The 53,566-nt window shown below is 60.1% G+C and carries 40 protein-coding genes and 4 pseudogenes; 16 read left to right on the forward strand and 28 right to left on the reverse strand.

Translation table 11 applies throughout. The features are described 5' to 3' along the window. Window positions 1–774: 774 nt before the first annotated feature. The 4 genes from SO140_RS35220 to SO140_RS35235 form a co-directional block, all read right to left on the reverse strand. Window positions 775–1,668 carry a LysR family transcriptional regulator gene (locus SO140_RS35220; protein WP_449382347.1) on the reverse strand — a complete coding sequence of 298 codons (894 nt, stop codon included), beginning with the start codon at window positions 1,666–1,668 and terminating at the stop codon, window positions 775–777. 65 nt (window positions 1,669–1,733) lie between these two features. Further along, the gene (locus SO140_RS35225; RefSeq protein WP_449382348.1) at window positions 1,734–3,968 is read right to left on the reverse strand and encodes a xanthine dehydrogenase family protein molybdopterin-binding subunit; all 2,235 of its coding nucleotides are present in this window, start codon (window positions 3,966–3,968) and stop codon (window positions 1,734–1,736) included. A gap of 10 nt (window positions 3,969–3,978) precedes the next feature. Beyond that, entirely contained in the window at window positions 3,979–4,425 is a 447-nt protein-coding gene (locus SO140_RS35230) for a (2Fe-2S)-binding protein (protein WP_449382349.1), read from the reverse strand. A gap of 166 nt (window positions 4,426–4,591) precedes the next feature. After that, a complete protein-coding gene (locus SO140_RS35235) occupies window positions 4,592–5,485 on the reverse strand; it encodes a LysR family transcriptional regulator (RefSeq protein ID WP_449382350.1) in 894 nt (297 codons plus the stop codon). A 149-nt stretch (window positions 5,486–5,634) separates the two neighbouring features. On the opposite strand from SO140_RS35235, the gene SO140_RS35240 reads away from it, so the two are divergent. The 8 genes and pseudogenes from SO140_RS35240 to SO140_RS35275 all read left to right on the forward strand — a co-directional run bounded on the left by SO140_RS35240 (window position 5,635) and on the right by SO140_RS35275 (window position 12,177). Then, entirely contained in the window at window positions 5,635–6,906 is a 1,272-nt protein-coding gene (locus SO140_RS35240; RefSeq protein ID WP_449382351.1) for an MFS transporter, read from the forward strand. Window positions 6,907–6,923: 17 nt separating this feature from the next. Beyond that, on the forward strand, window positions 6,924–7,910 hold the full coding sequence (locus SO140_RS35245; protein ID WP_449382352.1) for an aldo/keto reductase: 987 nt from the start codon (window positions 6,924–6,926) through the stop codon (window positions 7,908–7,910). Window positions 7,911–7,923: 13 nt separating this feature from the next. Further along, on the forward strand, window positions 7,924–9,156 hold the full coding sequence (locus tag SO140_RS35250; RefSeq protein ID WP_449382353.1) for an arabinose transporter: 1,233 nt from the start codon (window positions 7,924–7,926) through the stop codon (window positions 9,154–9,156). Next, window positions 9,144–9,374: a tautomerase family protein gene (locus tag SO140_RS35255; RefSeq protein ID WP_449382354.1), complete on the forward strand. Its 231-nt coding sequence runs from the start codon at window positions 9,144–9,146 to the stop codon at window positions 9,372–9,374. Before SO140_RS35250 ends, SO140_RS35255 begins: the two co-directional genes overlap by 13 nt. After that, window positions 9,371–9,898, forward strand: coding sequence for a cyclophilin-like fold protein (locus SO140_RS35260; RefSeq protein ID WP_449382355.1), 528 nt, complete (start codon window positions 9,371–9,373; stop codon window positions 9,896–9,898). Before SO140_RS35255 ends, SO140_RS35260 begins: the two co-directional genes overlap by 4 nt. Before the next feature lie 17 nt (window positions 9,899–9,915). Beyond that, a complete protein-coding gene (locus SO140_RS35265; protein ID WP_449382356.1) occupies window positions 9,916–10,932 on the forward strand; it encodes a zinc-dependent alcohol dehydrogenase family protein in 1,017 nt (338 codons plus the stop codon). 35 nt (window positions 10,933–10,967) lie between these two features. Then, window positions 10,968–11,363, forward strand: a complete 396-nt coding sequence (locus tag SO140_RS35270; RefSeq protein ID WP_449382357.1) for a (R)-mandelonitrile lyase — start codon at window positions 10,968–10,970, stop codon at window positions 11,361–11,363. 44 nt (window positions 11,364–11,407) lie between these two features. Then, window positions 11,408–12,177: pseudogene (locus SO140_RS35275) on the forward strand (SDR family NAD(P)-dependent oxidoreductase). A 215-nt stretch (window positions 12,178–12,392) separates the two neighbouring features. Here the strand turns inward: SO140_RS35275 and SO140_RS35280 are convergent. The 3 genes and pseudogenes from SO140_RS35280 to SO140_RS35290 form a co-directional block, all read right to left on the reverse strand. Continuing rightward, window positions 12,393–13,468 (reverse strand): annotated as a pseudogene (locus SO140_RS35280) (tartrate dehydrogenase). Between the two features lie 22 nt (window positions 13,469–13,490). Then, window positions 13,491–14,462 (reverse strand): Bug family tripartite tricarboxylate transporter substrate binding protein, encoded by a 972-nt coding sequence (locus SO140_RS35285; RefSeq protein WP_449382360.1) that lies wholly within the window; start codon window positions 14,460–14,462, stop codon window positions 13,491–13,493. A 120-nt stretch (window positions 14,463–14,582) separates the two neighbouring features. Then, entirely contained in the window at window positions 14,583–15,425 is an 843-nt protein-coding gene (locus SO140_RS35290) for a hypothetical protein (RefSeq protein ID WP_474802511.1), read from the reverse strand. A gap of 267 nt (window positions 15,426–15,692) precedes the next feature. Here SO140_RS35290 and SO140_RS35295 point away from each other — a divergent pair, with 267 nt between their 5' ends. Beyond that, window positions 15,693–16,670, forward strand: coding sequence for a ketopantoate reductase family protein (locus tag SO140_RS35295; RefSeq protein WP_474802509.1), 978 nt, complete (start codon window positions 15,693–15,695; stop codon window positions 16,668–16,670). Window positions 16,671–16,775: 105 nt separating this feature from the next. Here SO140_RS35295 and SO140_RS35300 read toward each other — a convergent pair whose 3' ends face one another. The 5 genes from SO140_RS35300 to SO140_RS35320 all read right to left on the reverse strand — a co-directional run bounded on the left by SO140_RS35300 (window position 16,776) and on the right by SO140_RS35320 (window position 23,772). Further along, the gene (locus SO140_RS35300; RefSeq protein WP_474802507.1) at window positions 16,776–18,935 is read right to left on the reverse strand and encodes a cytochrome P450/oxidoreductase; all 2,160 of its coding nucleotides are present in this window, start codon (window positions 18,933–18,935) and stop codon (window positions 16,776–16,778) included. Between the two features lie 92 nt (window positions 18,936–19,027). Further along, entirely contained in the window at window positions 19,028–20,440 is a 1,413-nt protein-coding gene (locus SO140_RS35305) for an MFS transporter (RefSeq protein WP_474802505.1), read from the reverse strand. A gap of 172 nt (window positions 20,441–20,612) precedes the next feature. Further along, window positions 20,613–22,058 (reverse strand): aldehyde dehydrogenase family protein, encoded by a 1,446-nt coding sequence (locus tag SO140_RS35310; protein ID WP_474802503.1) that lies wholly within the window; start codon window positions 22,056–22,058, stop codon window positions 20,613–20,615. A gap of 41 nt (window positions 22,059–22,099) precedes the next feature. Beyond that, on the reverse strand, window positions 22,100–22,840 hold the full coding sequence (locus tag SO140_RS35315) for an SDR family NAD(P)-dependent oxidoreductase (RefSeq protein WP_474802501.1): 741 nt from the start codon (window positions 22,838–22,840) through the stop codon (window positions 22,100–22,102). 143 nt (window positions 22,841–22,983) lie between these two features. Then, entirely contained in the window at window positions 22,984–23,772 is a 789-nt protein-coding gene (locus SO140_RS35320; RefSeq protein ID WP_474802499.1) for an HpcH/HpaI aldolase family protein, read from the reverse strand. Between the two features lie 450 nt (window positions 23,773–24,222). Between SO140_RS35320 and SO140_RS35325 the strand changes: the two genes are divergently transcribed. The 3 genes from SO140_RS35325 to SO140_RS35335 all read left to right on the forward strand — a co-directional run bounded on the left by SO140_RS35325 (window position 24,223) and on the right by SO140_RS35335 (window position 28,356). Continuing rightward, window positions 24,223–25,248 (forward strand): zinc-dependent alcohol dehydrogenase family protein, encoded by a 1,026-nt coding sequence (locus SO140_RS35325; RefSeq protein ID WP_474802497.1) that lies wholly within the window; start codon window positions 24,223–24,225, stop codon window positions 25,246–25,248. A gap of 81 nt (window positions 25,249–25,329) precedes the next feature. After that, window positions 25,330–26,829: an aldehyde dehydrogenase family protein gene (locus tag SO140_RS35330; RefSeq protein WP_474802495.1), complete on the forward strand. Its 1,500-nt coding sequence runs from the start codon at window positions 25,330–25,332 to the stop codon at window positions 26,827–26,829. A gap of 54 nt (window positions 26,830–26,883) precedes the next feature. Beyond that, the gene (locus SO140_RS35335; RefSeq protein ID WP_449382368.1) at window positions 26,884–28,356 is read left to right on the forward strand and encodes an NAD-dependent succinate-semialdehyde dehydrogenase; all 1,473 of its coding nucleotides are present in this window, start codon (window positions 26,884–26,886) and stop codon (window positions 28,354–28,356) included. A 34-nt stretch (window positions 28,357–28,390) separates the two neighbouring features. Here the strand turns inward: SO140_RS35335 and SO140_RS35340 are convergent, their stop codons facing one another. The 8 genes from SO140_RS35340 to SO140_RS35375 all read right to left on the reverse strand — a co-directional run bounded on the left by SO140_RS35340 (window position 28,391) and on the right by SO140_RS35375 (window position 38,230). Then, window positions 28,391–29,311, reverse strand: a complete 921-nt coding sequence (locus SO140_RS35340) for a LysR family transcriptional regulator (protein WP_449382369.1) — start codon at window positions 29,309–29,311, stop codon at window positions 28,391–28,393. 1,244 nt (window positions 29,312–30,555) lie between these two features. Next, entirely contained in the window at window positions 30,556–30,756 is a 201-nt protein-coding gene (locus SO140_RS35345; protein WP_449382370.1) for a hypothetical protein, read from the reverse strand. Between the two features lie 1,898 nt (window positions 30,757–32,654). Continuing rightward, window positions 32,655–33,950 (reverse strand): caspase family protein, encoded by a 1,296-nt coding sequence (locus SO140_RS35350; protein ID WP_449382371.1) that lies wholly within the window; start codon window positions 33,948–33,950, stop codon window positions 32,655–32,657. A 25-nt stretch (window positions 33,951–33,975) separates the two neighbouring features. Then, window positions 33,976–34,293 (reverse strand): DUF4399 domain-containing protein, encoded by a 318-nt coding sequence (locus SO140_RS35355; RefSeq protein ID WP_449382372.1) that lies wholly within the window; start codon window positions 34,291–34,293, stop codon window positions 33,976–33,978. 383 nt (window positions 34,294–34,676) lie between these two features. After that, complete coding sequence (locus tag SO140_RS35360; RefSeq protein WP_449382373.1) at window positions 34,677–34,949, reverse strand: DUF6894 family protein; 273 nt, start codon at window positions 34,947–34,949, stop codon at window positions 34,677–34,679. Between the two features lie 992 nt (window positions 34,950–35,941). Then, entirely contained in the window at window positions 35,942–36,445 is a 504-nt protein-coding gene (locus SO140_RS35365; protein WP_449382374.1) for a hypothetical protein, read from the reverse strand. 575 nt (window positions 36,446–37,020) lie between these two features. Beyond that, window positions 37,021–37,221 carry a recombinase family protein gene (locus SO140_RS35370; protein ID WP_449382375.1) on the reverse strand — a complete coding sequence of 67 codons (201 nt, stop codon included), beginning with the start codon at window positions 37,219–37,221 and terminating at the stop codon, window positions 37,021–37,023. Between the two features lie 628 nt (window positions 37,222–37,849). Further along, window positions 37,850–38,230 carry a hypothetical protein gene (locus SO140_RS35375; protein WP_449382376.1) on the reverse strand — a complete coding sequence of 127 codons (381 nt, stop codon included), beginning with the start codon at window positions 38,228–38,230 and terminating at the stop codon, window positions 37,850–37,852. Window positions 38,231–38,702: 472 nt separating this feature from the next. On the opposite strand from SO140_RS35375, the gene SO140_RS35380 reads away from it, so the two are divergent. Further along, complete coding sequence (locus SO140_RS35380; protein WP_449382377.1) at window positions 38,703–38,906, forward strand: hypothetical protein; 204 nt, start codon at window positions 38,703–38,705, stop codon at window positions 38,904–38,906. A gap of 255 nt (window positions 38,907–39,161) precedes the next feature. Here the strand turns inward: SO140_RS35380 and SO140_RS35385 are convergent, their stop codons facing one another. From SO140_RS35385 to SO140_RS35395, 3 genes are all read right to left on the reverse strand, one after another. Beyond that, window positions 39,162–42,065, reverse strand: a complete 2,904-nt coding sequence (locus SO140_RS35385; protein ID WP_498543770.1) for an NHLP bacteriocin export ABC transporter permease/ATPase subunit — start codon at window positions 42,063–42,065, stop codon at window positions 39,162–39,164. Beyond that, the gene (locus tag SO140_RS35390; RefSeq protein ID WP_449382379.1) at window positions 42,062–44,176 is read right to left on the reverse strand and encodes an NHLP family bacteriocin export ABC transporter peptidase/permease/ATPase subunit; all 2,115 of its coding nucleotides are present in this window, start codon (window positions 44,174–44,176) and stop codon (window positions 42,062–42,064) included. Before SO140_RS35390 ends, SO140_RS35385 begins: the two co-directional genes overlap by 4 nt. Before the next feature lie 100 nt (window positions 44,177–44,276). After that, window positions 44,277–45,545, reverse strand: coding sequence for an NHLP bacteriocin system secretion protein (locus tag SO140_RS35395; protein ID WP_449382380.1), 1,269 nt, complete (start codon window positions 45,543–45,545; stop codon window positions 44,277–44,279). 143 nt (window positions 45,546–45,688) lie between these two features. Here SO140_RS35395 and SO140_RS35400 point away from each other — a divergent pair, with 143 nt between their 5' ends. Together SO140_RS35400 and SO140_RS35405 are read left to right on the forward strand one after the other, a co-directional pair. Beyond that, the gene (locus SO140_RS35400; RefSeq protein ID WP_449382381.1) at window positions 45,689–46,210 is read left to right on the forward strand and encodes a hypothetical protein; all 522 of its coding nucleotides are present in this window, start codon (window positions 45,689–45,691) and stop codon (window positions 46,208–46,210) included. A 477-nt stretch (window positions 46,211–46,687) separates the two neighbouring features. Further along, window positions 46,688–47,215 (forward strand): Crp/Fnr family transcriptional regulator, encoded by a 528-nt coding sequence (locus tag SO140_RS35405; protein ID WP_449382382.1) that lies wholly within the window; start codon window positions 46,688–46,690, stop codon window positions 47,213–47,215. A 797-nt stretch (window positions 47,216–48,012) separates the two neighbouring features. Here SO140_RS35405 and SO140_RS35410 read toward each other — a convergent pair. From SO140_RS35410 to SO140_RS35420, 3 genes and pseudogenes are all read right to left on the reverse strand, one after another. Continuing rightward, window positions 48,013–48,528 carry a 4-hydroxyphenylacetate 3-hydroxylase N-terminal domain-containing protein gene (locus SO140_RS35410; protein ID WP_449382383.1) on the reverse strand — a complete coding sequence of 172 codons (516 nt, stop codon included), beginning with the start codon at window positions 48,526–48,528 and terminating at the stop codon, window positions 48,013–48,015. A gap of 96 nt (window positions 48,529–48,624) precedes the next feature. Further along, window positions 48,625–48,807: pseudogene (locus SO140_RS35415) on the reverse strand (IS110 family transposase); the annotation flags it as partial. Window positions 48,808–49,008: 201 nt separating this feature from the next. Continuing rightward, entirely contained in the window at window positions 49,009–50,025 is a 1,017-nt protein-coding gene (locus SO140_RS35420) for a patatin-like phospholipase family protein (RefSeq protein WP_474804105.1), read from the reverse strand. 441 nt (window positions 50,026–50,466) lie between these two features. On the opposite strand from SO140_RS35420, the gene SO140_RS35425 reads away from it, so the two are divergent. Beyond that, window positions 50,467–52,347 (forward strand): patatin-like phospholipase family protein, encoded by a 1,881-nt coding sequence (locus SO140_RS35425; protein ID WP_449382385.1) that lies wholly within the window; start codon window positions 50,467–50,469, stop codon window positions 52,345–52,347. A gap of 322 nt (window positions 52,348–52,669) precedes the next feature. Here SO140_RS35425 and SO140_RS35430 read toward each other — a convergent pair. Together SO140_RS35430 and SO140_RS35435 are read right to left on the reverse strand one after the other, a co-directional pair. Then, window positions 52,670–52,879 (reverse strand): annotated as a pseudogene (locus SO140_RS35430) (hypothetical protein). Then, window positions 52,876–53,067 carry a hypothetical protein gene (locus SO140_RS35435; RefSeq protein WP_084801440.1) on the reverse strand — a complete coding sequence of 64 codons (192 nt, stop codon included), beginning with the start codon at window positions 53,065–53,067 and terminating at the stop codon, window positions 52,876–52,878. The pseudogene SO140_RS35430 and the gene SO140_RS35435 overlap by 4 nt, the downstream one beginning before the upstream one ends. Between the last annotated feature and the right edge of the window lie 499 nt (window positions 53,068–53,566).

Below are 53,566 nucleotides of genomic sequence, written 5' to 3' on the forward strand. Positions count from 1 at the left end.
CGCCCGGGCTGCTCCCGAGGGTGGTGGGTTTTTTGCGCGCACTTCTGCCCGCACACCCACTGCCGGCGGCGCGACAGAGACTGGATCAATCCCCGCTAGGCGTGAGCACCCTGGTCGGCCAAGTCGCCAACAGGCGCGTCTTCGAATGATTGGGCGAACGCTCCCTTATTCGGAAATGCCTGCTAAGCAGTTGATATCACTACAGGTGAATTCGGCCGTTTTTTCTAAACGCGGCTTGAAATCGTTGAATAATCAATCTGATTTTGATTCCGCCATTCGGAGGTTCGATCCCTCCCGCCCCAGCCAGCACTAAGCTGCTGAGTTCGTTAGGTAAGCGGTCTATTTCCGCCAAATTGTTGGGTGCGTTTGGAAATGGAGCTTGGCAAGCTCGGTCCAAAATCGAACTAAGCGACCTCGCGCATCAAATCCACCATGTTGGCTTATCTCCGTTGCTTTCATCCAACATACACCGCGCGAGCTACTCGGGCAGGTCTGTTACGCCCTCATCGAAGAATAGGATATTACGGCGAACAAATCGGATCACCAGTCGAAATGATGCAATCGTGCGCAATGGGCGCCGTGCTTCAGTTCGCCCAGCGGATAAGCTCGGGGGGCGAGTGGCTCCCCCGCTACCAAAGCTCCGATTTTGCACGCCAAACTACGATTTCGTACGATTTGCTCTCGAGTCAGGCGCGGGTCTGAACTTTACGCCACGGATGATTCTGTCGGTGCTCATGCGCCCATCGGCATAGGCTGCCTTCGATGACATCCGTGCTAGTCGCGGTGTCGCAGCGCATTTACCAACAGGTCGAACGCTGCCGATGATTGTCGGCTCAGCGGGTAATAGAGATGGTACCCCGACCAAGGGACGCACCAATCTTCAAGCACTCTCGTGAGATTTCCCTTTAAGATGTGGGGCAGTGCGACGTCCTCAGGCACGTAAGCAACGCCGAAGCCAGCCACCGCCGCGTCGCCCACTTCGAAGATGCTATTGAAGACCAGTTGGCCCTCGACGCGCACCTTCACTTCATGCCCATTGTTTTCGAGTTCCCATGCGTACAGCCCGCCATAGGTAGGAAGCCGAAGATTTATACATTTGTGGTCGACAAGATCACCAGGGACCACCGGTGCGGGATGATTTGCGAAGTATGACGGTGAGCCGACGACCGCAAAGCGAACGTCGGGGCTGATGCGGACAGCAATCATATCCTTCGCGACCTGTTCACCGAGACGCACACCGGCGTCGTAGCGCTCGTCGACGATGTCGACGTTTCGGTTGTCCAGCGCAATCTCTACGTTGATGTCCGGATACTTTGCCAGAAGCTTTGCCAGCTTTGGCCAGAGAAAGGATCGAACCGGATGGTCGCCCGCAGTGATCCGGATGATTCCGGCGGGTCTATCCTGGTGTTCGCTCAAGTTCGCGAGCTCCGTTTCCAATTCGTCGAGTCGGGGAGCAACCGTTCGCAGCAGGCGTTCCCCGGCTTCCGTTGGATTGACGCCTCTGGTGTTGCGGGCTAGGAGCCGAACCCCAAGGCGTCCTTCGAGTCCGCGGATCGTGTGACTGAGCGCAGATTGCGAGACGCCGAGCTTCGCCGCGGCCCTCGTGAAACTGCGTTCGCGACCGACTGTCTTAAAGGCCCTCAGATCGTCCAAGTAGCCTCGTTGCATGACCGCCTCAGAACTCGCCAGGCCGTTGAAGAAGACGGGGCGCCATGGGCGGCGCGCCGTCGGGGTTAACCCATGTCGCCGAATTTGAGTTTCGACAAAGGCAGACTTCGGACGCGCTGGCCAGTGAGGGCGGCGATTGCGTTCGCCACTGCCGGCGGCACGCCAGGCAAACCGGGCTCTCCGATGCCACCCATGGGAGCGCCGCTTTCGACGATGCGCACATGCACGCGCGGCATGCGGTCGGGCGGAAGGATGGGATAGGCATCAAAGTTGCGCGCCTGCGGCACGCCCTTGGCATAGACCACTTCTTCCAATAGCGCCGATGAGAGGCCAAGTGCGACGGCCGAGTTGACCTGCGCCTCGATGATGGCGGGATTGACGATCCGGCCGGGATCGATGGCCACCCAAACATCATGCACCGTGACCGCACCGCCCTTGAGCGAAACCTCCGCGATGGTGGCAACCTCGCTGCCAAAAGGCGAGGCCATGGCAACACCGCGCGCACGTTTGCTGCCATCCGTTGCGGCGAAAGGACCGCGCTTCCATCCGCCCGAGAGTTCACCGACGGCTTCAAGGAGCCGCTTGTGCCGCGGCTTCTCCGCGAGCAAGCGGAGCCGGAGCTGATACGGATCTTGCTGACCCGCATCGGCAAGCTCATCGAAGAACGTCTCGTAGAAGAAATCGTTCATGGAGTGGCCAACGGAGCGCCAGAAGCCGATCATGGCCGGATCATCCACGACGACGTGAGCAATCCGGCGGTTCGGGATGGCATAGGGTTTCTCGGCGATGCCCTCGACCGCAGAACGATCCGCAGCATCAGGTTTGCGGCCGAACCAGCGGCCTACTGGGCCTTCGCCGACAGCCTCCGCTTCAAGTGCTACGGGCAGCCCGCTCGCATCAAGGCCGCCCCGGAAACGCACAAAACCCATCGGCCGCAGCGCGTCGCGCAGGAATTCTTCCTCCCGGCTCCAGATGACCTTGATCGGTCTGCCGGCCGCCTTGGACAGCAGAATGGCCTGGGTAGAGGGGCTGGCCGCCTCGTAGAGAAAATGCCGGCCGAAGAAGCCGCCCAGCATCGGCGAATGGATTTTCACCTTCTCGGGCGCAAGACTGGCAAATTTCGCGATAGATGCCTGGAATAGTTCCGGCGCCTGGTTGGGAAACCAGAGTTCAAGCGTGCCGTCGTCGTTCCATCGGGCAAGTGCCGAGGGCGGCTCCAATTGGCCATGTGCCAAATAGGGCGCATCATATGTGGCCGAAATCACCCGCGCTGCGCCGCTCAGAGCCGCGGACGCATCACCTGCGGTTTCCGCGGAAATGCCAGGCCCTGGAGTGGCAGCAAGCAAGGCTTTCCGTCCCTCTGACGAGAATTCCGCGGGCATCGAGCGCCGTGTGCCCGAGGGCGACTCTGTCCAAGTCACCTGAAGTGTCTCGACGGCGCGCCGAGCATGCCACCACCGCTCAGCAAGCACGGCGACCGCGCCCGGCAGCCGGTGAATGGAATGCACCCCAGGCATCGCATTCACCTCCGCCTCGTTAGCGAAGGCGGCAGGCTCGAGCCCAAGGCGCGGCGCATGCTGGACTGCGCCATGCAGCATACCGTCGACTTTCACGTCGATGCCATAGGTGACCTTGCCGGTGGACTTGTCGCGCACGTCGATGCGCGCGACCGGCTTGCTGATCCAGCGGAAATCCTTCTCCGCTCGAAGCGTAACGTTTTGAGGCACCGGCAATGCGGCGGCGTCACTCGCCAGTGCGCCGTATGCGATCGTGCGGTTGGAAGCCGTGTGGCGCACGCGCCCCGGCTCGGTGGAGAGGCTCGCGAGTGGGACGCGAAGGCGTGCGGCCGCAGCCTGCAGCAGCATCTGTCGCGCCGATGCGCCAACCCGGCGCATCGTTTCATAGCTCGATCGCACCGAAAAACTCCCGCCGGTGAATCGGTTGCCGTTCACGAGCAGATAGTCGGCCCCGGGTGGCGCGCATTCCACGGTGAAGGTGGCGGGATCGGCATCGAGCTCCTCGCCGACGATCTGCGCCAATGCGGTGGAGACACCCTGGCCCCCTTCCACGAAGGGACTGCGCAACAAGACGGTGCTGTCGGCGCGAATCTCCAGGAAGGCTGACACGCGCGGAGCCGCTTTTGCCGCAGCGGCGGCGTTCTGCGCCACCGCCTTGGTGCCGGGCAGTGCCACGCCAAGTACCAGCGCGCCGACCGAGGCACGGAGGAAGCCGCGCCGGGAGAGATTCATCGGCCTGCCGACATCCGCCATAGGTCGGAAATCATGATGCATGCTGCTCATGGCGTGCTCCTCAACCCTGCGCAACCTGGCGGACCGCGGCAGAGATCGCGTTGTAAGTGCCGCAGCGGCACAGATTGACCATTGCGGCCGCAATGTCCTGATCGCTGGGTTTGGGGGTCTGCTTCAAGAGGGCGGTGGCCGCCATCACCTGACCGGATTGGCAATAGCCGCATTGCGGCACCTGGTTGGCAACCCACGCGTCCACGACGCGGCGGCCGACTGCGTCGTCAGTGACGGCTTCGATGGTGGTGATGGATTGGCCCGCAACGCTGCTGATGGGCGTAATGCAGGATCGAGTGGCCTGACCATCGATCAGCACGGTGCAGGCGCCACACTGGGCAATGCCACAACCGTACTTCGTTCCGGTCATGCCGAGCTCGTCGCGGATCACCCAGAGAAGAGGCGTGTCGGCCTCCATCTTCACCTGGTGAGTCTTGCCGTTGATGGTCACTTCCATGAAACTGCTCCTCAAATTATCCTCTTGAGACGCGACGTTTGCGGGCCTTCAGCGCAGGACAAGACGCGCGGTGAGGAGCAATGTCTAACCCGGGCGCCAGCCCTGAATTAGATGGCCGAGTTCGCATGAACTTATGAGCCGATTTGATCAATCAGTCGAAGGGCTATCAGCCGCGGTAGCGCAGCGCATCCACCAGAAGAGAAAAGGCAGCCGACTGGTGCCGGCGGCTCGGATAGAAAAGGTGATAGCCCGAATAGGGTGGGCACCAATCCTCGAGAACCCGCTTGAGGCGGCCCTTTGTGAGATACGGTTTTGCCCAGCCCTCCGGCACGTAGGCAAGCCCCATTCCCGCCAGGGCGGCATTCAGGATCTGGGACGTCGTGTTGTAGGTCAGCTGGCCTTCGACGCGCACCCTCAGTTCGCGGCCGCCCCTCTCAAATTCCCAGGCGTAGAGCCCGCGATGGGTGGGCAGGCGCAACGTGATGCACTTGTGGCCGATCAAGTCCTGCGGTTTCTTCGGGAGTTGCCGGTTCTTGAAGTACGAGGGAGCGCCGACGACGGCCATTCGCATGTCAGGCGCAATGCGCACCGCGATCATGTCCCTTTCGACCTGCTCACCGCTTCTCACGCCGGCGTCAAAGCCTTGCGCGACGATATCTGTCAATCCGTAGTCGATAACGACCTCGACTTTGATGTCGGGATAGTTCGGTAGAAGTTTTGCCAGTTTCGGCAGCAGGATCGCATCTGCGGCATATTCGGTGGCCGTGATGCGAATCGTGCCCGCCGGCTTTTCGCGAAGCTCGCGGATGGCCGCAAGTTCGGACTCGATCTCCTCTAGCCGCGGAGCAGCCATTCGAAGCAGGCGTTGGCCCGTCTCCGTCGGCGCGACACTGCGCGTGGTGCGCGTCAGCAGCCGCACACCTAGGCGCGCCTCGAGTTCGCGGATGGTGTAGCTCAGTGCCGATTGTGACACACCGAGCTTGGCCGCTGCCCCTGTAAAACTACGCTCGCGCGCGACCGCCACAAACGCCAAGAGATCGTCTAGCTTCCCGCTCTGCATTTATCGAGCCTGTTTATAAGTCCATGCCGATTATAGCGGCTAGTCGCTGCCGTTGCGCGCGCTAAATCAGCGCGTGACGGCGTGCATCCCGGAACGGGGACCGCCATGACAGTGATGGAGAAGGCGCGACGAAAGCGTCGCGAGACCCGGTGACGACTGAAATTGCTTCCGAAAACCGCACGCTCTCATACCGACCGGCAGCTTGGGGGGCCGTACTTGCGCTGACGCTGTGCGTCTCGACGCTCATCGCGTCGGAATTCATGCCGGTCAGCATCCTGACCCCGATCGCTTCCGACCTCCATCTGACCGAAGGTGCGGCGGGCCAGGCGATCTCGGTTTCCGGCTTGTTCGCGGTCATAACCAGCCTCTGCATTGCGACGATCACCCGGGGGCTCGATCGTCGAGCGCTGCTGCTTGGACTGACCCTTCTGATGCTGTTGTCGGGCCTTCTGGTCGCCTTCGCGCACAATTTCGTCGTGCTCATGATGGGCCGTGCTCTGCTCGGCGTGGTCATCGGCGGTTTCTGGTCGATGTCGGCGGCGACGGTGATGCGGCTGGTGCCCGAGAATCAGGTGCCCCGCGCGCTCGCGACATTGAACGGGGGTAACGCGCTGGCTACCACCATCGCCGCGCCGCTGGGCAGCTTCCTCGGCCAGTACATCGGTTGGCGCGGCGCGTTCTTCCTGGTTGTGCCGCTTGCCGCGATCACCTTCGCCTGGCAATGGCTCACTCTGCCGTCCATGCTCTCCGACCGCGCCAATCGCCAGCCAAGCGCCCTGGGCGTCCTCGGCCGCCCGAATGTTCGCTTCGGAATGGCCTCGGTCGCGCTGCTGTTTGCGGGCCAATTCGCGCTTTTCACGTATCTGCGGCCGTTTCTGGAGAGCGTCACGCGCCTCGAAGTTTCCATGCTCTCGCTCGTGCTCCTCGCCATGGGGGGCGCGGGCATGGTCGGCACGTGGCTGATCGGCCACATGGTGTCGCGCAGCCTGTCGCTGACCTTGATCCTAGCGCCGGTGGCGCTCGCGGCGCTCGCATGCGGCCTGGTCGCGCTTGGAACGCTCGCCGGGCCTACGGCGCTATTTCTGACGCTTTGGGGGATGATCGGAACGGGCACGCCTGTCGCCTGGTGGACGTGGGTCGCGCGCCGCTTTCCGGCTGACGCCGAAGCCGGTGGAGGGCTCATGGTCGCGGTCGTTCAACTCGCAATCACGCTTGGCGCAGCCGGTGGCGGCCTCCTGTTTGATGCCGCCGGTTATCGAGTGACGTTCCTGGCAAGCGCCGGCGTGCTGGTCGCTGGCGCACTGTTCGCCGGTTTGGACGCCCGTGCCGCTCGAGTAAGCGAGCGAAGTCGCTTCACGAGCGACTCTGCCGCGCAATCCGACGCCGGAATGCGGTGCGCGCAACGGCAACGCTCGGCTTAGCCCGAAGGAGAGATACCATGGATTATTCACATCTCGGCAGGACCGGCCTCAAGGTAAGCCGGCTTGCACTTGGCACCATGAACTTCGGCGAGTTGACCGACGAGACAACCAGCTTCTCGATCATGGACGAAGCCCTGAACGCCGGCATCAACTTCTTCGACACGGCCGACGTGTATGGTGGGCCCCAGTCGCCGGAGATGGCGAAGGGGTTTGGTATATCCGAGGAGATCATTGGCCGGTGGCTGGCGCAAGGCGGTCGCCGCGAGAAAATTGTGCTGGCGACCAAGGTGTACCAGCCGATGGAGACTGGTCCGAACGACCGCCGTCTTTCAGCCTACCACATTCGACGCGCGTGCGAGGCGAGCCTGAAGCGGCTGCAGACCGATCACATCGACCTCTACCAGATGCACCACATCGACCGTGCGACCCCGTGGGAGGAGATCTGGCAGGCGATGGGGCAACTCGTCCGTGAAGGCAAGATCACCTATGTCGGCAGCAGCAACTTTGCGGGTTGGGATATCGCCACTGCTCAATGCGCGGCTGCCTCGCGCAACCTACTTGGTCTTGCTTCCGAGCAGAGCCTCTACAATCTCTCTCAGCGGACCATCGAATTGGAGGTGATCCCGGCGGTGCGGCACTTCGGTGTCGGCCTCATTCCTTGGAGCCCGATCGGCATGGGCATTCTAGGCGGTGTGCTGCGCAAGATAGCCGACGGTCGCCGGGCTTCGCCTCTGCTCCAGGCGCGCATCGATCAAATGCGTCCTCGATTGGAGGCCTACGAGGCTCTGTGCGGCGAGCTTGGCGAAACGCCCTCGGAGGTCGCGCTGGCCTGGGTGCTGCACAATCCGGTCGTCACCGCCGCGATCAGTGGACCGCGTACTGTGGAGCAACTTCGTCAGAATCTGAGTGCGCCTTCGCTGAAGCTCGGAGAAGAGACACTGGCTAGGCTGGACGAGATCTGGCCGGGACCGGGCGGCGAGGCCCCGGCTGCTTATGCCTGGTAGAGGCGGCTCAGTCATGGCCGTGGGCATCGAGCAGGGAAAGATCTCGGCAGTGGCGCCGATACTGCTGCCGATCATGGGTGTAGTGTTCGTCGCCTTCCTCATCATAGGCATTGCCATGCCGGTTCTTCCGCTCCATGTACACGATGCTCTGGAGCAAAGCACGTTTGTGGTTGGTCTGGTCGCCGGCAGCCAGTTCGCAGCCTCGTTGGTCTCGCGCCCCTGGGCTGGTCACTACTCGGATACGCGTGGAGCGAAGCGCGCAGTGATCGCGGGTTTACTGGCAGCCTCGGCAGCCGGATTATTGTACGCGCTGTCGCTTGGTTTCAGCGGCTCCCCCACTATTTCGGTTGCCATTCTTCTTCTGGGGCGCGGCGTGCTCGGCGGCGCCGAGAGCTTCATCATCACGGCTGCGGTCAGTTGGGGACTGGCGCTCGTCGATACCCGAAACACGGGCAAGGTCATCGCGTGGGTAGGCTCGGCGATGTTCGCGGCTATCGCCGTTGGGGCGCCGGCAGGATCGGCCCTCTACGACGCTTACGGTTTCGTTGCCGTAGCTGTCGCCACCACGGCAGCTCCGCTGGCCACGTTGCTCCTCGTTGTGCCCCGTCCGACGGTCGCGCCCGTCCAGCACGCCCGCTTCTCTTTCGCTCAAGTTCTAGGCGCTGTGTGGGTGCCCGGGCTGGGCTCCGCACTTGGCAGCGTGGGCTTCGGTGCGGTGACCACGTTCGTCGCGTTGCTATTCGCCAGCCGCGGCTGGGCGAACGGGTGGCTTGCCTATTCGGCTTATGCCGGCGCCTTCATCTTGGCTTGCGTTTTTTTCAGTCACTTGGCAGACGCAATCGGTGGGGCGAAGGTCGCGTTGTTCTGTGCATTGATCGAAGCGCTTGGCCAATCCCTGATCTGGCTGGCGGCTCGCCCTGAGATGGCGCTCGCCGGAGCCGCGCTGACGGGGTTCGGCTTCTCGCTGGTGTACCCGGGCTTCGGCGTCGAAGCGGTACACCGCGTGCCAGCACACAATCGAGGCCTGGCCATGGGAGCCTATACGGCTTTTCTGGATCTTGCCCAGGGTGTCGCAAGTCCGGCGCTTGGTCTGGTCGCGGCTGGGGCGGCGTTGAATGCCGTGTTCCTCACCAGCTCCGGCATGGTTCTATGTGCCGCGGTGGTCGCGGTCTGGCTGATGGCACACCCGACTGCAGACCGTTCAACTGCGAGACTTACGAAGGGAGACAGTGAATGCCCCACGTGATCGTGAAGATGCAACCCGGGAGATCGGAGAAGCTAAAGAGCGCCCTCGCCGAGGCGGTGACGCGGGCGGTCGTCGATACGCTGAAGATCGGCGATGAATCGGTATCGGTCGGCATCGAGGATGTTCAGTCGCAGGATTGGACCCGACAAGTCTACGAACCCGACATCCTCGCAAAACCCGATACCATCTATAAGAAGCCCGGATACGACCCCCGTTGACCTTGACAAGCCCATCGAAGGGCAGTGCGGACGACTTTGCCGCCGGCCTTCACCGGTTACCTCGTCGTCGCTTCGTCGCCGCGTTGACGGCGAGCGTCCTTGTGCTGCACGCAGCCTTCGCTCAGGCTGGCGCGAATGACCCACAAAACGGAGGAACGGCGCTGATGCGGATCCGTTGTCGCTTCGAACAACAGGTCTTCACGGTGACGCTGCTGGAGAATCCGACAGCTCGGGAGTTCGCAGCGATGCTACCTCTTGATCTCGCTATCGAGGATTTTTCGAACAACGAGAAGATCGCGTATTTGCCGCGCAGATTGGCAGAGCAGGGCGGCGGCGGTTCTTTCTCCAAGGAAGCTGCTGGCGACCTTTGTTACTACGTGCCGTGGGGCAATCTCGCTTTCTTTCACGGCGATTACAGATACTCGAGCGGTTCGATCAGGCTCGGCCGCCTGGACGGCGGTCCGCAGCCGCTACTCACGCGTGGCAAGTTCCAGCTGCGCATCGAGCATCTTTCAGCAGGTTAAGGCGACGAGGAGTAGCCATGTTTGCGACAGTCATGTACGGCGCCCGCGATGTCCGCTTCGAAAAGGTGGATGATCCCGAGATCATGAAACCGACCGATGCGATCATCAAATTGTCGGCGACTTGCATCTGCGGATCCGACCTATGGCCTTATCGCGGTTTGCAGCCGACCGATGCGCCTGCCTATATGGGTCACGAATACTGCGGCGTCGTCATCGAAGTCGGCAGCGAGGTCAGGACCGTTCGCCCCGGTCAATTCGTCGTCGGCTCTTTCTGCCTCTCCGACAACACGTGTCCGCACTGCAAATTCGGCTTCCATTCATCTTGCGTGCAGCGCGAATTCATGACGGGCGCTCAAGCGCCTTATGCGCGCGTTCCGCTGGCCGACGGAACGCTCGTCGGTTTGGCAGATATGCCTGGCGATGAACTCATTCCACACCTGCTGGCAACCTCGGATGTTCTGGGCACCGGTTGGTACGCTGCCGACGCAGCGGAAGTCCGGAAAGGTGGGACAGTCGCCGTTGTCGGTGACGGGGCGGTGGGATTGATGGGCGTGCTGGCGGCGAAAGAAATGGGCGCCGAACGCATCATCACGATGAGCCGGCACAAAAGCCGCCAAGAACTCGCCCGAGACTTCGGTGCCACGGACATCGTGGCCGAGCGTGGTGTGGCAGGCGCCGAGCGCGTGAAGGATCTGACCGGCGGCATCGGGGCTGATTCGGTTTTGGAGTGCGTGGGCACGCAAGAATCCATGACGCAGGCCATCGAGTCGGTACGGCCGGGCGGCTCCATCGGTTACGTTGGTGTCCCACACGGTGTGACCTTCGACGGTCAAGCCATGTTCTTTTCTCAACGGCGCATGTTGGGTGGCCCGGCGCCGGTCCGGCGGTTCTTGCCCGATCTGATGGACCGGGTCATGAAGGGAAGGATCCTTCCGGGCAAGGTTTTCGATCTGACGCTTCCGATCGCGGATGTCGCGGAAGGCTATCGCGCGATGGACGAGCGGCGCGCGATCAAGACCATGCTCAAGGTTTGAAGTCGACGATCACGGCGAGCGGAAAGGAAGACAGGATGCAAATCAAACGAAACGGCGAGCAGCCCTCTCAGAAGGGCCCTGAAGACTGGTTTATCGGCCGTGTGCGGATCGATCCGCTGCACACCGCTCCTGCTCCGGCGCGCGTCGCGGGTGCCTTGGTCACGTTTGAGCCCGGCGCCCGGACCGCGTGGCACACCCATCCGCTCGGTCAGACGCTGATCGTGACCTCCGGCTTTGGTTGGGTGCAGCGCGAGGGCGGACCGGTGGAGGAGATCCGGCCCGGCGACGTAATCTGGTTCGAGCCCGGCGAGAAACACTGGCACGGCGCCTCGCCCACAACGGCGATGAGTCACATCGCTATCCAGGAAGCGCTCAACGGCAGCCCGGTGGAATGGATGGAGAAGGTAAGCGAGGACCAGTATCGGAAGTGACGCGCGGCCCTGTCGAGTGCATCTGAAGCATCTGGAGGCAGCGTATGGCCATCGTATTCATCACTGGCAGCACGGACGGTCTCGGCCGGGCGGCGGCGCAATCGCTCCTTGATCAAGGTCACCGAGTAGTGCTGCACGCGCGATCGAGCGACCGCGCCGCAGCGCTCAGAGAACTCGCGTCGCGCGCTGAGGGAGTTGTGATCGGGGACCTGCAGAGCGGCACCGAGACGCGGAGCGTCGCGGATCAGGTCAACGCGATCGGGCGCATGGACGCGCGGTCATCCACAATGCCGGCATCTACATTGCCCCGAACCGCGGATCGACGCCCGAAGGACATCCCGTCGTTCTGGCTGTGAACACACTTGCTCCGTTCATGCTGACGGGCCTGATCGAGCGCCCCCGCCGATGGGTCTATCTCAGCAGCGGCCTTCACCGCGGAGGAGAAGGGTCTCTAGGCGACCTCGATTGGACGAAGCGCACCTGGAATCCGGCATGCGCCTATGCCGAAAGCAAGCTGCATGCTGTGGCGCTCGCTTTCCTCCTCGCCCGGCGGTGGCCGAAAGTCCGCAGCAACGCGGTCGATCCTGGCTGGGTGCGCACCCGGATGGGGGGTGCGAGCGCGCCGGTCGACATCGACACGGGGCAGCGCACGCAGAGCTGGCTCGCCGTCAGCACAGAACCCGCGGCCATGGTCAGCGGTCGCTACTGGCATCACCTCAAGCCGGAAGAGCCAGCGGCCGAAGCAACTGACGGGGCCTTCCAGAACGAGATGGTCGATCGCCTTCAAGAACTCACCGGCGTAGTGCTTCCCTGAAGGGGTGTCTCGGCGGGTGTGGGGAAAAGAGGTGCGCTCGCCGCTACCAACTCCCACGATGTCTATGGCATCCTGCGATTTGCTACCACTTCGCATCTGATGGTAGCTAGCACCAGACCCGAATCCGGGCGGATATCTGGCCGTCGATAGCTCTGGCTGAAGACCGAGGACCGTAGTACGAGGCGAGTCCGCCGAAGATCACCGTCCCGCGGTTATTAGTCGTTGGCTGCCCAAAGCGCCGCACAGAGGGCTTCAGTCACTTGCTTCGTCTTTGCCTTGCCGCCGAGATCGGGCGTGTGCAACTTTGGATCCATTGTCACGCGCTCTACGGCCCTTATCAGGCGGTCGGCTGCGGGCTTTTCGCCGAGGTGCTCTAGCATCATGGCCGCCGTCCAGAAGGTCGCGACCGGGTTGGCAATGCCCTTGCCGGTAATGTCAAACGCGGAGCCGTGGATCGGTTCAAACATCGAGGGCGCCTCGCGCTCGGGGTTGATGTTCGCGGTTGGCGCAATACCGAGAGAGCCAGCCAAGGCTGCGGCTAGATCTGAAAGGATATCAGCGTGGAGGTTGGTTGCCACGATCGTATCGAGGCTCTGCGGTTTCATCACCATGCGCATCGTCATGGCGTCCACTAGCATCTTGTCCCACGTCACGTCGGGGAATTCCTCGGCGACCTCCGTCGCGACCTCATCCCACATAACCATTGCGTGCCTTTGTGCGTTCGATTTGGTGACGACTGTCAGCAGCTTGCGAGGACGCGATTGCGCCAACTTGAAAGCGTACCGAATGATTCGTTGCACGCCTGGCCGCGTCATCACCGAAACATCCTGCGCAACTTCCATCGGAAGGCCCCTGTGTACACGGCCACCGACCCCGGAGTATTCGCCTTCCGAATTCTCGCGAACGATGACCCAGTCCAGCTCAGGCCCCGACACATGTCGTAGTGGGCTGGTGATACCTGGCAAAATGCGGGTCGGCCGCACGTTTGCGTATTGATCGAGCGGCTGGCAGATCGCCAACCGGAGGCCCCATAGCGTGGTGTGATCGGGGATATCCGGGCGCCCACAGCGCCGAACAGGATGGCGTCAAACTTCCGAAGTTGGGCCGCGCCGCTTTCAGGCATCATGACACCGTGCCTCTTGTAATAGTCAGATCCCCAGTCGAATTCCGTGAAATTCAGCTGGAAGCCGCCATCCCGCTTGGCGCAAACCTTGAGCGCGTCAATCGCCGCGTCAACAACTTCAGGCCCGATACCGTCACCGGCTACTGCGGCGATGTTGTAGGTTTTCATAGTTTGTCTCTTGTTTGACTTGTCATTCCTCGAAGGGAACGTTGTTGGCTTCAATAACGCGCTTCCAGCGCGCGAGCTCGGTTTTCATCATGTTCGCTAGCTCCTGCGGATTGCGAATCTCGACATTGAACCCCAATGATTTTATTTGCTGTTGGAGGAGCGGATCGTCGGCCGCGTCGGCGAAACTTTTGTAGAGCTTCATAAGCCGGTTCGGATCTGTGTTTCGAGGAGCCAGGAATGCGTACCAGAGCTTTGCATCGACATTTGGAAGTCCAACATCCTTCATTGTGGGAACGTTAGGCATCGCGGCAACATGCGTGTTCGCCGTAACGGCCAGGAATTGCAGTTCCGCGGAGTCGATGAATGGTGCGGCATCGGCGACCGAAACGATGCCGAAATCGATGTGCGCTCCCAGAATGGCCTGCAGCACATCTGGATTCCCGCGGAACGGGACATGCGTGGCTTTGCCGTTGATATCGTTGAGGAGGAGGAGGGATGTCAGGTGGCCAATGGTGCCGACGCCGCCAGAGCCGAAGGTCAGATTTCCCTTTCTTGCACCTGCGATGAAGTCGTCCATCGAGCCGAATTTGAGCCCTGATCGGACAACGAGAACGAGCGGCACACTCCCAATTCCGGCGATCGGTCGAAAGTCGGTTTCGATGTTGTAGCGTGCCGTCTTTCTGATTGCGACTGCGCCGACAGCGGAGGAAGGCAACCCCACGATCGTGTAGCCGTCAGGCTCGGCTTTGGCCGCGGCCGTCATGCCGATCATGGTGCTGGCGCCGGGACGGTAGTCGTAGACAAATGGCTTGCCGACAATGCGGGCTGCCCTCTCGGTGAAGGCACGCGCGATCACGTCCCCTGGTCCTCCGGGTGGATTCGGGATGATGATTTTGATCGGCTGGACAGGATAGTCGTCGGCCAGGAGGGCTCCGGAGGCCGCGAGATAGCAAAGTAGCCAGATAGCCAATGAGAGCAGCCGGCTGATCCGCACGCAAGCACCCTTTTGGGAGGTAACAATTGAGCAGCTACTATTTCGACCGAGAAAAATTTACCTTCGTGCCGCCGCGGCCGCGCTAACGAAGCCGCAGCAGCATTATCTCTGAAATCGCATTCAGAAGGTCGGCAGAATGATTCTGAGGAATTCGGTCGGCTGAAGCGCCTTGATCGCGACTGGTCCTTCTCCCTTCTGAAATTCGAATGCGCTCCGCTCGCCGTGGTGGCTCTTTCCGTCAACCGTCACCGCGCCTTTGCTCAGGAAAAGGATCTCGATGGATGACTGCATGCCCGCGGAAAAGGTGGCGCCCTCATCCAGGCGGATCAGTCCGATACGGGTGTTGCGCTCGGTAAAGGTACCGAGGGTTTTCGTTGAGACACCTTTCTGCTCCGTCGGCATCCAGTCGTATGCCTCAGGATCCATAATGATGAAATTGTCATATCGAGGTTTGCTATACACGGACGGCTTTCCGGTCGCCTCCTCGTAACATGCTTCAGAGCCGTCCTTGTTGTGTCGCTGGCCCTTGTCGTCGACGTATGTATAGATGCCCTCCTTGAATGTGCCTTTCTTCGCAAGCGCCGCGTTGGCAGCTTCTCTTTGGGTGGGGCTGAGAAATCCTTGCCCGCTCGCGCCGCCGAATTGGCAGACCATCATCTCCAGGCCTTCCGGCCGATCTTGCGGTCCATAGTGGACGCTCTCGGGGAAGTAACCGACCGAGCCTTCCTTCATCACGACGCCCTTGGCGATTGGGTACTCGCCCTTCAGAACGTAGCGGACCTGATCGAACGTATGGCGGTGACGCGGAGTGGACCATCCGCCGCCACCAGTACGCCCCACGTTCAGCAGATAATTGTTGGGCGAGTTATCCTCGCCGAGCAGCAAGAACTTTTGGTCCAGAACACCTTCGCGCATGCTGCCGACGCGGCCGCCCGGTGCGGTTGAGGCTTCACCTACTCTCATCGCTTCCTCCTGTCGTGGTGGTCGACCACCTGTGTCTGTGTTCTGTACTACCCAACGCGAGCGCAGGCGTCACGAGCCTACAGTCTCGGGGGTATAAGGCGAGGCTATCGCCTCGCACTGACGCGGCGCCATTTGCTGTTAGGATGATCAGCGAAAACTCGCTGACGACGCTCTCTATCCGCTCTCCAGAAGAAAGGTCGTTTCCGAGTGTCCAGGTTGCAGGCGCGCCAGGGCCCCGACCCGGGCGAATTATGGAGGTCAAGAAGAATGAAGGTTTGTGTTTACGGGGCAGGCGCTGTTGGCGGACACCTCGCAGGCAGGCTCGCCAAAATCGGCCTCGAGGTCTCGCTCATCGCCAGGGGAGCGCATCTTGCTGCCATCGAGAAGAACGGGCTTCAGGTCGAAACAAAAGAGGGCGTCATTCACAGTTGGCCGACTGCCACGGACGATCCCAAGCAGCTTGGAACTCAGGACGTGGTGATCGTCACGCTCAAGGCGCCGTCACTGCCTCAAGCGACTGAGGGCCTAGGTGCATTGTTGCGGAAGGATACGCTGGTCGTCTTTGCCATGAATGGGATTCCCTGGTGGTATTTTCACGCTCACGGCGGTCCGCTCGACGGGACGAGACTGCCGCGCATCGACCCCGGTGATGTGGTTTGGCGGACCGTCGGACCTGAACGAGCCGTTGGAGCGGTCGCGTATACGGCATGCACCGTAAAGGCTCCCGGAGTGGTTCACGCCGAGAATCCGCGAAACCGCATAATACTGGGACGACCCGACGGCGCGGCCGATCCGCGCCTTGGATCGTTGGCCGATGCCATGGTCTCCAGCGGCCTTGAAGCCGAAACGTCCGCAAGGATTCGAGATGCAATTTGGGCGAAGCTGCTCATGAATCTCACGGGGGGAGCGCTCGCTACTCTGACCGGTTTCCCAATGAAGGAGGCGCTCTCGGATCCCGCGGTAGCGGTGGCCGCAGCTGTCATGACACGTGAAGGTGCCGAAATTGCGCGAGCCCTTGGCTGCGATCCCGGAGATCCAGAGGGCGGTCTGGCTCGCCTTTCCGTGTCGACGCATAAGCAGAGCATTCTGCAAGACCTGGAGCATGGCCGACCGATGGAGGTCGATGCGATGCTGCGGGTTCCACTAGACCTCGCGCGTTTGGCAAGCGTATCGACACCGACCTTGGATCTGATCATCGGCCTTGCCGTACAACGCGCGCGATCGGCCGGTCTATATACGGGTTAGGACAACAGACTGGGTCTGGTCGTGCCCACGGCCAGACCCTCGTCCGCGGCGCCCTCTTGGAAGCTGGGCGAGCCCTTGGTCCGTGGTCTGGGCGCCAACGGCGCCTCACCAGTCAAGCACCAGTCGCCCTGTCATCGATTTGGAAACGCAGGCGGCCATCAGCCGGTTGGACTTGCGCTCGTTTGGCAGAAGGAACGAATCTCGGTGGTCTGGCACGCCCTCCAACACGGTCGATAGGCAAGCACCGCAAGTGCCTTCGAAGCACGAGGACGGAATGGTCACGCCGGCCTCGGCGCATGCGTCGATGATCGATTGACCAGGAAACACTTTCACGTCGACGTTTGAGCGCTGGCATCGAACCGTGAAAGCCTCGAACGATCCTTCAGCGCCCTGGCGAGCGCCAGGCTTCGGCGCGAACCATTCGGTGTGGAACGATCGTCCCGCGGCAGTCGCGGCTTCTTCCAAATCAAGGAGAAATCCTTCTGACCCGCATGCGTAGACCACCGCAGCCGCGCCACTCTCGTCGAGCAGGGCCGCCAGATTGGGACGTCCTGTCTCTGACGTGAAGTAAACGTGCGCGTTACCGAGCTCCCGGAGAAGGTCTACGTAGGCGAGATCTTGTCGGCTGCGCCCGACATAGTCGAGGCGCCACGGTATCCGCTGCGTGCGCGCCGCATCTATCATCGACAGGATTGGCGTGATTCCGATTCCGCTTGCAAAGAAGTGATAGCTCTCGGCCGGCTTGAGAGGAAAGTTGTTGCGCGGCGAGCGCACGCGGACGGCATCCCCGATCTTCATCCGATGAATTGTCTCGGACCCGCCGCGTCCAGCTACCTCGTGCAGAACGGCAATGCGCCAGATACCTTGGTTGCTTGAACCTCCGACCAACGAATACGATCTTACGACGTCGCCGGGAAGCACGAGATCAATGTGCGCACCCGCAGTCCATTCCGGTAGGGCCGTCCCCGCGGGGGCGCGAAACTCCAGTTCGATGATGTCTTTCGCCAGCCGCCGGATGAGGCCGATCTGCAGGACGTGTTCTCCCCGACCCGTAGGGATAGGCGCGCCTGCGGTGTCGATCGACCGGGCATTGAACTTCACGGGTAGCTTGGATGGGCCGAGATGGGTCCATGTGCTCAACTCCGGTTGGCCGGCGAGCACGAAGTCGTCTGTCATCGCCAACAGTTCTTCAGTTGCAATGCGCAGCTGCGCCCGAGCCAGCGCGGCTCCGATGCACCGGTGGATGCCGTAACCCATCGCGATATGCTTGTTGGGCCTGCGGTCAAGGTTCACCGTGTCGGCATCTTCGAATACCGCGGCATCACGGTTTGCCGCCGAGAGCATGAAGCCGACTCGCGAGCCCTTCGGGATCACGGTCCCCCTGATCTCGACATCGCACGTCGTCCGGCGCCCGATGATCCGCGCCGGAGTCCAAACCCGAAGAATCTCTTCAATCGCCTGCGGAATTAGCCGCGGCTCGGTCCTTAACCGCTTCTGGTCGGCAGGCGTTGACGCGAGATGGCGTATCATGCTGCCAAGAGCGTTCGTGGTCGTCCCATGACCTGCTTGAAGAAACAGCCGAATGGTTCCGGCGACATCTTCATGCGTGAGCCGGCGGCCAGCTGCGGGCTCGTTAAGCAGCGCGCTGATGACGTCGTTGGAATCGTAGGGTGTCTTGCGGCGGGCATTGATCACGCCGTCGATGTACGAATAGATCTCGTCGTTCGCTTCCTTGTGAGCGGACGTATCTCCACTCGCACCGGCATCGATGATGCGGTTTATCGTCGTCTTAATCTTTTGAGCGTCCTCGACGGATAGACCGAGGAAAATGCATTGCACCCGGATGGGCATAAAAAAGGTGAAGGATTCGACCACGTCGACTTCCCCCGACGAGATGCATCGGCCGAGCAGCTCGCGCGCGGTTCGACGGATAACAGGCTCGATTAGGCGAATGCGATCCGGTGTGAAGAACCTATTCAACAGATCGCGGAACTGGTCGTGGATTGGAGGATCCACTTCGGCTGGCGCGCGGGGAGGGCGATCGGGGCCGGTGGCTTCCGGAATGGGTGTCTTTTGGGCGCTTGTGAATGTGTGATAGTCCAAGGCCGCATTGGTGATGTCCTCGTACCGGGTCAGGGCATAAAAGCCGCCGAAGCGATCGCTCCAAGCGACCGGGCACTTCTCGCGGAGATGGGCGTGAATATTGGTCGGATCGCCATGATGGGCGGGATCGAGGGGATCCCAGTCAGGGACTGGCTTTGACATTATTTTCCTTCTTTTTCAGTCTGGCTTCGCCAGGCAGGCGAGGCTCGGACGGACGATCGTCCGAGCCTCTGTTGTTTGCGCCGCGGCGACGACTATCCCGCCGTGCGCAGGACTGTTGCAGGGTCGGCGTTCGGCGTGGCCTCGGGCTCCAAGGCTTCAAGCGACCGTTGATTGGTCTCGACGCCGAATACCGCGAAGATCAAAGCTACGGTCGTGTACATTCCGGCGATCGCGCCGATGACACCCCCAACTCCATATCGGTCGAAAAGAGCAAGAACGATAAAGGGGGAAGCAATAAGCCCGGCGCGTCCGAACGTCTGCGCGACACCGCTGCCACGGAAGCGATATTCGGTCGGGAAGAACTCAGGCGCGATGCCCGAGCCCAGAGACAAGAACACCGATGCGCCTGCGGTCAGCAGAAAGCCGCAGACCATGATGAGCGGAGCCGAAGTCAAGAACGGGTAGATCGAGCCGAGAGCGGCGCAGATGAGACCGAATATGACGATGCCCCAGCGTCGCCCCAGACGATCGGCCAGCAGCACGACCATCAGTGATCCGGTAGCGAATCCCGCCATCATGGCAGTGTTATAGGCCAGCGATTTTGTGACGGTCAGGCCCTGCTTCACGAGGAATGTCGGCATCCAGCCCGTCATCGTATAAGAGCCGAATAAGCACGTGACGCTGACGATGATCGCGAGAAGAGTCCGCGCGATCACAGGACGCGACAGCAGTACGGCCGCGCTAACGTATCGCGGAGGCGGCGCGGGCACCGCGACGACCGGGGGAAGGGAACGACCCTGCGCGGCCTCCTGCTCGATGCTCTGCAGGACCTTTTCGGCCTCTTCGGTGCGACCAACCCGCTCCAGCCAACGGGGCGACTCCGGCAGCTTGCGGCGTTCCCACCATACCCACATGGTGCCCACGCCGCCGATGATGAACATGGCTCGCCAACCGAGCGTTGGAATCACGAGTAGAGCGGTCATAGCGGTGACAAAGACGCCAACGCCACCAAACACTGCAAACCACCCGATGTACCGGCCGCGCTGTTTGGGAGGCACGAATTCGGTGATGAGGCCGTACCCCATCACATATTCGGCGCCCATTCCGACGCTCATGATGGCGCGGATGAAGATCAGTGCATGAATGGAGGGGGCAAAGGCCGACAACAAAGCGCAGCTGCCGAAGATCGCCAGGTTGAACTGGTAGGCGAAACGTCGACCGAAGCGATCGCTCAACCAGCCGGCCGTAGCCGCGCCCACCGTCAGCCCAGCGAACGTCACGGACATGAAGAGCGAGTTCAGCTCGAGCGTGGACCAGCCGCTCTGGAGCAATGCCGCGAGCACCGAGCTGGAGAGCGTGTTGTCGAACGAATCGAAGAACACGCCCATGCTGACGAGCCACAGCATGCGGCGATGGAACGGCCCGATTGGCAGGCGATCCATTCGCGCGCCAGCGTTGACCGCGCCCGAGAAAGAAACGTCCTTGTTGGGTATCGCAGATGGCATTTTCGTCTATCCTCTCCTCGTTTAAAGCGAGCGCGCTGGCTCATCTTGTTGTGGTTTTGTGGTTGCCCCCGATCCAGTCAGGAATTCTGCTGGAAGAGGTCTTCCGCGTCTTCACCGAGTTCGGTCCACCAGACTTGTAGCTGGCCGGTGCCGGAAAGCCTGCCGCTAGCGCCTAGATCGATGGAAGCGCGGCGGCTTCGCGATCGAAACCGAACATCGCCTTCACCTCCAGGTATTCCTCGAGCCCGAAGACCCCCATTTCCCGGCCGTTGCCTGATTGTTTGTAGCCGCCCATGGGCGCAGCCACGCTGCCCGCTGCGCCGTTGAAGAAAATGCGTCCCGCCCTCAACCGGCGGCATACGGCTAGCCCTCTTTCGCGATCAGAAGAGAATACGTAGCCGCCGAGGCCGTAGGGCGTTTCGTTGGCAATAGCGACGGCTTCTTCTTCATCGTCGTAAGGCAGGACCGCGAGAACGGGTCCGAAGAGTTCCTCGCGCGCGATCGTCATCGTCTGCGTGACTTCCGAGAAAACGGTCGGCTTGACGAAATATCCCCGCCCGAAGCCTTCGGGGCGACCGACGCCGCCGCAAATTATTCGGGCTCCCTCGTCCAATCCCGCTTGGATATAACGTTGAATTCGCTCGAACTGCGTACGGTTGACGACTGGTCCCATGGTCGTATCCGAATCCTGGGGGGCGCCGATCCTCACTTTGGCTGCTTCGCGCGCCAAATGGCTGGCGAGATCGTCCATCTGGCTGCGGTGCACCAGGATTCGGCTGGGGGCGTGGCAAGACTGCCCCGCGTTGAAGAAACCGCGGGCAATGTTCCAGCGCGCCGCGGCTTCGAGATCGGCATCGCGCAGGACCACATTTGCCGATTTCCCGCCGAGCTCCTGCGCCACGCGCTTGACCGTGCTCGCAGCCGCTGCCGCGACGAGAATGCCCGCCCGGGTCGAGCCGGTGAACGAGATCATGTCCACCTCCGGATGGCGGCACAGCGCTTCACCCGCCTGAGGGCCATCTCCGATCACCAGGTTGAAGACGCCCTCTGGAACGCCCGCGTCGTCGAGTATCTCGGCGAGAACGATCGCGCTCAGGGGCGAGTACTCGCTCGGCTTGAAGACGATCGTGCAACCTGCGGCGAGCGCGTACGCGATCTTCGTGACTGGAGTCTGCACCGGCCAATTCCAGGGCGAGATCAGGCCGCAGACGCCGATCGCCTCCCTCCGGACGATCGACCCTCCGATGCGATGCTCGAACGAATAATCACGAAGGACCCTGGCAGCTTCCTTCCAATGGTCGATTGGACCCTGCGTCTGCACGGTCGCGCTTTTCGGTGACCCCATCTCCCGGGCGATCACGTTGGCCAGATCCGATTGTCGAGCAGCATACGCCGCCAGAATGCGCTCGAGCAGGGCAATCCGCTCGGCGACGGAAGATGCGCTGAAGTCGGCGAAAGCTTTGCGTGCAGCGGTGACTGCGCGATCGACGTCCTTGGCGGTCCCCATGCCGACGGTCGCAAAAGCTGCCTCGGTCGTCGGATCGACCAACTGAATCGTCTGCGGGCCAGCTGGTTCGATCCATTTGCCGCCAATGTAGAATTTTCGGTGCTGTTCCATATTCGGGTTCTGCTCTCGTGAGCCTCCCATGGGGCGAGGGTTCAATTGCTGTGGGTCAAGCCGCCGTCCGCGGCGATGGTTTGTCCAGTGATGAAGCCTGCTGCTCGCGTCGCGAGGAACATGACGAGGCCGACCAGATCCTCAGGCATCTGACCGCGCGGCAGACACTGCTCGCCGAGAACCCGTTGCCGGAATTCCGGACTGGGGTTGTGCGTTCGATCGACCTCGGTCGCTACCGCGCCTGGACGGATGCAATTGACCGTGATTCCGAACGGACCGAGTTCGCGGGCCAGCGAGTTGGTCATCCCGATGATCGCGGATTTCGACGTGACGTAGTGAAGATAATTGGCGACGCCACGCGGCACGGAATCGGAGGAGATGTTGACGATGCGGCCCCAGCCTGCCTTGCGCATCGACGGTGCGACGGCGCAGATGGAAAGATAGGTACCGGTTATGTTGACTCGCATAACCCTTTCCCATTCGTCGAATGGGATTTGATCGAATGGGACCTTGTTGAGGGTCGCAAAGATCGCGGCGTTGTTAATGAGCACGTCGATCCGGCCATAAGCGTCGGTCAGAGTTCGGACCATGTTATCCACGGACGAGCGTTCTGCGACGTCCACGCGGATGGCTTCGGCCTTTCCTCCCGCAGCCTCGATCTCTCGCTGGACCGCTTCGGCCTTTGCCAAATTGATGTCGGCGACTGCTGCGATGGCTCCCGCGGCGGCGAATTGTCTCGCTATTTCACGTCCCAGACCCTGACCTGCGCCGGTGACAAGCACAACGCGATCGGTGACGCTGAAATCTCGAGCGTGAGCTGGAACTCCGGAATCGGCCGGGGCGTGAATGGAAGTCCTGGCATCCATATTTAACTCTCTTGCTTCAGTTAGAAATTCGAGCGCGGTGCCGTCCGTCTGACGGGTGCCTAGGCGAACTGTCTGCGCATCTGGGTCGCTGCACTGATAAGAAAAGAAAGATCGTTTCCGGTAGACGCGTACCGAGCGCCGAGCGCGACAAGCTCTCTGATCAGATCGGGACGCGAGCCAAGCCCGCCCACACCAAGAGCCTTGTGATGAGTTCGGCAAGCCTCGAGGCAGCGCGCGTAGGCGTCGCGGACGAGCGGATGGTCGAGCTGCCCCGGAATACCGAGCGCGCCGCAGAGATCGTTGGCTCCCACGAGGAGGATGTCCACGCCATCAACGGCCGCTATCTGTTCGGCAGCAGCCAGCCCCGACGGGGACTCGATCATCGCGATGATCATGGTCGCCTCGTTCATCTGTCGGATAGTGTCTGCCGCCGGACCCGCGCGGAAATGCAATTGGGGCAGAAGGCCGGCCAGCGATCTGGTTCCGATCGGTGGATACTTCACGGCGCGCACGATGGATCGTGCGTCTTCCGCCGATTCCAGATGGGGCGCGATAATGCCGAGCGCGCCGCAATCGAGGACGCGCGCGATAAAACCAGCGTCGATGCTTGGAATGCGGACGAACGGCGCTATCCCCAGGCTTATACAAGCCAGACAGATCTGGCCCACCGTATCGAGGGAGAAACCATTGTGCTCCAGATCGATATAGACCGTGTCAAAGCCGGAGGTGCGAGCGATGCTGGCAATCTCAACCCCTCGAACCAGTCGGACCGTCATGGAATAGACGGTCTGATCGCGCGCCAGCTTTTCTCTGACGCAGTTTCGAAGCTGATCGTGTTCTGGAACCATTCTCTTTCCGGTCGCAAAGTCGCTCGCAGGCGAAGCGAAGAAGGTCAACTCAAAACGCAGATCAACTGCGCGACCGAAATATACATGCCTCGGTGCGAGCTTTAAGCGACAGTTCGGAGAGGGCGGGTCGGAGATATAGTGTCAGCTTATATGGCTGGGATCGCCAACGCTTCCGTGTCGCATGCTGGTAGCGCAAGATAGCGATAGCCCGCGGCGATGGTCGTTGGGCGCCTATCGAGGGCAAAAAAGCCCTGGCATGCGGCAGGATGCGCCAATTCGGAAAGAGGGAGGCGAGATGAGGTTCCGCGCTTAGCGCTGCGTCGCGGGAATTCCTGCGACGACTGATTTTCATAGAGAACCGGCCATGCGAGTTGCCTCCACCAAGGCGCACAGACGGCAATCATCAGTCGGCGCTGGACGGGACGGTCAGGAACATACAAGGACAACGTAATGCGCGGCATCGTTTTTCGCGGAAACTGCACTGTTGAACTCGCAACTGTCCCGGATCCGACTCCGGGCCCCGGCGAAGTGGTCGTTGAGATCAAGGCGTCTGGAATGTGCGGTAGTGATCTGCATTTCTATAGGCGCTCGCCCGAGCTTCTATCGCAGAAGCCGATCATCGCCGGCCACGAGCCATCCGGCATCGTTGCGGCCATCGGTCCGGGCGTAACGGGTCCACATGCGCGCGTCGGCGCGCGCGTCATGGTTCATCACTATCATGGCTGCACCGACTGCGAGCATTGCAGGTCGGGATGGCCCCAGATGTGCCAATCCGTCCCGGTGACGGTTTACGGCACGGATCAGCATGGCGCTCACGCGCCCTACATGAAGGTGCCGGCGGACACGTTGGTGCCCCTCGACGAGCGCCTGAGCTTTGCCGCAGGTGCTGCGATATCATGTGGGACAGGTACCGCGTGGGGAGCTTTTGAGCGGATGGGGCTGACGGGTCGCGATACGATTGCGATCTTTGGTCAGGGACCTGTGGGCCTATCCGCGACGCTTCTCGCCAAGGCGCAAGGGGCGCGCGTGATCGCTCTCGATATTGACGATAATCGACTTGCAACCGCCAAGGCGTTCGGTGCCGACTTCGTCGTAAACTCGCGGGAGGGAGATGTCCCCGACGCAATTCGAAGTCTGACCAAAGGCCGCGGTGCGACCATGGCGCTCGAGACCGCGGGCGCCGCTGCCGCCGGGCAGGATGCGCTGCGCTGCGTCCAGCCCTGGGGCACGATAGGTCTCGTCGGCCTGGGGGCCGAGATCAAATTGTCACTCGCCCAGATGCTCCGCAGACAGCTTCGCATCTTCACGTCGTGGACGATGTCGATCCAAGCGCAACGCGCGTGCGCGGAATTCGTGATCGAACGCGGGATCGATCTCGACAGGCTATTCACCGATCAATGGAGACTCGATCAGGCGGAGGAGGCCTATCACAGCTTCAACCGTCAGAGCGCAGGTAAGGGCGTGTTCCTAATGTAGCCGGCGACAGCAGGGGACTGTGTGTACGCGTTGTCGCGACCTGACCGAAGCGCGCGCGAATTTTTCCGAGAAAGACAGTTGATGAACCAGCAAATGCCGCCGTCCCAACTTTGCGCTGCCGCGCAGGGATTCCTGTCACGCGGACAATACGGCCTTTTCATTGATGGGCATGAGATCGCGGCGACATCGAACAAGGTGTTCAACACGATAGATCCATCGACCGGCGGCGTGATCGGTTCGCTTGCGGAGGGAGATGAAGCCGACATTGATCTCGCGGTTCGCTCCGCCCGGCGAGCCTTTCATGGTCCCTGGAGCCGCTGGACTCCTTATGAACGTCAAGCACTGCTCTACCGAGCGCACGAGGTGATTGACAGAAATTTTGAGGAACTGGCCGAGATCGAGGCTGTCGACATGGGCGCACCGATCTCCCGAGTAAGGGGGTCCAAGTCCGGCGTGTTGAAGATGATCCTCTTCTTCGCGTCGCAGGCCGGAAATATCGTCGGCGAGACGCTTCCCAATGGTCTGCCGGGTGAGGTGACGACCTTGTCCTTCAAGGCCCCGGTGGGCGTCATCGGCGGCATCATTCCATGGAATGGTCCGCTGAACAGCCAGTTCTGGCTCATCGGCGCCGTGCTTGCGACCGGCTGCACGGCGGTGCTCAAGCCGGCAGAGGACGCGTCCCTCTCGGTGTTGCGCGTCACGGAGCTTCTTCACGAGGTCGGCCTGCCCTCCGGGGTCGTAAACGTCGTCACCGGATTCGGGGGCGCCGCTGGCGCTGCCCTTGCGCGACATCCCGATGTCGACCGTATCGCCTTCACGGGTTCGACGGCGACGGGACGGAAGATCATCGAAGCATCGACCGTCAACATCAAGAAGTTGCAGCTGGAGCTGGGCGGCAAATCGCCGGATATCATTTTTTCCGATGCGGATCTCGACAAGGCGGTGCCGGGCGCCGTAATGGGAGTGTTCGCGAACTCCGGTCAGATCTGTTTTGCGGGCACACGCGTATTCGTCCAGCGCCCAATCGTGCAGGAGTTCTGCGCACGTGCCGCCGACTTTGCGCGTGCTATCCGGGTGGGATCGGCGCTGGATGCCAACGCCCAGCTTGGGCCACTCATTTCGGGTCGGCAGCTGGATCGCGTCATGTCTTACATCGAGCTCGGACCAAGAGAAGGAGCACGTCTAGTTTGTGGCGGCGAGCGCCTGGGTGGCGCTCTGGCGGACGGCTATTTCGTCACGCCGGCGATTTTCGCTGAAGTCGACAACTCGATGCGCATAGCGCAGGAGGAGATCTTCGGTCCCGTGCTCTCGGTGATCCCCTTTGACACCTTGGAGGAGGCGATCGCGCTAGCCAACCAAACGGATTACGGCTTGGGAGGCGCGGTTTGGAGTCAGAATGTCTCCACCGCTCTCAAGGTCGTCAAAGGCGTGCACACCGGCGTCATGTGGGTGAATTGTTATGGACTGATTGATCCCCTAGTTGGCTTTGGCGGCACCAAGCAAAGCGGATACGGCGCCAAGGGCGGTCGTGCCCATCTGGACACGTATCTCTACTCCAAGAACGTTTACATCAACACCTGAATCAAAACGGTCGCGCACCGCGACCTAACTGTCAGAACCCTCGAAGGAAGTCGGATGCTTGAAAAAATCGCGAAGCCTCAACTAAAGGACCCAGATCTGCTGCGCAGCGAGAACTATATCGACGGCGAATGGGTTGTGGCCGACGGCGGCGCCGTGATGGAAATTCGCAATCCATCGACAGGCAGGCCGTTGGGGACAGTTCCCGCGATGGGACGTACCGAAACGCGTCGGGCCATCGATGCGGCAAGAGCGGCGTTCCCGAAGTGGCGGGCGATGGTGGCAAAGGAGCGAGGCGCGATCATCCGCAGGATTGCGGACCTGATGATCGCGAACGCGGATGATCTCGCGCTCATCATGACCGCCGAACAAGGTAAGCCCCTGGCCGAGTCGAAAGGCGAGATCGCCTATGCTGCCGGATTCCTGGAATGGTTCGCGGAAGAAGGGCGGCGCGTCTATGGGGAGACGATCCCCGCGCATGTCCCGGATCGGCGGGTCGTGGTAACGAAGGAGCCGATCGGCGTTTTCGCAGCGATCACGCCTTGGAACTTCCCTTCCGCGATGATCACACGCAAAGCTGGTCCGGGATGGGCCGCGGGTTGCACAGGAATTATCCGTCCCGCGAGCCAAACACCCTTCTCTGCACTCGCTCTAGCAGTCCTTGCCGAACGGAGCGGCATGCCCCGAGGTGTATGCAACGTCATCACCGGTCCATCCAGCGCCACCGGAAGGGAGCTCACGGAAAATCCATCCGTGCGCAAGCTCTCCTTCACTGGCTCAACCGAAGTAGGTCGCATGCTGCTCGAACAGTGCGCGAAGACAATCAAAAAGACCTCAATGGAGCTGGGCGGGAATGCACCGTTCATCGTGTTTGACGATGCCGATCTCGACGAAGCAGTGAAGGGCGTGATGGCGTCGAAATTTCGCAATACTGGCCAGACCTGTGTCTGTGCAAATCGGATTCTCGTGCAGGACGGTGTTTACGAGACGTTCACTGCCAAACTGAAAGCGGCTGTGGAGAAGCTTCAGGTGGGTGACGGCATGGAGGCTGGCGTAAGTCAAGGTCCGCTAATCAACCACGATGCGGTTCTCAAGGTCGAGGAACACATTGCCGACGCTCGCGCCAAGGGCGCCGCGATCGTAACGGGAGGGAAGCGGCATGCGCGGGGTGGCAACTTCTACGAGCCGACCGTGCTGGCGGATGTGTCACGCGATGCGCTGATCTTTCGCGAGGAGACCTTCGGTCCCGTTGCTCCTCTCTTTCGTTTCAGGACGGAAGACGAGGCGGTGCGATTGGCAAACGACACGCCATTCGGGTTGGCCAGCTACTTCTATGCACGCGACGTCGGTCGGATATTTCGCGTCGCGGAGGCTCTGGAATACGGCATCGTCGGGATCAACGAGGGACTGATTTCTACACCCGAGGTCCCGTTCGGTGGCGTCAAGCAAAGTGGGATCGGACGGGAAGGTAGCAGCCATGGGATCGACGAGTACCTTGAGATCAAATACATGGCCCTCGGTGGGGTCTAATTGACTCGCGTTTGGACAGGGCAATCCACAGCGTTCAGGGCTGACAGTTCAATTCAGGACCCAAGTCGATACCGGCGGCCGCAATCTGACCGACGAGACTGCGACTCGCCTCGGTCAGCGGATTCCGCTCGCGGAATATGACAGCGATATCGCGGTTGAGCAGCGGTCCAGTGATGTCGAGGGCCCTGATCCGCCCCGCCTGGACATCGGAATCTATGGCGGAGGCCGGCAGTAGCGCGAGACTGTCGCTCCCGGCGACAATGGCCTTGATGCAGTTCACCGTCCCGCACTCCGTCAATTGTACCGGAAGGTCAACGCTCTCTGACGCGAGCAGCTTCTCGAGCAGTGTTCTCTGCCTGCCGACCATCTGGATGATCCACGGAAATTTCGCGAGATGCAGCCATGAGGGATTTTCCAATGCAGAGACGGGATGATCCGGCCGGGAGATGACATACAGCCGGTCGCGGAAAAGGACTCTTTGCTTGAGTCCCTCGAGGTATCCGTAGTTTTCCGTCTGGGCGACGATGAAGTCCACTTCCCCGCGCATGAGGCTGAGCAGGAGTTCGAGCTGGATTTTCTCTGCGACGCGGAGAATTGTCGTTGGATGATTGTCTCGCCACTTGCAGATCGCTTGCGGTACGATGGAATTGGCAAGGCTCGGCAGGGTGCCGAAAGCGACGGCAGAGTGTGTTCGCTCATCCGATAGCTTCATCCTGCTTTCCGCGAGCTTCAATTCATCACGGATGAGCCGCGCGTGGGCGTAGAGAACCTCTCCCATCGGGGTGGGCTTGACCCCGATCGGGCTGCGCTCGAGAAGCGGACCGCCAACGCTCTCTTCCAAACGATCGATCGAAACGGACAATGCTGGCTGTGAAATCAGCAGCTCCTTGGCCGCCTTCTTGAGGCTCCCGCTCTCGATGACCGACGCGAAGTAAAGCAGTTTCTTGGGATCCAACTTCTACCTCCGATCCAACCGGACTCTCTTTTTGCTTTTTTGTCCGGAAAGGACACCCGCTCGGTGGCAAATTCCGATCGGCTTCTCCCGTCTGGCGGGGGTATAGCATAAATCTATATCCCCGATGAAGGGACACGTTGGTGAGATAGGGTCGCGGACCGAGCGGCCCCGGCCCCACGCCCCCCTTAAAGCGGCCGGGGCCTTTTGGTCCATCTAGCGCACGCGGGCTTCATCGCGCATCCTGGCGCCGTCTGCCTCGGGGCTGGCCTGAGCAGACCTTTCGCCCTGTGCTGCGGATTAGGTGCGCACCTCCAGACGGCACGGGGCCGACTGGTCCACTCAATGCGATCCTCGCCGTGGCTCAACAATCGCGCGTAAGTCCCGCTCTCGTGTAGCTCGAGCCAGCCGCGCTCGACCGCCATCTTGATGCCCGCACCGAACTCCGGGCCGGTGGCCTTCAGTGTGTAATCCCCCGACGCCCTCGGGCGTGTCGATGTGCTAATGGTGACGCTCTTAAGCGAGCAGCCCCGTGCACGGTCCTCGCTAGCAGCGGCGCTTCCTTATTTGGAAATGCCTGCTAAGCAATTGATATTACTAGAGGCGAATTCGACCATTTTTTCCAAACGCGGCTTGAAATCGTTGAATAATCAAACTGTTTTTGATTCCGCCAATCGGAGGTTCGATCCCTCCCGCCCCAGCCAGGGCAACGTCCTAAATTTCCTTCGATTTCCGCACCACGCTCGGCAATGCCAACGTCAAGACGCCCAAAGGGCAATTTCGACGGCGGGATGCGCTCAAACCGGACTATCGTTGAATGGCCTTGATCCATTTGGCCGATCTTAGCCCAGACTTCCCTACGATGGACTGGAGCGAGGGGTCAATGTTGTCAGTTGGTTAGAGGACCGCGTGTGCACGACGTGTGCACCGCGAGATCAAAGAAAATCTCACTCTAAGTAACATCAGCACACTCTTTCAGGCGTGTCTGAACGTCACTCCGAGTGATTTCTGGTGAAGCCGCACTTGCTGGGAGTTTGAGACACGGCGCGTTCGATCACTTGTGCCGGAATTTCGATCGAGGCTATCACGCTTCCTGTCGACGCATCACGGTAGCCAACCTGACGCGGTAAATGCGCGACGAATTTCCCGCAGTTGTTGAGCCATGGTCGCCTCCGGTACTCAACGTCCTTTGAAATATTCGTAACACCATCCGGGTGGGTGTCGAGAGCAAACCCGCCAGCGAGGATTCAACCAAGCGAGACCGCCTGCGCCACCATAAGGCCAGCACCCAGGATGCAGATTAGGCCGCCAAAAAGCTCAAAGACCGACGGCCCGGGGCGGCCCACCGCTAACAGCGCAAGGATGGTCGCAATGCCGAACCGAATGCCCTGTGGCGTGAGGCTATCCCACCCGATAATATCCCAGCCGATAACTGAAAGAAGAGTCATTTCCTGGCTCCTGTATTTGAAACCTTTGTTGCCCGGATTTCCGCGCACGCGTGGCGGGTGACAGCGTCGAAGGTGCGTCTGGCGGGGGCGACTGAGGCAGAGCGCGTCGAAAGATCGCAGCCGCCCGTGTAGGGCCCTATCGCCAGTCAAGGCTCGTTGACGATGCTCGGTGGAGAATACTTGGCATGGCTCTCGCCGTCCTCGGCGTAGCCACGCTCCCACGCGCCAGAGGCGAGAAAGCCCGCATAACTCAATCCTTCATCCCCGACAAGCCGAGTCGTCGGCCCGAGCCGCTGATTGAGAAGTAGCGTCGCAAAGCAGCGGAGCAGCTCTGATCTTGGCTCGTCCTGTTCAACCCACAGAAATTGCCCTATCTCGCTGACCTCGAGGAAGATATGTTGAAGCGCCGGCGCCGATATCACCGCAAGAAGCGCCGCCGGCGGCTGGCGGCACACCGCCGACGGTTGCGGTAGGACTGAAACAAAAGAGGCCGCCGACCAAGGCGGCCCAACTGCTGTCGCCACCGCTAGCAGGATAACGACTACGATGATGGCGATGCCTTCACCCCCAGGGTGCCCCTGAGCCGCAATAATTGGCCATTCCCTGACATGCAAATCTGCGAAACGCTTGAGCCCGACTTAACCGCAACCTTACGCCGGTGGACGATACGGATATGCGCACCGCGAACGGTCCGCCAGCTATGGGAAATTCTAATCCGAGCCATTTAACCTCCAAGGTTCAACGAACAGTAACGGTTGTCTCAGCAAGGTGTATTCCAACACACGCCCGGGATAGCCGATCCCAAGGTCAACGACCGTGATGCGCGTCACTGGAACTTCGGCCACATGACGAAGGTGCTTCTAAGCATCACCGCGGCGAGCAATGTGGCACCGAAGATCGCGACAGCAAGACATCCGCGCCGGGATTGAATGCGAATCGACGGTGGCGGGATAGGACGTCGCCGCCTTGCTCATTGCACCATATCTGGGGGCGCCATTGAGATCAGGCGGATAGGTGACCTTCATTGACAGCGGAAATTAGCCGCGGTCTTGCTGTAATGCTGATCGATTGGCTATAGAGATGAAGCACTAGACCGGTAAGGTAGCGGATGTGATCGGTCCTCTCGGTCCCGCACGCTCAGCTCCTCTATGCTGCACACGGCGACGCGTACAGGTTCTAGGGAATTCCGACGATTGCGAGCGATCAATAGGTCGAGCTGTGGTCGGTGCGGCTTCTCAACCACGAAAAGCCGGCGAACTATCGCGCCGCAAAGCAGCGAAGAACTACGCAGTTGTTTGATAAGAAACGAAAACGTTCCTGGCACTCGGCCGTTTATTTTGGGAACGAGCTCTGAAGGCTGAGGGTTGTTATGCGACGGAGGAAATTGCCATGCTTGTGTTTTGGTTGCCGATCATAATCTTCGAATCGATGCTTGAAGCAGACCTGAATCAGCGCAAAGCAGGCGATCCATCGGTGATCGAATAGTGAGGGTTCGAGTTACGCTCTGCAATATGTGATTGGGATCACGGCCCCAGCGCGTGACTTGTAAGAGTGTCTCGTCGAACAGTTGTTTGCGGTTCTTCGAGGAACACACTATGAGCATCGTGATTCAAAGACTTAATGGTTTGTGGCACCTCGTCGTCGGGTCGTGCCAGCTCCGAACTCCCTTCCTGGAGACTCAGGACCGGGAGCTGGTCGTTATGTACGCCCGCCGAGTTTACCCTGGCGCCAAAGTTTTCGAACGCGACTGATCCTAACAGCGACGCACTCGAGCGAATGTTGTCTCGTATTTGAGTGACCGGCAATTTCCCAGGAGAGGCCCCCTCTTGGCGGGGTTTGCGGGGCACAAATTTCAATCGGGAAATCTCATGGACACATCGCGAAGTGTCCAGACGAGATCAAGGAGCGACGCTCTCGCGCAATCGGCGGAGCTGGGACCGGAGCCGCTCGCAGCCCAATTCCTGCTCGAACTTGGTGATCGCCTCGAACGTAGGTTCAGCGCGCACGCTCAGCAACCGCGCCATGTCGCGGGTGCAAGCATCTTCCAAGCGGGCAGACTCGTTCAGTGCCTGCAGCTTCGGAGCGGCTTGCGGCGCCGCATTTCCGCCAGAAGGCGGAGCGGTATTGCTATCAATACTCTCAAACAGACGCTGTACTTGTGGACGGAGCCGCTTGCAGGTGACCTCGCGTTGGAAGTTGGTGATCTCGTCCGGCGCTGGATTGGCGCGCAGACGAGCCAGCCTCGCTTCGTCGCGGACACAGGGGTCCGTGATTTCGGGGGCGGGCTGCGCGGGAAGCGGCGGCTTGGGCAGGTCCGCCTTCGCAGCCGGTGGCGCGCTTGGCGGCGTTGGATTGATCACGGTCGGCTTCGGCGCGGCCGGCGCCAGAACTGGCGGAGGGGCCAGGGGCGGCGGTGCCGGCGCGACAATTGTTGCACCCAACTGCGGCACTAAGGAGATGGTTGCGCCGCCGAGAGAACCATAGATGAACGGCTCCTGCCGTCCACCGGTCATGGCGATAACCGCATCGCGGACACGACCAAGTGCGATACGAATGTCAACGCCGGGCTCGGCAAGGTATCTCAGCAGCGCGGTCGCATAGGGACTGTTCACGCCGTCGCCGTCGTAGGAAATCGAGCCGGCTTTTGCGGCGTAGGCCACCAGCGTATCGGCACTGACTTCATCAAGCCTCGCGAGCCCGCCTCTGGTCGGCGCGCGACTTGCGGATCGCAGCTTGGCCGCAAACGGGTTGTCGCGGCAGGCGTCGAGTAGTATCAAACGCAGGCGACGTACCGGTTGCAGCGCCCAGATGATGCGATCGATCGCGATAGCCTCGTCGTCGACGTCGTAGTCGTGGCTCAGCTTGGCATCCATCGGTATCAGATAATTCATGCCGCCGATCTCGATGCCGTGACCGGCGTAATAGACCACCGCCACATCGGCGTTCTCTGCAGTAATGAGAAACTCGCGCACAGTGCGCTTGAAGTCGACGACGCCGAGATCGTTGCGCGAAATGACGACGTCGAAACCGATAGATTTGAACAGCGCTGCGATCGCTTTGGAGTCGTTGCCGGTATTGGGTAGCGTCGGTGCGTTCGTATAGGCGGAGATTCCGACGACCAGCGCCACGCGACGCTCCGCTGCGGCCGCATCGGCGAACATCGCGCTGACGATGAGGCAGAGGACGTGGATCAAGAGCCGGCGCGGTTTCATTGCTGCATCAATATCCGTAACTCCGCGAGGGGCGATGGCGGTATTTGCGCTTTGCCGGCGGCTGGCCGTTCTCCGTCACGGTGACGTTGATGATGTCGGAGAACATCGCCGCATCGAGCGGCACGCGGGCGAAATCGGCGAACAGGAGGCGCAGTTTGTGCTGGCCGATCGGGAGCGTGATCTTCGCTTCGATCTGGCCAGCGCCGAAGTGCAGGTGGTTGAAGTAGTTCAGGAGCGGCTGGTCGAGCGAAGGCAACTCGGCATCGACAAGCAAACGATGATGGCAGGTGTTGGGTTTGTCGTAGCCCGCGGGCGCCACGCCCATGTTCAACAAACCGAATCGGATCACCGGTTCGGAGAAATATAGAAGCCGTTCTTGGGATAGATGAAACCGCGGCGCGACCGTCGCCTTGCCGGTCACGGCTGCTATGCAACATTGAATGTGACGTGTGCATACTCCCGATCGTTAGAGCCGACCGGAGATCACAAGATGAAATCCGCCGTCTTGTCTGTGAGTTTTCTCACAATCCGCAGATTCTTTAGAGAGGCCGCTGCACGATTCCGGGAGGCAAGAGCTTTACGTAGTCTTCCCAAATGTACCGTTTGGAGCAGCAGGCTGTTCAATTGTGTCCGGGCTGCGACGGAAGTCCCGTTGGACGAGTATCGCTCCGGCGAAGGCACGCCGGATGATTGCTGTCGTGATCGCATTCACCTCTGACGAAGAAGTATGAATGATGGCTCTGACAGCATGGCTGTCTCCCAGTGCGGCTTGCCGAGCACGAATGCGAACGGCAGAACGAAAATCTCGTCGCTGACATGCAGGGCCCACTGCCGCCATTCTTCCAGATTGGCGGCTACGACGAGGGATCGCATCCTGCGGGTGGCCTCCTCACACGCCTCGATCAGGTCGGATACGAATGTACCGCGACGATCCATCAGTACTCCCTTAGCGTTCGAGCAATGAAAATAGACCTGAGTCATGTACGCCTCCTTGCAACATCCGGGCGAGGAAGCTCGACCCTGCATGCCGGAGACATACTGCGCCGCAAAAGGGATTGTCCGTGATCATCCGCTACATGGTGCGGTTTGGGAGCCTCGCGGGGCTGTGATCGGTCCGGCCTCAACTCACATTCACGGACGAGGCATGGATCCAACGTCAGCGCTAGGCCGATGGCTGGGGCGTCAGCCGTGCTGCCCCGTCGTTAGCCGAACCTCGGCGGCAGCTGTCGTACCTGCGTCCCCTCGGCCGCGCCCGCCGTCGCTGGAACCGGGCGCATTGCCGTCGGAGATAGCAGCAAAACGCTGCATCATCTTGCAGTGCTTGGAAACGCGACATAGGGAAGAGGCTCGGAAGCCTGTCGATTAGTGGCGGGGCTGAATTGCCCCGCCAGTGACCTACAGAGGGCCGTACGAATTTCTATATTTATCGGCTAGTCTAGGTCGTTACTCCGCGGCCATAAATAGAGCCCACGGCCATTTCTGAGCGATGCAGCGGTGGCTTTAGGGTGGTTATGAACACCACGAAGCACAGCGCTCCGATTGCGAAGATGATAAGACTAAAAATGCAGTTTAGGTTCATCCGTGTTCCTCGCCGCCTTTTTGTCTGGGGCTGCATCATGCAGCCATGAACCCGATGATGAAGAGATTGACCCAAATCTTCCGTGACGGCGCTCACAATGTAGAGCCTCCTCTGCCTTCCCTGAGTCCCGCAGCGTCCATTTGCTTGGCTACTTCGCGATGGTGGCGCGGCTGCATGCCGTGTCGGACGGGATAGTGCTCTGCGACAGTCTTGGCAGCATGCGGGAAATGCCTTGTTACGCTCGACATCGGCGGCCCTCTGCGCTGGTCTTGGCTTACCCTTGCGCCTGCCGGCGGCGGCGGTCTTCGTTGCGTGCGATGGCCGCGAGTATGTCGAGCAGCATTCCCATCGAACACGTGGGCCGTGAGCAAGCCATTGCCGCCCGTGATTTCCGTCACAGATAGAAAAGCCACCCTTCAGTATGGTTCGAGCCACATGTTGTTGATTGCAACCCCTGAGGAGGAAATCTATGAGTGAAATGCGTGAACTGATCGATACGGACCTCGACGCTGTGTGTGGAGGGCATCACGGGCATCACGGGCATCATGGACATCACGGGCTTTTTAGCTTCGGCAATTTCGGCAATATCGTCAATTTCGGCAATATTTTCATACAGGAGAACATTGCCGTGCAGGTTGCTGTGGCTGTCGGCGCTAACGCCACCGCCGTCAATCTGCTCGGTGGTCAGCAGAACTCCGGCTTTATCAGCCGGGCAGCCGCAGTTTAGGCGAGTCGTGATCATGATTGATCTTGAAGAGATCGACTTGTCTGCGGCACCGGGCAGGGAAGACAGAGATTTGTGAGTGCCGTCACGGAAGATTCGGGTCGATCTCTTCATGGTGCGGTTCGCATGAACTAATGGAGCGAAGGTGACCCTGAACCACACTTTCAGTCTCATGACCTTCGCGCTCTTAGCGCTGTGCTTCGTTGCGTTCGTAGCCACCATAAAGCCGCAACCGTTGTATCACTCAGAAACGGCTATGGGTTCGATCTATGAGCGCGCCTTCAGCGCCGGAAGTTCTTGAATCGACCCGGCGGTCAGTCATGACGCCTCCAAGGCGCGCTGCACGGTGCTGGTGCCGACGCCGATCGTGCGGGTGATCGTGAGAATGCCCTTGCTTTCGCTGCGCAGCCGCCTGATGCGTCGTTGGAGCTCGACCCTGCTTCATCCCCCAGCGCTTCTCATCAGCGCTTCTGTGGCCGTCCTTGCGGCTGTCACGGCCTAGCTTCACGCCGTTTGCCTTGGCGCGTGCGAGGCCGGCGTTGACGCGCTCGACGACATGGCCTTCTCGACTTCGGCAAACAAGCCGCACATCTGGAACATCGTGCGCCCGAGGGGGGCGTGGTGTCGAGCGCCTGCTGGTGCAGGTACAGGTCGCACTTATTTCACGGCCTGGAGGTCGCCAGGAAGCCGACCAGATCCTGCAAGCTGCGGCCGAGGCGATCAACGCTCCAGGCCGTGATCATGTTGATCTAGCGGGCGGTGACATCCTTCAGCAGCCGATCGAAGCCAGGACGCTTGTTGTGGCCGTTGGAGCCGCTGACGTCGGCGTCCTCGTAGAGGCCGACGATCACCCAGCCCGAGCGCTTGGCGACCGCCTCCAGCTCGCGGCGCTGGTTCTCCGTGGTCTGTCCGTCAGTGCTGACACGCAGATAAATGCCGATACGCTTCATGGCTTGCTCCAACGTGGAGCTTTTTGATGCTCGCGAACAGCCCGTGAATTCAACGGGCGCCGGCGAAGTGGGGCGACTACGCCGAGCCATCGCCAATGGGGCCGGCAGCGGTCGCGCGGACGAAGAGGGTTGGGACAGCGGGACAGGCGCTGAGGAGGCCACCTGTCCCGCCGCGCTTACCGCGAACAGTAAACTGCTACGGTGCGCTAACTGCCGGATGACAACATATCGGCCTCTCCTCGACTGTGATGCACGGCACTGCGGCAAGTCAAGGCCGGAGCCGACTGTCGGTGATGGGATTCAGCGCCACGCGCTATGGGTCGAGCCCCCAACGCCCAGGGCAAGGACAATGACGACGTCGCGGCAACGCTGTCAGCGGTTGATGGGATCGAGGCTGCTGTCGTGGGTAGTAGGTCGGCGCAAGGGCTTAGGCGGAGGTTTGGGCGTTTGGGCTGCTTACGCGATGATTGAATTCCCGGTGACCGGGATGATGTAGGGCTGCCGGGCACGCGACCAGTTCGTTCGGTCCGGCGAACTGGTCGCGAACTACGAGGCAGAGGCGCAAGGAGGTATCAACCTGAGTGCCCCTGGTCACAGTCTGCGCTAGATTGAGTGCGGTAATGCAGCGTCAATGATCAGAAGTCCGGCGGATGTACCCGAGCCTGCTGATCCTCGAGAAGCCCCGACGTGCATCGTCGGGGCCTTTATTTTGGGTGCAATCATCAGCACGCAATGTCGGCTCTTGGACGCGAAGCATAATCATATGCTTGATCCGAGCCTTACCGGCAATGACCCGAACCTGGCATCTTGTGGCCGACTTCCAAGCGCTATCGGTGCCATTCGCAATCGTCGGATTTCCCTCGCTGTCGTTTGCAAATCCTGACGGGGCCGCTAGACATGTCGAAGTGCCAGCGACGGCATAGGTGCCTTTCAGATTGTCGCCAGCAAAAGCCGAAACCGACATATTGGCGAAGATCAATACCATTGCGATTTTGTAATCGTGTCTCATGGCATTCCCTCCTGTTGCGCGATTTCAATTCAGGCGATGGCCCCCTCAATTCGAGCAAGCGTTGCCCTAGGACAGTCCCCTGCGTCGGTGGGACACCCACGAAAGATGGCACAACAATCATACGTTGATGTCAGCTGAACAAGCGGCGGTAATGTGCGCACGCGCGTCATCACGCCACCTGTTGGGCTGACGGGCGCTGGTATTACGCAACTGGTAGCGGCATTTGCCGCATCGACATGCTTTCCGGCGGCGCGACAGGGACTGGATCAATCCCCGTTAGGCGTGAGCACCCTGGTCGGCCAAGTCGCCATAGGCGCGTCTTCGAATGATCCGGGATCAGCTTGTCGTCCGAGAGCCGCTGTAGGGCGCCACGTGAAAAATCCGTCCTCGGGCATCTACACGAGCAGTGAGGCACTGGCTCGCTTCGAGCCAGATGTTGTTCACAGATACAAAACTCTTTGGATAAATCATCATGATTCGTGAACTCATCGATACGGACCTCGAGGCGGTGGCTGGCGGTACTACCAACGTTGCTTCAATCTCGATCCCGACGTTGACCCAGACTCTTCTTCAGAATAACTCGCTCAACCAGACCGGTGTTGCTCTCGGCGGCTCCGTTGTCCAGGTGGCCGGCCCTCAGACGAACACCGGGGTCCAGGCTGGATCCATCAGCTAAGTCGGCAATGCCCGCGCACTCCACGGGCTGCTTCTCCCGAGGGGTGCGCGGATACTCTCAATCGAGAATTCTCACGGACACAAGAACCCTCGCGCAATGAACTACGGGAAGAGGTCTCGACACGGTGTCGATGCCCGGCAGCCACACAATTGATCTTGCTCTTTCAAGGACGCGCTTTCGTTCGCTACAATCCCAGTCGTAAGACTGTGATGCTGCACATGATGCTTGCGGATGATCGCCCGCCCCGCCGTTAGACTAGCGATGACCGGGTTCAAGCAACTGCCGCTTGGCAAAATCCGCAAACGGACCCGGAACGCTCATGAGCTCTGCGTAGCTTCCAGTTTGCACGACTTTGCCGCGCGAGAGCATGACAATACGATCTGCATTGCGCACGGTGCTGAGGCGATGCGCAATCACAATCCGCGTGATGCTCAATCGTTCCAGCGAGGTGCCGATGATGCTCTGGGTTTGGTTGTCGAGCGCGCTGGTTGCCTCATCAAACAGAAGAATCCGTGGTGAGCGCGCAAGAGCCCGGGCGATCAATAGCCGCTGCCGCTGACCGCCCGACAGCGTATTCACGCCTTCCGCAACCAGCGTATGCATTCCCATCGGCATCTGCGCGATGTCGGCATCCAGCGCCGCCAATCGGGCGGCCTCCCACGCCTTCTCCAGCGGCAAATCAACGCCGCCGCAAATGTTTTCGTAAAGGCTTCCGGTTGCGAGCTTGGTATCTTGCAGCACCACCCCAAGCTGCCGGCGCACGGCGCTGATGTCGAGCGTGTTGAGCGCCTTGCCGTCGAAAAACACCGTGCCGGCTTCTGCGCGCTCAAAACCGAGCAGCAAACGAAAGAGCGACGATTTCCCGCTACCTGAGGGACCGACGACTGCGACGTAGTCACCCGTCGCAATGCTTAGGCTGACGTCATCCAGGACCTTCGGCCCGCCTTGCATATAGCGGAAGACGACGCCGGAAAGTTCGATCTCTCCGGATAGCTCTCCGGGCGATCGCCGTTCCTCAGAGATCTCGGCAGGGGTCGAAATTACGGGCTTCAGTCGGCTGAGGTGAGGAATCGTCACCAGTGATTCGCTGACGCTTGAGGCCCAACTACCTATCGCGGCCGTGGCCTGTCCGAACGCTGCCAGAAAGGCGAGGAATGCGCCGAGATCGAGCAGGACGTGACTGTTTGTGTAGGAGGCAAGCGCATAGATGCTCAAGGTCGCCAGCATCGAAAAGGCGGTATCAAAGGTGCTCAGCGCGTTGGCCGCTTGCTGCGAGGCGATGAAATAGCGCCTCTGTACGGCAAATTGTTGCGACCATCGCGCTAACGCGCGCGCCGTTGCGCCGGCCACGCGCAGCTTGCCGACGCCCGCAATCAATTGTAGCACAAAGCCGCTGGCCTTGCCTTGCAGGTTGAAATGTTTAGTTTCGTAGTAGAGCCGCACGGCGCTCGTGGCAAGAATTGCAGCCGCTCTGATCAGCGTGAGCAGCAGTGCAATGCTGCCCAGTCGGAGGTCATAGTAGAGCATCAGCCCAATGCTGAAGAAAGAAAAGAACGAGGCCGTAAAGCCGCCCAGCACACGTCCGGTGAAGATCCGGCGAGTGGCGTCGATGCCCATGGCGCGATCGACCAAATCGCCGCTTGTATATTCGCGAAACAGAGAGGTGGGCAGGCGCAGCAATCGGTCGATCACCGCGGCCTGCAGCTTATAGTCGAGCAGACCTTCGAGCCTTAACGTGACCCGTCCTAGCATCATCTGCAAACTTGCCATCGCCACAGCGGTGACCGTCAGCGCTAGCGCACAAACAGCGAGCTGATCGATCTCGGTGCGAGGGATAACCGAATTGACCAGGACATTGGTGAGCAGTGGCGGGATCAGCGACAGTAGCCCGATTGCCATAACAGCCAACGCGATGCGCGCGATGCTGCTGGAAACGCCTCGCATCGCAAAGGCGAGCAGATCGCGATATTGGAGCGGGCGGAACGGCAACACTGGATAGAAAGTGATGGCCTCCGGCTTGAGCTCGCCGGCAACGGAGCGATCGACCAAGCGATGTCTTCCGCCCTTTGGGTCGAACACCGTGTAGGTGTTCGCCCGCTTGCGCACCAGAGCCACTGGACTACGTTCCTCTCCATGCCAACCGAGGAGCGGTCCAGCATCGGTCTTCCACCAGACATCGCGCAGGAGCACACGGCGGATCCGCAATTGGGCTGTGCGAGCGATCTCCAGAATGTCGCTGAAGGCCTGTCTTGTAGGTTGAGCGCGCTGCGAAAGCCTAACCGGTATTCCCAGTTCTTCTCCGACAACGCGGCAACTGCGAAGCAGCGGGTCTGTCGGGTCCCATTCGGATTGCGTACGATCGGCTTTTCTGACCACGACATCAGAGAGCCGCTCAAACGAGTCGAGCGTTTGCGACACAATGAGTTCGCCACGGCGGACCAAGCGTTCCCGCTCTCGAATGACGCCCTCTGCGAGGCCGCGCTCGAGATGGGCAATAACAGCCACCTGGAATCGATCAATCGCGGACCAGAGAACCAAGGAATCTGGCGGGTTCGGGTCGAGACGCAATTTGCACCCTTGCTCGCCGGCTTCCACCCACATCCCACCAGTCAAAGGGAAGGGTGGCTGTCCGGGAGCGAAGCTCGAGCCGACGTTCATGACCTTTGCTGTCCCGGTTTCGAGGTGTGCCCACAGGAGGTCCCGCATCGGACCGCGACGGCGGTCGCCCGGGTGCAGTTCAATCGCCTCACCGCTCACCAGCTCGGAAATGGCTTCGTTTGGCGCCGAGCGGACCATGAACGTCGCCAATTGGGCAATCCAGCCAGACACAGGACCAAAGGACGCCGCCCTGCGCGGCACCTCCAAAAGCTCAGTTCCGGGGGGGCCGACGGCGATGATTTGCAACCGGCTACCCGAGGTCTCGCAGGCATTGTGGAGGTCCAGAATGCATTCGCCGTTTTCGACTCGAAACAAATGCTGGCGCGTGCCTGACGGCTGGACTGCAAACAAATCGACGTGACCGGCTGCCACTTGAAGAACGTGCTCTTGGTCGCTGAGAAGCATCGGGCGCCGCGCATCGAGCGCGGTCCGGTGTAACAGACCGATCGGCACCTCGCGTTGATGCCCAACGAAATCCTCCGTGACAAATCGATCGGTCATTCGCGCGCCACCAACTTGGCATAGGAGGCCTGAAGCGCAAGAAGCTCTTCATGCGTTCCGCGCTCAACGATGCGCCCGCGTTCGAGCACGATGATTTCGTCGCAATCGCGTATCGTGCTCAAGCGGTGGGCGATGATGATGCAGCTGCAACCTCTGCGCCGCAGGTTGTCGTCGATGGATTTTTCCGTGATCGGATCGAGTGCAGCAGTTGCTTCATCCAGGACAAGGATCGAGGGATTGCAAACCAGAGCTCGGGCGATTTCGATGCGCTGACGCTGGCCGCCGCTGAAGTTCGTACCGCCTTCGTTGACGTGGCAGTCATAATTGCCTGGTCTGATCGCAAGGTCTTGATGAATCAGCGCGTCCTTGGCCGCCGTCAACAGATGGCGCTCGTCGGTTGTTGAATCCCAGAGCGTCAAATTGTCTCGCGCGGTTCCCTCAAACAGAAAGACGTCCTGGTCGACGTAGGCGACGGAGTTCGCAAAAACGTCCGCAGGGACGTCCGTCAGCCTACATCCGTCAAAACGAATCTCGCCGGACCAGGGTTTGTACAATCCGCAGATCAGCTTGCCGAGGGTTGATTTTCCGCTGCCCGACACGCCAACGAGTGCCACGCGTGAACCGGCAGGGATCACCAGCGAAAGATCCGCCAAAAGCGGCGGCTCGAGCACCGAATAGCCGAAGCTGATGTTGTGAAGTTCGAGTCGGCCGGTAAGCTTGGGCGGCAAGGCATCCGCATGTGCCGGCGGTTGCGGCGCTAGCGGGTACCGGTAGACATCCTCGAGCCGTTCGAGCGCTCCCTTGATGGTTTGCAGGCCGCCGAAATAATTAACGAGGTTGACGAAAGGCTCGGAGAAACTCAATGCTAAGGATTGGAAGGCCACGAGGCTTCCCAGTGTCAGGGAGCCCTGAATAACCCGCAAGCCTCCGACACCAAGAATCGCTGCGATCATGAGGCCCGAGAGCAGGGTCGGGACCATGTCCAATATGATGGCGGAGGCGCCGATCCTCTGTTCGGCGTTGAGGGTTTTGGCTTGAAGACCGGCCCACCGGCCGAAGGCGTCGTCCTCCAATCCACTTGCTTTGATGGTTTCGATGGTCCGCACCATGCTCACGGTCGCCCCGAGCAGCTTTCCCTGATCGAGCGCCAGCCGATAGCTCAGTTCCTGGCGGCGTGAAGCGACAAGCCGCAGGAGAAGAACATTTACCAAAGAGATTGCGACGCAAAGCGCGGTCAGGCTAACGTCGTAGACGGCCATGGCCGCGGCGAACAAGACCACCGACATCAGGCTGAGCGCATTGGCGGCAATGCCGCTTGAAAGCAGCCGGGCGATCTGTTCGTTGGCTGCAATACGGCCTGCAATGTCGCCGGCGTGGCGTTGGGTGAAGAATTCCAGCGGCAGCGTCATAAGACGCCATAGAAAGCGGCTGGTCATCACGACGGCGAGCTTGGTCTGCAGCCGCAATAGCAGCGATTGGCGTATGGTGGTCAGAACGGCCCGGAAGGCGGCCGTCAGCGCCATGCCGATCAGGAGCGGCACAAGCCAGCTGCGCGTGTGCTGGATCAAAATTTCATCAACAAATATTTTTGAAAATCCTGCGGCAACAATATTGGGCAGGACCGCGACGATGCTGACAACAACTAGCAGGGCCACCGCCTCCTTTGATTGGCGCAGCTCCCGCATGAGCAGGCTTATGCCCTTCGGTTTGCTGCCAACCTTCTCGAAGCTTTCGCCCCGTTCAAACACCAGGACAACGCCGGTGAACGCGAGATCAAGCTCGACCAGATCGATCCGCCGACGCCCGCTCGCGGGGTCATTTATGTAGGCGCGCTTTCTATCAATTCCTTCCAGGACCACGAAATGGTTGAAGTTCCAGTGAATGATGCAAGGCGTCGGAAGCTCGGCAAGTGCCGGAGGTTCGACGCTGTAGCCCTTCGCCGTCAGGCCGTATCGGCGCGCCGCTCTGATGATATTGCTCGCCTTGCTGCCGTCGCGCGATACGCCGCATGCGACACGAAGCTGCTCCAACGGAATCCACGCACCGTAGTAGCCGAGAATGATGCCAAGCGCCGCCGCACCGCATTCGACGGCTTCCATCTGCAGGATCATCGGTGTCCGCCGGGTGCGTCGGCGTGGCAACCAGCTCGCCATGCGGCTGACGTAAGATTTGGGCCGACCGCGCTCGCTGATTGGCTGCTTTGGAGAAGGCTTATCCATCAATTCCCGTGAGGTGCTTGAGCAGGGGTATCACCAGATCGAGGGGGCGCTGCCGGCGTGTTGTGATCTCGGCCCGCGCCAACGTTCCGCTCGTGAGATGAATGTTCGGCCCGTTGCCAACGGCCCATCGATAACCGGTTGGAGTGGAGGCGTCTTCATAGAGCGCAACCGTCGCGGCGTAGGGTGCACCGTCGTGCGAGAAGCGTGAAACCAGGCTTTCGTTATGCAGCAGCGCGGCCATGCCTTGCGGCGTCATCGGGAAATCAGAGATGCTGATCACGTTGCCCAGCATCATGCCAAATTCCTCGCGCTTCACCGTGCTCGGCTCGAGTTGCACCTGCATGCCAGGCTTAACTTGTTTGCCCCGTTCCGCGGGAACATAGACGACGGCTTGGAGCTTGGCGCCTTCGCTTTCGATCGCAATCACCGGTGTGCCGATGGCTAGCACCGAACCGGGCGAAATCTTCACTTCCAAAACCCGCCCGTCCATCGGGCTGATCACTTGGGTGTTCTGGCTCAGCTGTTCGGCTGCGGCATTCATTTGCCGCCGGGCCTCGTTGAGGGCAAACTCGGACTGCTGAATTTCACGCCCGCGATCCGTTTCCAGATCCGTCTTCTGCGACCGCAACTTTAAAATCTCGTTTTGGGCGTCAGTAAGACGCTGTTGCGCATCGGTCAGCTCCTGGCGTCGCTCTTCCAGATTGCGCCGCGTCGTGTATCCCTTGGCCAGCAGATCCTCCAGGTTCTTGACGTCGACGGTGAGATACCCGATGCGCTGGCTCGTTGCCTTGATCACCTGTTGCAAGGCGATTTCAAGTTTTGCAAAGTTCTGGCTCTTGGCGGCGAGTTCGCTTTCAGCTTTCGACACCCGGTCGGCGTGCTCCCGCTCGCGTTCATGAAAGACCTCGGTGGCTGCGTTGTGCTTTTGCTGAATCTCGGTTTGAACGATCTGGGCGATGGGCTGATCCTTACTGACGTGATCGCCCACCGTGACTGCGACCGACTGCAGCCGTCCGGCAGCGGCCGATACGGCGTCGACGACCTTACCGCCACTGCCGATCAGGATTCCGTCGCCCGAGACGCGAGTGGGCACGCGCCCGAAAATGCCCCACAGCACGGCCGCCACAAGCGCAATGCACAGCACAAGGGTAAGAATCCAGTCAGCGGGCTTGGTGATAACAACGAGATGATCGAGCTGCTCGGGAGACGCAGCCCGGTCTAGGGCCGCGGTGCGAAACGCCCGTTGCGGCCCGTCGGTCATGCTCGTATGCTCCGGCTTTGGGAGCGGTTCAGACGCCGACATGTCTGCACGCAAAGCAAGTGTGAACTGAAGTCGACGATGGCCGATCTTTGCACAGAAACAATCATCTAACAATAAGGGGTGGCAGGGAAGGACCAATTGGGATGCACGGCCTGATCACGAGATTTTCGTTCCCAGCGCGAGCGCACCGAAAGATGCTGGCGGCAAGCTTGGGGCTTGGGCTGTTCCTACCCAGTGTGTGCTGTGCGGGCGTCCTGTCCGAGAGCGATTTCAGGCAGGCGGAGAGCCTTAGGCCGCTCTTTGCCAACCTCATGAATGACCTTGTCGCAACCGTAAAGCGCCCCGATGTTTCCAGCGAGGACGCCGACTGTGTCAACTCGACTCTCCGGGAACTTCTTCAGATCTCCGACGAACTAGCAAGCTACGAGTACCTGATCACGATGGAGAAAGATCTGACCGACTTTGGCGACAAAAATCCAATGCGGGATATCGTCAAGTTTGCCGTCGACACGAGCAGCACGATCCTGATCAGCGAAAGAAGACGGTTAGTTCAGATATCCGAGCGGTGTACCAAATATCCGTTGGGGCAAGGCAAGACTCAGCAGGCCCTAACCATCATCGACACGACGACAGGCATATTGGCCTCCATTCGAGCTCGCCTTTGACATGGGCGAATAAAGCCGCCGCGCAGTAAGCGACTCCCGCGTCCGGAGATGACAGCGAAGGACTATTTGCTGATCCTAGTGGACGACGGAGCGCGCCCAGATCAGCGAGTGAGTAGCAGAGCACCATCGAGAACACCTTGGTGGCGCTTTTGTAAACCGGCGGCTCCTGACCGACAGACCTTGGCGATCAAAATCCAGGATCGTGACAGGTTCCCCAAGTTTGATCACCGCGCTCTCCCTCCGGCCTGCGGCGTCAACGTCTCGGCGCTGGCCGACCATCCCGGGTATGCCGTGGACGGTCGGTCGTCACGAAAATTGGAATTTCAAACGTCACAAGTGGGGAGAATTACTCCACAATGATCAGGCCGGTCTGCCTGCTTTGATCGGCGGCCCCGGGCTCCCGCGCGATACTTATTGGAGATGTTCCGTCGGGTTTGGCCCGCTTGCCACCACTGGGAGCGGGAGTATATTTTCTCGATGGCTGTCAGCTCGCCCGATCTGAAAGCGTTTTTGCTTGCCACACCTTTCTTCGGTGGACTCTCAGACGGGAGTTGCGATCTCTTGGTCTCAATGCTGGTCGAGCGCCGCTTCGACGTCGGTGCCACTATCGTGGCGGAAGGAGAACCGGGCCGCTCAATGTTCGTTGTTCACTCCGGCGAGCTCGTGGTGAGCAAGCTCGGCGGCTCGGGGCGCATAATTCGCATGGCGAGTCTTGGGCCGGGTGACTTTTTTGGCGAAATGACGCTTATCGAGATGCAGAACAGATCAGCGACCATCGTCGCGCAGAGCCCAACCCTCCTGTACGAGCTCACGGCTCGACAACTCTACGCGTACTACAAGGCCGACATCTACGCGTATGTGATGGTGATGCAGAATATCAACCGCGAGCTTTGTCGGCGGCTTCGCCGCGCCGACAATCGCATTGCGGAGCTGCAGAGCTTCACGCGAGTCAATGACGAAGTGACGTTTATGTCCGGTTTCGGTGCGCGGGGGACTTCAATGTGAGCCGGCTGCCCACCATCGGATCAACAACAGCGACAGCAACAACATGATCTGGGCGCCGGCGGCGGTGAATGTGACGAAGCGCTCAAACGATAAGGGGCCCCTTTTCGAGGACCCCCTATCTCCGACACTCTCGTAGCGGCTACCGGTCCGGTCAGGACAACCCGAGACTTGACGCCTTTCCCGCAGAACGTTGACCACTATTGGGCGACCACAAGAAAGGTCTTACTCGGGTCCAAAAGGAACTGCCCCCGGACTGCCAGCGTTATTCGCCACCTCTGGCTGGGCGTGAACAGGTGTACAACTTTGATGATGCAATGCCAAAGCGAAATCCAACGGCCGCGTCGCGGTTGCGGTTCCTTTCATTTGGCTGGCGAGACCATCCAGCCTTGCGTGGTGAGAGGCGTACCGCTGAAGCTTGGCCTCTCGCTGTGATCTCCGTCACTCAAATCTGGGCGCAATCAACGGGCTCTCCGGCGGCTGCTGCGTTTCCTCAGTCGGGTCGTCGTCCTCGCGTTCGCATTCGTCCATTTCGAGGTCTCACCGCTACCCATTGCCCGGCGCACCTGATCAAGCATGCGATCTAACTGCCGAGGCTCGGCCCATCCGGTAACTGTGCATACCCGGCAGTTTGGGACCAAATTTGGGGCCAAAAAAGCCCGCCGACAACATTACCAGCGGGCTCAGTTGGCGGGGATGATCCAACTTGTGCAACCGGGCATCGAGCCAAATTGCCGAATGACCAAGTCTGCCGTGAACGGACATCAGGCTCACCCAGCAGAGGGACCGCCAAGGCATAATCAACGCGTCTGCCGAGCTTGCACAGCGCGCAGAGCGGATGGTTTGCAGGCTTGGCTGGCTTTAGACCCAGCCGCGCTCCTGGCTGAACTTGTACCAGCGCTTGGCGGATCATAAAAATCGGAATTGGCGCCGAGCGTCGCCAGGAACGCGGCCTTGTAGTCCGGCGCCCGTCCCAGCCAGCCATAGGTGATTTTGGCCCATTCGGCGATCGCCTCGCGTCCGGCAATCATGTCGTCCACGGTTTTCGGCGCTTTGAAGAAGGCGTGTGTCATGCCGCCATTGCCGGTTCCGGTCGGCAGCAGCAGCTTGTGCTTGCGCTTGTCGTCGTGCAGCGCGTCGTAGAGGCGCACGACCATGCGTGCGGTGTTGCGGAAGGCCGGGTGCGTGGTGACGTCCTTCACCCGCTCGCCATAGATGTAGACGGTGCGGTCGTCGCGCAGCAAGTCCCGGTACTCCGCACCGGTTTGCGGGCGGGTGACTTTGACGTTGCCGATGTGCTCCGGCGCAATGTCCAACGCCGCATGAGTGGTGGCGCGTCAACCACTTCGAGTTAAAGTTTGCAATTTGCGCACGCGCATTCCCTTACGCAGTGTGCGGAAGTCCATGAAACCATGCTGTCCGCCTGGCGCGCAAGCCTCGATACCCACCAAGCAGGGCGGCAGCTTCTGGAAAAATGCCACGACCTGCTGGCGCCTTAACTGACGGCGGATGACCACCTGGCCGGCTGTATCAACGCCATGCACTTGAAAGAGCGGCTTGGCGATATTCAGGCCGATTATCGAAATTGACCGCATAGGCTGCTCCTCCGAATCGTGGAAGCCTCAAACGGCGCCCACTCCTTGGCACTCTCGAGCCGTCCACAGCATCAGAAGCGGACGTCAGCACCAAGTATTGAGGTCCACCTTTCTCGACGAACGCAACCCAATTAACTCTCGAGAACCAAATTCTTGGTGACGAGCTGGGGTTGCAGGCGTTTTTGTACCAATCTAAACGCGCTACAAGTATCGGCCGTGAATGTCGATGGTCGAACGCACACCGATATGACAATAATTTGCGGCTAACCACTCCTCAGCGCAGGTACGGCCCACGTCGCGCAGATAGGTGAGAAACTCCCAGTCTGCATTAAACTTGGAGGCGACGCCGAGGTCCTTCATGAACGATTCCGCCTCTATGGCATGAATCAGCATCGTCTTTATCTCGTCGCGCAGCGCGCCTCTGCTGACGAGCTTGTTGGCGAAGGCAATTGCTCGCATCTCGCGCATCAAAGACGAATTGAAGCTAATTTCGTTCAATCGGTTTAATATATCGCTCGCCGTGCGAGGAATCTCCCCACGCACAATTGGATTGATGTGAATAACGATGACGTCTGTGGATTGGCAGCCATAGATCAGCGGGAAGATAGCTGGGTTGCCCATGTAGCCGCCATCCCAATAGGCTTCGCCATCGATTTCAATAGCCTGAAAGAGCTGCGGAAGGCACCCGGAAGCGAGAACGGCCGAGACGGTGAGCTCATGGTTCTCAAAGATCTTCACCTTTCCAGTACGGACGTTTGTCGCACAAAGGAACAGCTTGACGACATTCTCCCTGCGCAGTCGCTCGAAATCGACGGTCTTCTCGAGCACGTCACGCAATGGGTTGTAGTTCAACGGGTTAAACTGATAGGGTGACAACAGTCGTGTCATCATGTCGAAGAACATGAAGGCTGGCGATCTCTCGATCCAACGATTTTGCGACAGACGATCGAGAATGGAGGGCTGCAGCGGTCCCCAGGCCGCAGCTTCGCTGATCCGGCGCCAATATTCGGCGAGAGTGAGTTTTGCGCCTTCGCGACCGCCTATCGTCAGGCCGTAAGCCAAGATCGTGCCGTTCATAGCGCCAGCGCTGGTAGCGCAGATCCCTTCGAACGACACCCGGTCATCTTCGAGCAGGCGATCCAAAACGCCCCAGGTGAAGGCGCCGTGCGCACCGCCACCCTGTAAGGCAAGGTTGACCGTCTTGCTTGCCGTACGCATCAGCGCTTACCGACCACGCTGTGCGCCACCGCTACTCCGCCTAGCAGCGTAATGAACTCGCGGCGTTTCACTGCGCATTCCCTCCACTTCGTGCGAGTGAAAGGATATCACACGTCGATACGGCAGGAGACGGTCCGGTGCGAGATTTCGGGCCGGGCTATGACGCTCTGGGTCATTCTCGACCGAGTCAGCCGGTCTTGCCTGCTAGTTGATGTCCGCTTTACCTGAAAACGACCTTACGCGCTCGCGAAACAACGCGAAGGGACACAAGCGAAAGCGGGCACCAAGGTTGCAGCGTCGCAATGGCAGGATAGGTTCGCGATCTATGTTGCAGTGCTTCTATGAATGCAGTGCGAAGAGCTGGTGCGCTGACCCTTATATTCTAGCCGACAGGGCGACCCGGCATTAACATTGGAGGTGCAGTCGAACCGGATGTCGCCAATGAATGAAGCGAGCGCGACATTTGCATGGTGGAACGTATCTGAGGACTTCGCTCTGTTCAGAACGCTCAGTTCAGAACAGCGGATGACGGCTCTGAACGCAATGGTTCGCCTGGATCTGGTGCGGGGAGAAAGGCTGGTTGCCCAAGGTGGCCCCTCGGACTCGTTGTTTTTGGTGCTGCACGGTGCGCTAGCCGTGTGCCGAAATGGCGAACTCGAACCTCTCGCCGAGCTCCGTTCCGGTGAATTGGTTGGTGAAATCGGCTTCTTCGCAAATGTCCCGCGCACTGCCAATGTAATTGCAATCCGCGACACCAGCGTGCTCGTGTTGACACGTACGGCCTACCAGAAGCTTGCCAGGGACGCCCCTGCCATTGTTGAGGCAGTACTTGCAGCGCTCGCGCTCCGCTTTGGCAAGGAGACCGCGCGCCTCGCGCCGCTTCGCGCGTCGCCAAAGGCCAGAACGGTGGCCCTAATCGAAGGTGGACGCGAGCTGTTGCCTGGCGCCTTTGATCGTCGAATCCGCGATGGGCTCGCCGCCACCGATGCGGAGGTCGTTGATGCCGCCCGCATCAACTCCAAGTTTCCCGGTCGAGCCCCGGATGCGCCCGATGTCGCTGAATGGCTTAACAGACTCGAACACACCGCGCCACTCGTAGTTTACCTCGGAGATCACGATGACAATGCCTGGACACGCAAGGCTATCCGTCAGGCCGACATGGTTGTGTTCGGGTGCCGTGGCGATGCGCCGGTCGGACCCTTGACGGATGTCGAGGCTTTTGCCTGCGAGGTTCACCCAAGGTCGGCGCGACGCCTCGTTCGCGTTCATGATCGACGGAGCAGTCAGGTCAGCGGAACCACGGCCTGGCTTGCTCGGCTGCCCTCCTTCATGCATCACCATGTCGCGCTGGAAGATCAGGTTGATTTCGACAGTCTGATCCGCTTCCTGTCGGGTCGCGCGATTGGATACGTCGCCGGCGGCGGCGGAAGCCTTGGATCGGCGCATGTGGGGGTCTACAAGGCCTTCTGCGAGCTTGGCGTAGTATTCGATATCTTTATCGGCACTAGTGTCGGCTCTGCCATGGCGGCCGGATTTGCGAAAAACCTCGAAGCCGAGGATCTTGAGCGCGGCACGCACGATATTTTCGTCAAGAGTCGCAGCTTCCGGCGGCCAACCTGGCCGCGTTACGCCTTGCTGGATCATAAGGCGTTCGATCGGGCGCTCGCCCGTCAATTGGGCCACGACTGCCGGATCGAGGATTGTTGGCGACCTTTCGCGGCAGTCGCAACCAATCTTTCGACCCATAATTTGGAATTAATTCGCTCGGGACCGCTGTGGCAGGCGGTGCGTGCCTCGAGCGCAATTCCTGGATTATTGTCGCCGTTCTACACGCCGGAAGGTGCGATGCTTGTCGATGGATGCCTGATCGATAATGTTCCGCTGGCACCGATGCATCAACTAAAGAGTGGCCCCAATCTGGTTGTGCATTTCGGCGAGCCGGCTGCTGAGCTGTTTGATGTCGCGTATGATGCGTTGCCGGGACGACTTGAGCTGGTCGCGGCAATGCTGATGCCGTTTCGTAAGAAGCTGCTTCCTGCCGCGCCGAGTGCCGTCAATGTGCTGTGGCGAAGCCTCGTGGCGCATCAGCGCTACGATACGTTGCCGACGGGACCACTCGATCTGGTAATACGCCCGCCCTGTCCGATCGGGGTAGATGTGACGGACTTCGACCGCCATACTGAGATTTTTCAGGCGTCTTACCTTTGGGCTCGACAAGCTATCGTGGCGCTGCAAGCAGAGGGCAACCCGGCAATGGCCGCCATCCTCGCCGCCGGAAAACCGGCAATGCGAGGTGCGGTGCTCGTCGAGTCTCGTCAGTAGCGCTCATCCAGTTGAGCTACGGGTGCGTTTCGCTGTTCATTTCGCCGATTGGCCGCGCCTCGGGATTGACCTGAGATATTGATCAGGCCCAATGTCCGGGTCAGGGACAATCGCGTCGTTATGACACTGTGACCGCGACTTCCGGTCTAGCCTAATGAGCAGACATTGTCGACGCTCGGGGTATGTCTCAAACGGGGCGACTTCCGGACTCGTGCTCCGCAAACAAGAACTTACTCGATGCTGGCCATTGAACGGTCCCAGTCAGTAACCGCAGCGGTCGTGGTTAAGCGGTTCAAAGCGTCTAGGGAGGCTGCTTTCCACCCTAAGCTCCCCTGCGATCCTGGTTACCAATCACGCAGCGCCATGCCGCCAGGCACTCTGCCGGACGCTGGTTCATCTACTCGGCGAGCTGTGGCGCGCCCATCAGACAGGACTGCATCGAAATGTGGGCGAAGTCCGAGGTGGTGACGATCTGTTCGTGGCAATCTATCGGAGAAGAGAGACTGCAGAGCACGGCGATGACCTTGATCACGACAGGGGACCCCCGTCGCTGCGATGGGCTTTTGTGCCGCTGACCGTATGACTTATCGATGCCTTGTCATGCTGCTCCCTGACCGGATCAGCCGCCGGGAAGATGCTGTCATATATCGCGAGGGCTTCTCGAACTAAGCGGGCTTGCTCGCGCTCAGACTTTGAGACAAATCGAATAATCTCGCCCATATTGAATGCTCCTGCTACTATCAAGAGGGACCATACCCTTTATGCGAAGAATAGGCGCGGCCTTGCTATTCAATCTGTGCTGCGTCTCACCATCCGCAGCGTGCTTTGAAAGACTTCGGGGAACTTCAATTTACTAAACGAGCTTACTGATCGCGAACGCAGCAACGAGAAACACGCCGATAATCAATGCTGGCATGACGTGATCTTCCTCCCCTCTCATGTGAACAACATCTGGCTCGAAGCGAGCCAGTGCCTCACTGCTCGTGTAGATGCCTGAGGACGGATTTTTTATCTGTGAGAGAAATCACGTGGCGCCCTACAGCGGCGTCGGACGTCAAGCTGATCCCGGATCATTCGAAGACGCGCCTGTGGGCGACTTGGCCGACCAGGGTGCTCACGCCTAACGGGGATTGATCCAGTCCCTGTCGCGCCGCCGGCAGTGGGTGTGCGGGCAGAAGTGCGCGCAAAAAACCCACCACCCTCGGGAGCAGCCCGGGCG

The sequence above is a fragment of the Bradyrhizobium sp. UFLA05-108 genome (genome assembly GCF_059803455.1).

Bases quoted from the DNA above. Each gene is read 5' to 3' on its own strand.
- SO140_RS35345 (WP_449382370.1), bottom strand. From the start codon at position 30,756: ATGACTCTTCTTTCAGTTATCGGCTGGGATATTATCGGGTGGGATAGC.
- SO140_RS35365 (WP_449382374.1), bottom strand. From the start codon at position 36,445: ATGAGACTGAAAGTGTGGTTCAGGGTCACCTTCGCTCCATTAGTTCAT.
- SO140_RS35330 (WP_474802495.1), top strand. From the start codon at position 25,330: ATGAACCAGCAAATGCCGCCGTCCCAACTTTGCGCTGCCGCGCAGGGA.
- SO140_RS35290 (WP_474802511.1), bottom strand. From the start codon at position 15,425: ATGAGAGTAGGTGAAGCCTCAACCGCACCGGGCGGCCGCGTCGGCAGC.
- SO140_RS35420 (WP_474804105.1), bottom strand. From the start codon at position 50,025: ATGCGTACGGCAAGCAAGACGGTCAACCTTGCCTTACAGGGTGGCGGT.
- SO140_RS35300 (WP_474802507.1), bottom strand. From the start codon at position 18,935: ATGTCAAAGCCAGTCCCTGACTGGGATCCCCTCGATCCCGCCCATCAT.
- SO140_RS35400 (WP_449382381.1), top strand. From the start codon at position 45,689: ATGCACGGCCTGATCACGAGATTTTCGTTCCCAGCGCGAGCGCACCGA.
- SO140_RS35375 (WP_449382376.1), bottom strand. From the start codon at position 38,230: ATGAGACACGATTACAAAATCGCAATGGTATTGATCTTCGCCAATATG.
- SO140_RS35325 (WP_474802497.1), top strand. From the start codon at position 24,223: ATGCGCGGCATCGTTTTTCGCGGAAACTGCACTGTTGAACTCGCAACT.
- SO140_RS35435 (WP_084801440.1), bottom strand. From the start codon at position 53,067: ATGGGCGAGATTATTCGATTTGTCTCAAAGTCTGAGCGCGAGCAAGCC.
- SO140_RS35305 (WP_474802505.1), bottom strand. From the start codon at position 20,440: ATGCCATCTGCGATACCCAACAAGGACGTTTCTTTCTCGGGCGCGGTC.
- SO140_RS35230 (WP_449382349.1), bottom strand. From the start codon at position 4,425: ATGGAAGTGACCATCAACGGCAAGACTCACCAGGTGAAGATGGAGGCC.
- SO140_RS35255 (WP_449382354.1), top strand. From the start codon at position 9,144: ATGCCCCACGTGATCGTGAAGATGCAACCCGGGAGATCGGAGAAGCTA.
- SO140_RS35220 (WP_449382347.1), bottom strand. From the start codon at position 1,668: ATGCAACGAGGCTACTTGGACGATCTGAGGGCCTTTAAGACAGTCGGT.
- SO140_RS35235 (WP_449382350.1), bottom strand. From the start codon at position 5,485: ATGCAGAGCGGGAAGCTAGACGATCTCTTGGCGTTTGTGGCGGTCGCG.
- SO140_RS35380 (WP_449382377.1), top strand. From the start codon at position 38,703: ATGATTCGTGAACTCATCGATACGGACCTCGAGGCGGTGGCTGGCGGT.
- SO140_RS35250 (WP_449382353.1), top strand. From the start codon at position 7,924: ATGGCCGTGGGCATCGAGCAGGGAAAGATCTCGGCAGTGGCGCCGATA.
- SO140_RS35270 (WP_449382357.1), top strand. From the start codon at position 10,968: ATGCAAATCAAACGAAACGGCGAGCAGCCCTCTCAGAAGGGCCCTGAA.
- SO140_RS35295 (WP_474802509.1), top strand. From the start codon at position 15,693: ATGAAGGTTTGTGTTTACGGGGCAGGCGCTGTTGGCGGACACCTCGCA.
- SO140_RS35370 (WP_449382375.1), bottom strand. From the start codon at position 37,221: ATGAAGCGTATCGGCATTTATCTGCGTGTCAGCACTGACGGACAGACC.
- SO140_RS35265 (WP_449382356.1), top strand. From the start codon at position 9,916: ATGTTTGCGACAGTCATGTACGGCGCCCGCGATGTCCGCTTCGAAAAG.
- SO140_RS35385 (WP_498543770.1), bottom strand. From the start codon at position 42,065: ATGACCGATCGATTTGTCACGGAGGATTTCGTTGGGCATCAACGCGAG.
- SO140_RS35245 (WP_449382352.1), top strand. From the start codon at position 6,924: ATGGATTATTCACATCTCGGCAGGACCGGCCTCAAGGTAAGCCGGCTT.
- SO140_RS35355 (WP_449382372.1), bottom strand. From the start codon at position 34,293: ATGGGCGTGGCGCCCGCGGGCTACGACAAACCCAACACCTGCCATCAT.
- SO140_RS35395 (WP_449382380.1), bottom strand. From the start codon at position 45,545: ATGACCGACGGGCCGCAACGGGCGTTTCGCACCGCGGCCCTAGACCGG.
- SO140_RS35225 (WP_449382348.1), bottom strand. From the start codon at position 3,968: ATGAGCAGCATGCATCATGATTTCCGACCTATGGCGGATGTCGGCAGG.
- SO140_RS35425 (WP_449382385.1), top strand. From the start codon at position 50,467: ATGAATGAAGCGAGCGCGACATTTGCATGGTGGAACGTATCTGAGGAC.
- SO140_RS35320 (WP_474802499.1), bottom strand. From the start codon at position 23,772: ATGGTTCCAGAACACGATCAGCTTCGAAACTGCGTCAGAGAAAAGCTG.
- SO140_RS35390 (WP_449382379.1), bottom strand. From the start codon at position 44,176: ATGATCCTGCAGATGGAAGCCGTCGAATGCGGTGCGGCGGCGCTTGGC.
- SO140_RS35310 (WP_474802503.1), bottom strand. From the start codon at position 22,058: ATGGAACAGCACCGAAAATTCTACATTGGCGGCAAATGGATCGAACCA.
- SO140_RS35360 (WP_449382373.1), bottom strand. From the start codon at position 34,949: ATGACTCAGGTCTATTTTCATTGCTCGAACGCTAAGGGAGTACTGATG.
- SO140_RS35335 (WP_449382368.1), top strand. From the start codon at position 26,884: ATGCTTGAAAAAATCGCGAAGCCTCAACTAAAGGACCCAGATCTGCTG.
- SO140_RS35405 (WP_449382382.1), top strand. From the start codon at position 46,688: ATGGCTGTCAGCTCGCCCGATCTGAAAGCGTTTTTGCTTGCCACACCT.